Below are 55,357 nucleotides of genomic sequence, written 5' to 3' on the forward strand. Positions count from 1 at the left end.
GCTCGATCCACCGTTCAAGGCAAGCTGGGACGGCCGGCCGCGCCGGCATTTCGACGCGACGATCGTGCGCGTGACGGACGACGAGGGCCGCGAGGGCATCGGCTCCGGCGACCTGATGAAGGGGTTCGAGGGGCACGAGGACCTGTTCATCGGTCAGGACCCGCGCCATCTCGAACGGCACTATGAGGTATTGTCGCATATCAACTTCCACTACGGCCGCTGCTGGCCGCTCGATCTCGCGCTCTGGGACCTTGCCGGCAAGGTGACGGGCGAGCCGGTCTGGCGCATGCTCGGCGGCCGGGCGGATCGTGTGCGGCTCTACGCCTCCTCCGGTGTGCTGCGCGACCCCGCCGCCATGGCCGACCAGGCGGAGCGCTATATCGAAGAGGGCTTTCCGGCGATGAAGGTGCGGTTCTCGTCTTCCGTCGGCGGCCGCAATGGCTGGCGGGACGGCGTGAAGGCACTGGAGGCGATCCGTGCACGTGTCGGCGACCGGCTGGAGCTGATGGTCGACTGCAACCAGGGTTGGCGCATGCCCTGGGATACGACACTGCCCTGGACCTTCAAGGATGCACTGGTCGTGGCGCGCGAGCTGGAACGGCTCGGCATCTACTGGATGGAGGAGCCGCTGCACCGCTCCGACCACAAGGGCATGAAGGCGCTGAAGGCGGCGACGGATATCCGCATTGCCGGCGGCGAGATGACGCGGGAACTCTACGAGTTCCGCGACATCATCGAGGAGCGCGCCTTCGATATCATCCAGCCGGATGTGGCGCTGGTCGGCGGCATTACCGGTTGCCGCCGGCTCGCCTTCCAGGCGCGCGAGGCGGGCGTCACCTTCACGCCGCACTCATGGACGAACGGCATCGGCGTGCTCGCCAATGCGCATCTGACGGCGGGTGCGGGGGACGCGCCCTTCCTCGAATATCCCTATGACACGCCGGAATGGAGCGAGGCGCGCCGCGATTATCCGCTCACGACACCGCTCAGCCACGAGAACGGCTGGCTCAAGCTCGGCGAGGCCCCCGGCCTCGGCATCGTGCTCGACGAAGACCGGCTCAAGGCGACGCGGCTTCCCTGAGCCGCTTCACTTCGCCCCCTTGACATATGCCCCGTGGAGGCCGACTTCACGGGGATACGGACGCGAAGGAGACGAGCCATGAGCGAGGCAGCCCGCACGACGATCGACCAGGCGGAAGTCGACCGGTTTTCGGCGATGGCCGCGGAATGGTGGGATCCGAACGGCAAGTTCCGGCCGCTGCACAAGTTCAATCCGGTCCGCCTCACCTATATCCGCGATCTCGTCTCCGCCCAGTTCGGCCGCGACCCGAGGGCGCATCGTCTCCTCGAAGGCCTGCGCATCCTCGATATCGGCTGCGGCGGCGGCCTGCTCTCCGAGCCGATGGCGCGCATGGGGGCGGAGGTGCTGGGCGCGGATGCCTCGGAAAAGAATATCGGTATTGCCAAGGCGCATGCGGCGGGCAGCGGCGTGCCGGTCGATTACCGTGCGGTGACGGCCGAGGCGCTGGCGGAAGCCGGCGAGACCTTCGACGTGGTGCTCAACATGGAAGTGGTCGAGCACGTCTCCGACGTCGAGTTCTTCCTCACCACCTGCGCCTCGATGGTGCGCCCCGGCGGCATGATGTTCGTCGCCACGATCAACCGCACGATGAAGGCGGCGGCACTTGCGATCTTTGCCGCGGAAAACGTGCTGCGCTGGCTGCCGCGCGGCACGCACCAATATGAAAAGCTGGTGCGCCCGGAAGAGATCGAGAAGCCGCTCAATGCATCGGGGCTGACGGTGACAGATCGCACCGGCGTGTTCTTCAATCCGCTCACCAACCAGTGGAACCTGTCGAAGGACATGGACGTGAACTACATGATGGTCGCGCGCCGCGCGTCCGCCTGATCAGTTCGTTTCGTCGGGCAGGACGGGGAGGGGTGCCACTTCGACGCCTTCTTCCAGCAGATCGCGCACCTCTTCGGCGGAGGCCCGGCCGATCAGGCCGCGCTGTTCTGTCTCGCCATAGTGGATTTTCCGCGCTTCTTCGGGAAAGCGCTCGCCGACATCCTCGGAATTCGCGCGGATGGCGGTGACGATCTCGCGGAGCTTGCCCATCATCGCCTTCTGGCCGGCCTGCACGACGAGCTCCTGGCGGCGCTCCTTCTTGCGGGCGGTCGAGAGGGCGGGCGCCATCAGGCGCTTGGCGACATGGGCCGAGCCGCAGGTCGGACAGGCGACGAGCGCCATCTTCTGCTGGCGGTCGAAATCGTCCGCCGAGCCGAACCACCCTTCGAAGGTGTGCCCGTTGTCACAGGAAAGCTCGTAGCGGATCAAGCGGCAACGCCTCCCTTCGCGGGTTCGCCTGCCACTTCGAGCGTGAAGGCGCGACCGTTGCGCAGGTTGGGGATCTTCTGGTGCGCGGATTTGACGGCGGCGGGGTCGACCTCGGCGAGTACGATGGCCTCGCCCGTACCGCCGGCACTGGCGAGCACGCGGCCCCAGGGGTCGATGATCATCGAATGGCCGAAGGTCTCGCGGCCGTCTTCATGCACGCCTGCCTGGGCGGCGGCGATGATGTAGACGCCGTTCTCGATGGCGCGGGCGCGCAGCAGCGTCTCCCAATGCGCTTCGCCCGTCTGGCGGGTGAAGGCGGCGGGCACGGAGATGATTTCCGCGCCGGCCTGCGCCTGGATCTTGAAGAGTTCGGGGAAACGCACGTCGTAGCAGATGGCAAAGCCAAGCTTGGCGAAGGGCAGGTCCGCCATGCGGGCGACGGCGCCCGGCGAATAGACCGCGCTCTCGCGCCAGCTCTCGCCATTGTCGAGGTCGACGTCGAACATGTGGATCTTGTCGTAGGTGCAGACCTGCGTGCCATCCGGGCCGAAGAGGAAGCCACGGTTGGCGACCTTGCCGTCGGCAAGCGCGATGGCCGTCGAGCCGACATGCACGTGGATGCCCAGTTCCTTTGCGAGTTCCGCCGCGGCGGCGACCACGAGGTCGTCGGCCTCGGAGCGCAGGATCGCCCGGAGCCCCGCGCGATCGCGCTGGAGGGCGCCGGTCATTTCCGGGGTCTGGACATAGACGGCGCCCTTGGCGGCCGCCTCGCGCACGAGGCGCCGCATCGTCTCCACGTTGCGGACGGGGTCGGTCCCGGAGCACATCTGGAGGGCGGCGATCGTGACGGTCATGGGGTTCTCCTCAGGCCGCCAGCAGGGCGTCGAGTTCGCCGGCGCGCTCCAGCGCCTGCAGGTCATCGCAGCCGCCGACATGGCGCTCGTTGATGAATATCTGCGGGAAGGTGTTGCGGCCATTGGCGCGCTTGATCATCTCCTGGCGCACATCCGGCGCATAGGTCGCGTCATGCTCTTCGAAGCTGACGCCCTTGGTCTCGAGAAGTTTCTTGGCGGCGCTGCAATAGCCGCAGAATTGACGCGTATAAATAACGACCGAAGCCATGCTGACCTGCTCCAAGACTTGGAAATTCGTCCTTTTCATATAGGTCCGGGAAGGGCCCTTGCAAAGGTCAAAACGGTAATGTCGGTGACACCGGCGCGCTTCAGCGTGCGGGTGACGGCGGCAACGGTGGCGCCGGTCGTGTAGACATCGTCGACCAGTACGACGCGCCGGCCGAACAGCGCCTCGCGGCCGGCCTGCGTCACGGTGAAGGCGCCGCGCACGTTTTCCTCGCGCGCCCGGGGACCGAGGCCGATCTGGCGGCGGGTGCGTTTCGTGCGGCGCACGGCGTCGATCAGCACGGGTTTTTCCGAAAGCCGGCCGAGCGCGCGGGCAAGTTCCGCCGCCTGGTTGAACTTGCGCCAGATCAGGCGAAAGCGGTGCAGCGGAACGGGCAGGATGACGTCCGCCGCCTGTACCGTGCCGTCGCCGGCGCGCAGCATCCATTGCGCCATCATGGGCGCCAGATCGGTGCGGTCGCGGTATTTCAGCGAATGCACGAGCACGCGGGCGAGGTCGTCATAAAGGGCGACGGAGCGCAGCCGGTCGAAGGGCGGCGGGGTGGCGATGGCGTCGGCGCTGAGGATGCCGGGGCCGAGATCGTGGGTAAACGGCGTGCCGAGCACCTCGCAATAGGGCCGCTCGATGAAGCCGAGCTTCGACCAGCACTGCGGGCAGAGGCTGGCGCGGCTGCCGAGAAGCCTGTCGCAGCCGGGGCAGGCCGGCGGATAGACGATGTCGAGGGCGGCACGGCCGAGGCCGCGCAGCCGGCGGGCGAGGCCCTGCCGGAGCGGGATTGCCGGCAATGCCTCGGCCTCGATTTCGCCCATGCGGTTGACAATAGTCGGTCTTACCGGCCAAAGCGACATGAATTCCGAACGGGACCTTTGCCATGGAAACGCTCTTCGACCACGCCCTGATCGACACCAACCGGCTGCGCGCGCTTCGCGGCACGCCGGCGGATTTCCTGCTCGACGTGGTGGCGCGGGAGCTTGCGGAGCGCCTCAGCGTCATCGACCGCCGCTTCGAGCGGGCCGTCGAGCTGCACGGCCATACCGGCGCCACCGCGCGGGCGATCGCGGAAACGGGCAAGGTGGATACCGTCGAGCGGATCGAAAGCGATGCGCGGTTTGCGCGATCGGGCGAGACGCTGACGGTGGCGCCACTGGAAACGGTGCCGCTGGAACCGCAATCGGTGAACCTGATCGTCTCGCCGCTTTCGCTGCACCTCACCAACGACACGCCGGGCGTCTTCGTGCAGATCCGCCGGGCGCTGAAGCCGGACGGACTGTTCCTCGCGGCGATCCCGGGCAACGGCACGCTACAGGAGCTGCGCGAGGTGCTGCTGGCGGCGGAAAGCGAGATTTCGGGCGGGGCGAGCCCGCGGGTCATTCCCTTCCCGGATGTGCGGGATGTCGGTGCGCTGCTCCAGCGCGCCGGCTTCGCGCTGCCGGTGACGGACAAGGAGGCCTATACGGTCCGCTACGATTCGATCTTTCCGCTGATGCGCGATCTTCGTGCCATGGGCATGGCCAATCCGCTTGCCGGCCGCAGCCGCCGACCGTTGACGCGCGGCATGCTGCTGCGGGCGGCGGAACTCTATGCGGAACGTTTTTCCGATCCGGACGGACGCATCCGCGCGACCTTTTCCATCATCTATGTCTCGGGCTGGGCGCCGCACGAAAGCCAGCAGAAGCCGCTGAAGCCGGGGTCGGCAACGATGCGGCTTGCCGATGCGCTGAAGCAGGGCGGCGGCAGCTGATCCGGGTTATTGCTTTCCGGCGGAATCGATGCTGTTGCTGATGGTGCTAAAGGTTCCCGAGAGGCCGTTCTGGAAGCTCTCCAGGCCGAGCAGCAGGCCGATCGAGATCAGCGCCAGCAGCAGCCCGTATTCGACGGCGGTGCCGCCGTCTCGATCGGAGCAGAATGATTTCAGCAGTCTCAGCGCCATTCCCACCCCCGTGTTTGTCCGGTTCAGCAGCCGCTGCCCTGGCCATTGCCATTGACGATGCAGACGGCGCCCGGCATTTCCTGAAGCACGCTGCGGCGCACGGTATAGCGCTTGCCGCCTTCCGACGGGACCGATCCCGTCGAAATCATATCGAATTCGTCCGGCACGTTTGCCATCATGCGCTTGTCGGTCTTCGCCGACAGCACCGGGGTCAGGACCAGCGCCAGCGCTATGACGGCCGTGCCGAACAGCAGAGCAAGGTTCAACGCACCGGTCCGGGTATCTCCGGCCGGCGTGTAATCCTTCTCCTGAACGGTTTTCCAGAAGTCTTCGTCACGCATCACAGGGTCTCGTAGGCATTGCAACGTTCAAAGCTAATCTTTGAACGATGGTGCTGAACGATTGCTTAACGAGACGCGAAAAATGCAGGGTAAATTCCTGCCGACCCCCTCAAAGCCAAACTTCTCAAAGAAGGTCCATCAGGAAGGGGATGAGCGGTTCGTCGGCCGGCGGCATCGGATAATCGCGCAGCGCCTTGGGGCGCACCCACTTGATCGCCTGTCCCTCGCGGCCATGCGCCGTGCCCTCGAAGCGGCGGCAGATGTAGAGCGGCATCAGCAGGTGGAAGTCGTCATAGGTGTGGCTGGCGAAGGTCAGCGGCGCAAGGCAGGCCACCTTCGTCCGGATGCCGAGTTCCTCGTCCAGTTCGCGGATCAGCGTCTCTTCGGGCGTCTCGCCCGGCTCGACCTTGCCGCCGGGAAACTCCCAGAGGCCGGCAAGCGACTTGCCCTCCGGACGCTGTGCCAGAAGGATGCGACCATCGGCATCGACCAGCGCGCAGGCGGCGACGAGCAGGATGCGGCGGGGTTTTGCGACGGTCTCGGTCATGCCGCTTGAGGTCCCCGGTAGCTGTAGCGATAGACGTCGTGGAAGCCGGCGCGGCGGTAGAGCGCGATTGCCGCGGCATTGTCGGCCTCGACCTGCACCCAGGCGTGACGCGCGCCCTTGAGCTTCGCCCAGCGCAGGCTGGCATGCAGGATGGCGGTGCCGGTGCCCTGGCCGCGCCGTTCTTCCGCCACGCCGAGCTGGAGGATGCCGACGAGATCGTTGTCGTGCACGGCGATCGTCACGGCGGTCGGGCCGAAATCCGGTTCCTCGAAGATGAAGAGGCCGGTTTCCGGCTTGATGGCGTTGATGATCTCGGTAAGACCCGGTTTCAGCGCCGGATCGTCGCCGGCAACGCGGATGCGGGCATCGACGAAGCGGCCGACATCGTGGCTCGGCAGATGGTCGAGGCCCTCGTCGCGGATCAGCGTGGCGAGGTCGGCCATCATGACGATGGTGCGGCCGTCTTTCGCCCAGCCCGCTTCGTCCATGAAGGCGACGAGTTTCGGCGGGGTCAGCGGCGTCTGGCGCACCAGCAGCGGGCGGCCGTAGTCGGCAAAGCGTTTCGCCGCCTTCTGCAGGCGGATCTCGAGGTCGCGGGTGTCGGACGGGTCGAGCGGGTTCACCGAGTTCAGCCGGCGCGAGGGATGGCCGGCGGTCAGCCGGCAAAGCCAGCTGCCGTCATAGATCACCGAGGCCGCCGGCCAGGCGCGAAATCCGACGGCCTCGAGCCGGCGGACTTTGGGGAGATCGCTCGTCGTGTCTTGTCCGGAAAGGGTCACGCTGTGCGGGCCTTAGCTACGATAGTCGCCGTTGATCTCGACATATTCCTTGGTGAGGTCGCAGGTCCAGACCGTCGCCTTGCCGTTGCCGAGGCCGATTTCGACGCGTACCGGAATATCCTGCTTTTCCATGACGGCGGTGGTCGCCTCCTCGGAATAGGCGGGGTCGCGCTCGCCGTCGACGGCGACGCGCACGTCGCCGAACCAGATGGCGAGGCGGTCACGGTCGGCCATCTCGCCGGACTTGCCGACGGCCATGACCACGCGGCCCCAGTTGGCGTCCTCGCCGGCAACAGCGGTCTTGACCAGCGGCGAATTGGCGATCGAGAGCGCGATGCGCTTGGCAGCCGCGTCGTTTTCAGCGCCTTCGACGGTGACTTCGACCATCTTGCGGGCACCTTCGCCGTCGCGCACGACCTGGAGCGCGAGGTCCCGCAGAAGATCGTTGAGGGCGGCGCGGAAATCGTCGAGCGAAGAATCGTCCGCCGTCACCGGCGCCTGGCCTTCGGCCGCACCCGTCGCGAAAAGCATCAGCGTGTCCGACGTCGAGGTGTCGCTGTCGACGGTGACGGAATTGAAGGTCGGGCCGACGCCGGCCGAGAGCAGCGATTGCAGCACCGGGGCGGGGATATTCGCATCCGTCACGACGAAGGAGAGCATGGTCGCCATGTCGGGCGCGATCATGCCGGCGCCCTTGGCGATGCCGTTGATGCGGACGGTAATACCGCCGAGCGCGGCCGTGCGGGTCGCGACCTTCGGATAGGTATCCGTCGTCATGATCGCCTTGGCGGCTTCGAACCAGAAGTCTTCCGTGGCGGAAGTCCCGAGGCTGTCGAGCACGCCGGAGAATTTCGTGGCGTCGAGCGGTTCGCCGATCACGCCGGTCGAGGCGAGGAAAACCTCGCTTTCGCTGCAACCGATGGCCTTGGCGGCGGCTTCCGCCGTCATTCTGGTCGATTCGCGGCCCTTGCGGCCGGTAAAGGCGTTGGCATTGCCGGAATTGACGACCACCGCGCGGGCGACGCCGCCCGGCAGATTGGCGCGGCAGAAATCGACCGGCGCCGAGGGGCATTTGGAGCGGGTGAAGACGCCGGCGACCGTCGCGGGGCGATCGAAGATCATCATCAGCACGTCGGTGCGGTTCTTGTACTTGATCCCGGCGGCAGCGGTCGCCATACGCACGCCGCCGACCGGCGGCATTTCGGCATAGGTTTTCGGGGCGAGCGGGGAGATGGAACCGGACATGCTGTTTTCCTGCCTCAAGAAGAGGCCCGGCGAAAAAAGCCGGGCCATTGTCGATCTTACTGCTGGCCTTCGGTAGCCGGCGCTGCTTCGCCTTCGCCTGCTGCTTCCGGCTTGTTGACCGCGTCATAGGCGGTCTTCAGCGCCGGATCCTGGATATCGACGGGGGCTGCGACCTTCGCCTTTTCCAGAAGCTCCAGATACTTGTCGCGCATGACGAGCTGACGAACCTGGGCTTCGACCTGGTCGAGCGCCGGGGGCTGCTGCTGGCGCTTGTCCTCGATCTTGATGACGTGGAAGCCGAACTGGGTCTTTACCGGGACCTTGGAATAGGCGCCCTTTTCCAGCGCGAAGGCGGCCGTTTCGAACTCCGGAACCATGCGGCCCTTGCCGAAATAGCCGAGGTCGCCGCCTTCGGACTTGTTCGGGTCGGTCGATTTTTCCTTGGCGATTTCGACGAAATCCTTGCCGGCATCGAGCTCGGCGATCACGGCCTTGGCCTCGTCCTCGGTCTTGACGAGGATGTGGCGGGCGCGAATCTCGTCTTCCGGCTTGATGGCGGCGACTTCCTTGTCGTAACGCGCCTTCACCTCTTCCGGGGTGACGGCATCGACGACGTGCTTCTTGAAATAGGCGTTGTGCAGCTCGCGCTCGGTGAGGAAAGCGAGGCGCTGCTTGAAGTCGGCGTCGTTCTGGAGGCCTTCCTTGTCGGCATCGGCTGCCAGCAGCTTGACGTCGATGATCGAGGAGAGGGCTGCGACGCGCTTCTGCTCGTCCGGCAGGTTTGCGAGCTGCGGGTCGAGGCCGGCGATCGCGAGCTTCAGCTCCGATTCGTGGATCTCGAGCGCGCCGACCTTGGCGACGACCGGGTCGGCTGCGGCGTCCTGCGCGCGAACGCTGGTGCTTGCGGCGGCAATCGCGATAAGGGCGATTGCTGCGAGCTTGCTGTACTTGAACATATGAGACCTTTCACATCCTCGCCGGAATCGGGCCGATATCCGGTGCCAGTCGGCTCAACACCACCAGAATGTGGCAGTTGTGCAACCGTCTCGGCCGTTGACATCATTCGACCCCCCTCTTATCTGTCACGCAATCCCGCGTCCAGAACAGTTTCCGGGCGTCTCAAGGCATTGCGCGCAAATATCGTGCGACCTGTCACGCGCCGGGCGCCCATGAAGAAAGGACCATCCTGATGGTCAGCCTCGGCGGCATAGCCCGCAAGTTGTTCGGTTCCTCGAACGATCGTCGCATCCGCTCCTACAAGCCCCGCGTTGATGCGATCAATGCGCTCGAACCGGAGATGAAGGCGCTCTCCGACGAGGCGCTGCAGGCGAAAACCGCGGAATTCCGCGCGCAGCTCGCCGCGGGCAAGACGCTCGACGACATTCTGGTGCCGGCCTTTGCAGTTGCCCGCGAGGCGGCGTTGCGCGTCCTCGGGCTGCGCCCCTTCGACGTCCAGCTCGTCGGCGGCATGATCCTGCACGAAAAATCGATCGCCGAAATGAAGACCGGCGAAGGCAAGACGCTGGTGGCGACGCTGCCCGTCTACCTCAACGCGCTCGCCGGCAAGGGCGTGCATGTCGTCACCGTCAACGACTATCTCGCCACCCGCGACAGCGCGATGATGGGCAAGATCTACGGTTTCCTGGGGATGACCACCGGCGTCATCATGCATGGTCTCGACGACGACCAGCGTCGCGCCGCCTATGGCAGCGACATTACCTACGCCACCAACAACGAGCTCGGCTTCGATTATCTGCGCGACAACATGAAGTACGAGCGCAGCCAGATGGTGCAGCGCGGCCACTTCTTCGCGATCGTCGACGAAGTGGACTCTATCCTCGTCGACGAAGCGCGCACGCCGCTGATCATTTCCGGCCCGCTCGACGACCGCTCCGATCTCTACACGACGATCGACGCCTTCATCCCGATGCTGGACGCGGCGGATTACGAGATCGACGAGAAGCAGCGCTCCGCCAACTTCTCCGAGGTCGGCACGGAAAAGCTCGAAAACCTGCTGCGCCAGGCCGGGCTTCTCAAGGGCGAATCGCTCTATGACGTCGAGAACGTCGCGATCGTCCACCACATCAACAACGCGCTGAAGGCCCACAAGCTCTTCACCCGCGACAAGGATTACATCGTCCGAAACGACGAGATCGTCATCATCGACGAATTCACCGGCCGCATGATGCCGGGCCGCCGTTATTCGGAAGGCCAGCACCAGGCGCTCGAAGCCAAGGAAAAGGTGACGATCCAGCCGGAAAACCAGACGCTGGCCTCGATCACCTTCCAGAATTATTTCCGCATGTATTCCAAGCTCGGCGGCATGACGGGTACGGCGTCGACCGAAGCCGAGGAATTCGGCAACATCTACGGCCTCGACGTCGTGGAAGTGCCGACCAACCTGCCGATCAAGCGCCTCGACGAGGACGACGAGGTCTACCGGACCGTCGAGGAGAAGTACAAGGCGATCATCCAGGAGATCAAGGATGCGCGCGAGAAGGGCCAGCCGGTCCTCGTCGGCACGACCTCGATCGAGAAGTCGGAATATCTCGCCGAACGCCTCAAGATGGCCGGCTTCCAGGATTTCCAGGTGCTGAACGCCCGTTACCACGAGCAGGAAGCCTATATCGTTTCGCAGGCCGGCGTTCCCGGTGCCGTGACGATCGCCACCAACATGGCCGGCCGCGGCACCGACATCCAGCTCGGCGGCAACCTCGAAATGCGCCTGGAGCGGGATCTCGCCGAGATGGAGCCGGGTCCGGAGCGCGATGCCAAGCGCGAGGCGATCATCGCCGAGGTGAAGAAGCTGAAGGAGCAGGCGCTCGCTGGCGGTGGGCTTTACGTGCTTGCCACCGAACGCCATGAAAGCCGCCGCATCGACAACCAGCTGCGCGGCCGTTCCGGCCGTCAGGGCGACCCGGGCCGCTCGAAGTTCTTCTTGTCGCTTCAGGACGACCTGATGCGCATCTTCGGCTCCGAGCGCATGGATTCCATGCTGCAGAAGCTTGGCCTGAAGGAAGGCGAGGCGATCGTCCATCCCTGGATCAACAAGGCGCTGGAGCGGGCGCAGAAGAAGGTCGAGGCGCGCAACTTCGACATCCGCAAGAACCTGCTGAAATACGACGACGTGCTGAACGATCAGCGTAAGGTGATCTTCGAGCAGCGCATCGAGCTGATGGACAGCGACAACCTGTCGGAAATCGTCGCCGACATGCGCCATGAAGTGGTGGAAAACCTCGTCCGCCTGAACATTCCGGAAAACGCCTATGCGGAGCAGTGGAACGTCGCCGGGCTGAAGGCCGGCGTGCTCGAACAGCTCAATCTCGATCTGCCGATCGACGCCTGGGCGGCCGAGGAAGGCATCGACGAGAAGGACATTCTGGAGCGCCTGAAGACGACCGTCGACGAGGCGGCTCAGGCCCGCGCCGACCGTTTCGGCGCGGAAATCATGACCTATGTCGAGCGCTCGGTGCTGCTCCAGACGCTGGATCTCCTGTGGCGCGAGCACATCGTCAACCTCGACCACCTGCGTTCCGTCATCGGCTTCCGCGGTTATGCCCAGCGCGATCCGTTGCAGGAATACAAGGCGGAAGCCTTCGAGCTCTTCCAGGCGCTGCTGGCGAACCTGCGCCAGACGGTGACCGCGCAGCTGATGCGCGTCGAGCTGGTGCGCCAGGCCGCCGACGGGCCTGCACCGGCCCTGCCGGAAATGGAAGGCCACCACATCGACGGCACGACCGGCGAGGACGATTTCGGCGGGGGCAATGGCGGCGGCTTCGCGGCTGTGGGCGTCGCGCCGGAGAACCGCGATCCGAACGATCCGGCGACCTGGGGCCGCGTGTCGCGCAACGAGGCCTGCCCCTGCGGCTCGGGCAAGAAATACAAACATTGCCACGGCGCCTTCGAACAGGCCTGATGACCCCAGAAAATGCCGCCTCCGGGCGGCATTTTGCTGACGGGCTTCCCCCCACCCGCGACGTCATCCTCGGCCTTGAGCCGAGGATCCGCCGTATGCTCCGGGCATGGATGGTCGGGTCAGGCCGACCAAGACGGGGGAGAGGTTCGCGGCATTTTCTTTGCTCGCCGGGCGGCCCTTCATGGCCCCACCCAACCGTTTGTTAACCCTGATCTGACAAGACTGGCCTTTGTATAGTCTCGCGTAGCGTTCGGGTTCCTGTGTTGATGGCGGTCATTCAGTCGGCGGAAAAGTTGCTGCCATCCGGCCTGCGCGGCAAGGCGGAGCCGCTGGTACGCGCGCTTGCCGCCACGCTCGCCAGCGACGATCCCCGCAACCTAGCCCAGCGCATGGCGCTCATCGCCTTCGCCATCCGCGTCGTCAGCGCGGCCATCGCCTTCATCTCGCAGATCATCCTCGCCCGGGTGATGGGCGAGTTCGAATACGGCATCTTCGTCTTCGTCTGGGCGCTCGTCGTCATTTTCGGCGATCTCTCCTGCCTCGGCATCCATACGACGATCGTGCGCTTCCTGCCGGGTTATGTCGGGCGCAGCGCATATGCGGAAATTCGCGGCCTCACCTCGACCGCGCGCATCTTCGCCATGCTGACGTCGACGGGGCTGGCTGCCGCCGGTCTCCTGTGCCTTTGGCTCTTTCACGAATCCTTCGCCGGCTACTATCTCGTGCCGCTGTTCATCGGCCTGTTCTGCATGCCGATGATCGCGCTCGGCGACGTGCTCGAAAGCACGGCGCGCGCGCATAGCTGGGCGGTCGTGGCGTTGAGCCCGACCTATATCGTGCGCCCGCTGTTGATCCTCGTCTTCATGATGCTCGCCATCGCGCTGGACGCGCCGCATACGGCGCTGACGGCGATCGTCGCGGCGCTTGCCGCCACCTATCTCACCACGGTCGTGCAGTTCTTCAACATCGTGCGCCGGCTGGGGAAACGCTATGTCGCGGGGCCGCGCAAGATCGAGTTCTCGCTGTGGATCAGGGCCGCGCTGCCGATCTTCCTGATCGAAGGCTTCGGCTTCATGCTGACGAATTCCGACGTCCTCGTCGTCGGCCTGTTCCTCGATCCGGAAAGCGTCGCCATCTATTTCGCAGCCGCCAAGACGATGGCGCTGGTGCATTTCGTGTTCTTCTCGGTGAAGGCGGCCGCCGCGCCGCGTTTTTCCGCGATGTTTTCCGCCGGCGACCGCATGGCGCTCGCGCGGTTTGCCGGCGAGACCGCGCGCTGGACCTTCTGGCCTTCGCTTTTGGTGGGCGGCGGCGTGCTGCTGGTCGGGCATTTCCTGCTGTCGCTGTTCGGGCCGGCCTTCACGGCGGGTTACAGCCTGATGTTCATCCTGTTCGTCGGCATTGTCGCCAAGGCGCTCGTCGGGCCGGGCGAGGTGCTGCTCACCATGTCCGGCGAACAAAAACTTTGCGTCGCCGTCTATGCGGTGGCGCTCACCGCCAACATCGCCTTCAACGTCACGCTCATTCCGCTTTACGGCCTGACGGGTGCGGCGATCGCCACCACCAGCGCCATGATCGTCGAGGCGGTGTTGCTGCACCTCGCGGTGCGCACGAAACTTTCCATCATTCTCTTCGCCTTCGCCAATCCGGTGAAGGCGAGCCTTGTCAACGGGATGGACCACCATGACCGATAGCCACGGCTTCGACCACGCCATTGCGGCAGGACGTGCCCAGGCCGCCATCCCGCCGGCCCCGCCGCTGGCGCAGCCGCCGGCGGACAAACGCGTCGCCGTCGGCCGTCCGGGCCGCTCGCTCGCGCTTTATCCCGCGACTGCGGGGTACGAGTTGCAGCAGGAGCTCGATTTCCTGTCGAACCGCGTCATGGAGCCGAACGTCTTCTTCACCGGCCGGTTTCTGGCACCCGCCATGCCGCGCCTGGAAGACCGCACGGTGCGCCTCTCCGTCATCCGTGACGAGAGCAACGGGCGCAGCCGCATGCGCTTCCTGATGCCGTTCTCCGTCGAAAAGCCGGGTTTCTCCATCGGCTCCAGCATTCTTCGCGCCTGGTCCAACCCGTTCGGGCCGCTCGGCACGCCGCTCGTCGACGCGGAAGAGGCGGCCGAGACGCTCGACAACCTGCTGGATGCGCTCGGCAGCGCAGGCACCGGCCTGCCGCCGATCCTCGTCCTGCCGGACCTGCGCCTCGATGGCGCCTTCGCGCAGTTGATGCGCGCTGTGGCGATTGGTCGCAACCTGCCGGTCACCGTCACCGATACCTATCGCCGGCCGATGCTGGAAAGCCTGCTCGACGGCCAGACCTATTTGCAGAAGGCGATCACGCCGGAGCATTTTCGCGAGCTGCGCCGGCAATGGCGCAAGCTCGATCAGCTGGGTGCGCTCAGCTACAATGTCGCCCGCCAGCCCGCCGACATCCGGTTGCGCATGGAGGAATTCCTGCTGCTGGAGGCCGCCGGCTGGAAGGGCCGTGGGCGCACGGCGATGATCAACGACCGTTACCGCGCCGCCTTCGCCCGTGAGGCGATCAGCAACCTTGCGGAGACCGACGGCGTGCGTATCCACACGCTCGACCTCGACGGCCGCGCCATCGCCTCGATGATCGTCTTCATGACGGGCGGCGAGGCCTATACGTGGAAGACGGCCTATGACGAGGAATTTTCGAAATATTCGCCGGGCAAGCTGCTCATCGCGGAGCTTACCGAATGGCACCTCGACGACGCCAATATCGCGCGCTCGGATTCCTGCGCGGTGCCGGACCATCCGGTGATGAGCCGGTTCTGGGAAGAGCGCGAGGACATGGGCACGCTCGTCGTCGGCCTGCAACAGAACCGCGACCGCGACGTGCGGCAGGTGGCGGCCCAGCTTCACCTCTATCGCAACACGCGCAATGTCGCGCGGCTGCTGCGCGACAAGATCCGGTCGCTCGCCAGGCGTTAAGCGGCGAAGGAGGTCTCGTCTGCGGCACGCTTGCGCAGCAGGTGGCGGATGACTTTTCCCGAGGTCGTCAACGGGAGACTGTCAACGAACTCCACCTCGCGCGGATATTCGTGCATCGAGAGCCGCGATTTCACCCATTCGCGGATATCGGCGGCGAGCGCCTCCGAGGGCACCTGGCCGGGGCGCAGCACGACATAGGCCTTGACGATCTCGGTGCGCAGCGGATCCGGCTTGCCGACGGCGGCGGCGAGCTGCACGGCCGGGTGGCCGGCAAGGCAATCCTCGATTTCGCTCGGCCCGATGCGGTAGCCCGACGAGGTGATGACGTCGTCGTCGCGGCCGAAGAAGGTGACGTACCCGTCCTCGTCCATGCGGCCGAGATCGCCGGTGGTCAGCCAATCGCCGACGAATTTTTCAGCCGTTGCCCTGTCGTTCTTCCAATAGCCGAGGAACATCACGGGGTCGGGCCGCTTCACGGCAACCTGGCCCACGGTGCCGCGCGGCACTTCCCGGCCGTTGGCATCGACGATCGCGACGACATGGCCCGGCACCGGCTTGCCGATCGGCCCCGGGCGCGAGACGCCGAGCTTGCCGACCGAGCCGAGCACGATGTTGCACTCGGTCTGGCCGTAGAATTCGTTGATGGTGATGCCGAGCGTATCGCGCACCCATTCCCACGTCTCGCGGCCGAGCGATTCGCCGGCCGAGCCGATGGTGCGGAGATTCAGCCGATATTTTCCGCGCGGGTTGGCGACCGACTTCATCAATCTCAGCGCCGTCGGCGGGATGAACGCGTTGCGCACGTCCATGTCCTGCATGATGCGATAGGCCATGTCGGGATCGAATTTCTGGCCGGGCGAGGAGACGACCGGCACGCCGAGCAGCAGCGCCGGCAGGAGCACGTTGAGAAGCCCGCCCGCCCAGGCCCAGTCGGACGGCGTCCAGATGCGGTCGCCGGGCTGCGGCAGGAATTCGTGGTGCATCTGAAAGCCCGGCACATGGCCGAGCAGCACGCGGTGGCCGTGCAGCGCGCCTTTCGGCGGGCCGGTCGTGCCGGAGGTATAGATCATCATCGCCGGATCGTCCGGTCCGCTGTCGATGGCCTCGAACGGGCCGGCATGCCGGGCGACGAGGTCATGGAAGGATTTTTCCGCGGGATCGGCGACCGGGTCGGTGGTCACCACCAGTTCCAGCGTCGGAAGCTCCTCGCGGATCGGCTGCAGGCGCTCGGCGCCGAACCGGTTGGTGACGATCGCCCTGGCTTCGGCATTCTTCAGCCGGTAGAGCAGGGCGTCCGCGCCGAAGAGCAGAGCAAGCGGTAGGGCGATGGCGCCGAGCTTGTAGGTCGCGACATGGGCGATCACCGTCTCGAAGCCCTGTGGCAGAAGGATCGCGACGCGGTCCCCCTTTTTCACCCCTTCAGCGGCAAGCGCTGCCGCAAAGGCATCCGAGCGGGAAGCGAGTTCGCCATAGGTGAGCGAAAGCGATGGGGCGTCGGGCAGGAAATGCTGGAGACAGACGCGGTCCGGTTCGCGCGCCGCCCAGGCATTGGAGACCGCGGTGCCGATGTTGAACCGTTCGGGGATCTCCCAGCGGAAATCCCGGTACAGCGCATCATAGGTCGATCTCTCGGCGAGCATCCGGCGGCACTCCAGTTTGCTGCATTGCACCTAGCATTCCGGAGGGGCCACCGGCAATGGCGGCTTTTTGTAAGGCTCAGAGCCAGGAAAGGCGGTTGTCCACCTCCGTGACGTCCTTGAGCGAGGCCGCGATCGCGCTTGCCCGATCCGCCTCCTTGGGCGAGCCGACGCTGCCGGTGAGGATGATGCGCGTGCCCTTGCAGGTCACGGTGATGTCGGAGGCGTCCACGTCGCCGGCCAGCGACAGGGCGTCCGCCACCGCGGTCTCCAGCCAGGCGGGGTGGGGGCCGTCGAAATGTTCGGGCGGTTCGCCCTTGAAGGTGCCTTCCTTGAAGACCATGCCCGCACTCCTCTGTGGTGGGTTCAGTAGACAACGCTGAAAGATCGGATTTGTTCATGGCGGTTTAAGGGATGGTTAGGGGTGCTTCGATGTTGGGCAGGTCTGTGCCGAAACGGTTGTTGCCGGGCCTCGGGAGCCGCGTTAAGCATTGCCCATAGCCAGTGAGGGTATGTTTATGAGTTCCATCAATATTAGCGGTTTCACATCGAAATCCGGCGCCAATTTCAGCAAGTTCGTTTCGGAAAAATTGCATGACGTGCTCGACTACGAGAACGAAAAGGTGACGTCGAGCTTGCTGAAGTTCTCCAATGATTCGAAGAATTTCATGGCGATCGGCGGCTCGAAGCTGAAATATACCTTCGACGACAAGGAGGTTACCGGCATTACGTCGGGAACGATTACGTCTTTCAAGGCTGTGTCCGAAGGCCAGGCGCTGCTCGACATTACAAAACTGTCGCTCGCCGGCAAGAAACTCTCGGATGCGCTCGACAGCGGCAGCACGAAGACCTTCCTCGACACGCTTCTCTCCGGCAACGACGTCATCAAGGCCACCAAATATGCCGATACGTTCTGGGGCGGGGCCGGCAACGACACGCTCTATGGCTATGCCGGCAACGACCGGCTGGAAGGTGGTGCGGGCGCCGACAAGCTTTATGGTGGCGCGGGGGCGGATACGTTCGTTTTCCGCTCGGTGAAGGATTCGACCGTTGCCGCGGCCGGACGCGACACGATCGTCGATTTCAGCCAGACGGAAAAGGACAGGATCGACCTGAAAGCGATCGACGCCGATACCACGCTGGCCAAGAACCAGGCGTTCAGCTTCATCGGCAACAAGGCCTTTTCCAAGGATGCAGGTGAGCTGCGCTACGAGAAGAAGGGCGGGGATACCTTTGTCCACGGCGACGTCGATGGCGACGGCAAGGCCGATTTCTCGATCCGCATCGACGCGTCGATCGATTTCACCAAGGCTGACTTCATTCTCTGAAAAAGCCCAGGATGGTTGAGACCCAAGAGCGTGCACATCGCTCTCGGGTCCCCCTCACAACCGCATCCGGGGGTGTCTGCAGTTGCAGCCGTAAAATGCGGCTCTGCAAAATTTGTTCCCGCTAAAATGCGATTTTTCGGAGGGAGCCGATTCGGTTCGGATCGCGAGCCGACTTACAGCGTGCGCTGGATGAAATGGTGCACGTTCAACACCGTGCGCGAAGTGTAAGCGCCGTGATTTTGCGTGAAGTCCCAAGCCATGGCGCAAGCCAATGTAACGATGATGATCAGATATCTCATGGACGCCCACGCAGCTAAATGGCCTCTGGCGGCAGACGGAGCTGAAGTCGCTGATAGTCGAAGCGCAGCCTGGACTATGCGAGGCAGGGTGAACCTCGGCGTGGTCGGAGTCCATGTAATTTTATGATGCGCTAATTAAGTTATGAATGAGCCGTTAGCGCATGCGACGACATGCACCAAAAAGGCAAACGGCATGACGTCTACAGACCCCAAGAGCTGATCGCCTCGCGAGGATCGAAGCCTACGCAATGGACGTGCAGGCCGTTCGCCGGGTTCGTCTGCGCATAGCGTCTTGCGACGAGCAGGGCATATTTTCCGAAGTAGGTGCGCTGACGGTCGAGCAAACTCGGAACATCGCGCAGGACAGGCTTGCATCCTCCTGAACGATCCACGTCAGGTAGCAAGCTGCCGGGGATCCTACGGGTGAAAATGTTATTACGTTACGTTTCTGATTGACGAACGTAATAACATTACCTATGCAATCGCTGTCATTCCCGAGGACGCGATGAACAACACTTGCCTGAAATTCGGAAACCTCACGCTTGGCTACCAGGGCCGCGCGGCCGTTCATCGCCTGAACGGTGGTGTGAAACGGGATTCGCTCACCGCAGTCGTTGGCGTCAACGGGTCGGGCAAATCCACCTTGCTGAAAGGCATAGCCGGTATTTTGAAGCCGATCAGCGGAGCTTGCGTTCCAGGTTTTCGGCGCCTTGCCTATCTGGCCCAGCAATCCGAACTCGACCGGACGTTTCCGGCCGACACGATCAGGCTTTCCGTTTGCCTGGACGCGGTTGGATTAACCGGCTTCGAGACGCCTCGGTCGGTGGGTTGCTGCTCGCCTATCACGCGTCTTTGCCGTCCTGTCCTGCCATCATTCTGACGGCGGGCATCATCTACGCCGTGTCCGCCCTGGTCCGGGATGCGCGGAATGCTTCCGAGTGCCCTCATCTCCCGCCGCCACAGGCGTGATCGACCTGGCCTGCCCTGTGCCCGGCTGCCCTCTGAAAGAGACCGTGATCCTGGTGATGCAAGGCACAGAGACGGTTTTGCACCGACATCAAATCGAAACGGAGAAAATTCCATGCGTATTGCGAAAGCGCTTTTCCTCACACTCCTGCTTAGCGCATCGCTGCCGGTTACTTTTGCGCAGGCCGAAGCTCTGAAGGTGGCTGGCCCGTGGGAAATCACCGGCATCGAACCGGCCCAGACCGGCTACGTCTTCAGCCGTCTCCAGGTCGCCGAGACGCTCGTCACCACCGACAAGGAGGGTGCGCTTGTTCCGGGTCTCGCCGAAAGCTGGACGGCCTCTCAAGACGGGCTCGTCTGGACGTTCAAGTTGCGTGGCAACGCCCAATTCCATGACGGAACGCCGGTAACGGCTGAGGCCACGGTCGCCAGCCTGCAAAGGGCATTGGCAGGTGTCGGTGTCCTGTCGCAGGCGCCTATTGGCGGGATTGGCGTTGAAGGCACGGATATCCAGATACGGCTGACCAAGCCGTTCTCGGCATTACCCGCCTATCTCGTGCATTTCAGCACGATCGTCCTGGCTCCATCGTCGTTCGACGCGGTCGGCAAGGTCACGCAGATCGTTGGCACAGGCCCCTACAAGGTGAAGACCCTCACGCCGCCGGCGCTGCTCGAACTGGAGGCTTCCGGTGCGTGGTGGGGTGGCGAACCCGGTATTCCGGAGGTGAATTATCTTGCCGTGGGCCAAGGCGAGACGCGCGCCCTGATGGCCGAGAGCGGCGAGGCCGACCTCGTCTTCTCCATGCTTCCTGTCTCCGTCGACCGGCTGAAAGCCAATCCGAAGCTGGACGTGCTGATTGCCACAATCCCGCGCACCCGCCTCCTGAAGGTCAATGCCGCATCGCCCTTCTTCGATCAGGTCGAGGAGCGGCAGGCGATCAGTGCCGCCATCGACCGGGTCGGCACCACCAAGGTGATTTTGCGCAATGCCGATCTCGCCGCAACGCAGCTCTTCCCGCCGGCGATGAAAGGCTGGAACTCACCTGATGTTCAGCCACTGGAGAAAGACCTCGAAAAGGCTAAGGACCTGCTGAAGGCAGCAGGCTGGACGCCGGGGAGTGACGGTATTCTCGAGAAGGATGGAAAACGCTTCAGCGTGACGATGCTGACCTATGCAAGTTGGCCGGAGCTGCCGCCGATCGCCACCGCACTTCAGGCTCAGCTTCGACACGTCGGCATCGACGTCAAGGTTTCCGTCGGCAACAGCTCTGAAATCCCCGCGCGCCATCAGGACGGCACGCTGGAGATGGGCCTGGTATCGCGGCTCTATTCGATCGTGCCCGATCCGGTCGGCACGCTGCTCCAGGATTACGGGCCGGGCGGAAGCGACTGGGGCTCGATGGGCTGGGACAACAAGGAGATGCAGGCGATCGTCGATCAGTTGGCCGCGACAAGCGATCCCGCCGTCCGCACGCCTCTCCAGAAACGTGCCGTCGAAATCCTGCAAGAGGAACTGCCGAGCATCCCCGTGACATGGTCAGAGTTGGCCATCGTTTCCAGCAAGCGCATCGCCGGGGTCGAGGTCGATCCGCTCGAGGTGAACTACGGCCTTTCCTCCATCCGCTGGGCAGAATGATGGGCTTGGTGATGAGGAATTTTCTTCTGGCGCGCCTCCTGCAGGCCGGGATCGTTGCCATCGTTGTTGGCGCCTTATGCTTCGTGTTGATGCGCGTGCTGCCGGGCGATGCAGCCATGCGCATCGCCGCCGGCCGTTACGGACCGGACGCGCGCATTGCCGATGCGGCGGAAAAGGTACGCCTGGAGCTCGGCCTCGACCGTCCGATTGCCGCGCAGTTCATCGAATGGCTTGGCAGTCTCGCGCGCTTCGACCTCGGTCATTCGCTGGTCACAGGCCGCGCGGTGGCCCATGAACTGCAGGTCCAGCTTGGCGCTTCGGTCTGGTTGGCGGCCGCCGCGCTCATGCTGTCGCTGCTGATCGGCCCGATTGTCGGCCTCTTCGGTGGCCTGAGGCCGGGTGGAACCGTTGATCGCGTCGGTCTTATGGGCGCGGTCACCTTCCGTGCCATTCCGCCCTTCGTTCTGGGGTTGATCCTGATGTTGGTGTTTTCCCGGCAGCTCGGCTGGCTGCCGCCGGCGGGCTTTGGTTCCCCAAGGGAGATCCTGCTTCCCGCACTGACGCTGGCTCTCGGGCTTGCCGCCATGTCGAGTCGTATAACCCGAAGTGCGGTGGCAGCGGTGGCGCGCGCGCCGTACTTTGCCTTCGCCCGCTATAAGGGTCTTCCGGAGGCGGTTGTCGTGCGGCGGCACGGGCTCAGGAACGCGGCCATTCCCGTCGTCTCCTATCTCGGGCTCCAGGCCATCTACCTGATCGAAGGCGTCGTGGTGGTCGAGTCGCTGTTTGCCTATCCAGGCATTGGCCATGCGCTGGTGCATGCCATCGTCGAGCGCGACGTTCCCATGGTGCAGGGCACGGCTCTCACCATGGGGCTGATGTTCGTCGCCATCGCCGCCATCGTCGACCTTGTGACGCTTTGGCTCGATCCGCGTATGAGGAAGATCGCATGACCACGATGGACCAGACATATCAGCGGCCTGAAGGTGGCGTTGGAGCCACGCGGCTGGCCGGCGCCGGTCTGCTGATCATTCTCGGCGGTTTTGCCATTATCGGACCGGCGGTCATCCCGGTTGATCCCGCCGCCCAGGATTTTGGCGCCAGCCTTGCGCCGATCGGTGGTGACTATTTGCTGGGCGCCGACCACTACGGGCGCAGCCTGCTGGCACGGCTTGCTCATGGCGCACGCCTGTCGTTCGGAATGGCCTTTCTCACCATGCTGGCTGCTGCCGTACCAGGCGTCCTGTTCGGTCTGATCGCCGCCTGGAGAGGCGGTTGGACGGAACGTGGACTTGAATTCGTGGCGACCATCGTGTTGGCATTGCCCGGCCTCATGCTGGTCTTGCTGCTGCTCGCCTTTTCGCCGGGCAACTACGGTCCGCTCTTCCTCGGCCTGGCCCTGACGCTGTGGGTCGAGTTCTACCGGGTGACGAAGGCGGCTACCAAGACAGTCCTTGCCCAGCCCCATATCGAGGCGGCGCGCATGCTGGGCTTCGGCTCGCGCTACATCCTCGCCCATTATGTCGTGCCGGTGATCGCGCCGATGATCGCGATGCTTTCGGCCTTCGCGATGGCGACCGCCATCATCGCGGTTTCGACCCTGAGCGCGATCAGTGTCGGCCTGCAACCGCCAACGGCGGAGCTCGGCAGCATGATCGTTGAACTGTTGCCCTACTTCGCCGAGGCCCCGGTGCACGTGCTGCTTCCGGCCGCCCTGATCTTCCTGCTCGTTCTTGGCCTGCAACTTCTCGCTCAGGGAGAGCGCGCATGAATATCCAACTGATGAATGACCTTGCGGTTCACGACCTGTCGATCTGCGCGGCTGATGGACCAATCGTCTCGAACGTCTCGCTTTCACTTGGAAAGGGCCGGCCACTGACCCTGCTTGGCGAAAGCGGCTCTGGAAAGTCGCTGGTCGCCCAGGCGATCATGGGCAATCTCCCGCCGGTCCTGCGCGCTACGGGGCGCGTGATCTTCAGGGGCGTGGATCTATTCGAGGAGACGCCGGCGGAACGTCGCCTTCGCTGGGGCCGAAGCATCGGTCTCCTGCCGCAGGAGCCGTGGCTGGCGCTGGATCCGACAATGCGCGTCGGCTCGCAGGTTGGCGAGGTTCATCGCTACGTCAAGGGCAAGACGGCTATCGAGAGCGCCGCGGCCGCCAGGCAAAATCTGGCCGAGGTTTCCCTTTCTTCGGCCGAGGCTCTCTACCCGTTCCAGATCTCCGGTGGCATGAGCCAGCGGGCGGCGATCGCCATGGCCCATGCCGCCAATAGTGAGTTGTTGATCGCCGACGAGCCGACGAAAGGTCTCGACGCGGCGTTGAGGGATTCGGTGACGGCACGGCTCAAGAACGAGGTGGAGGCGGGACGATTGCTCCTGACCATCACCCATGATGTCGCGGTTGCCAGGGCGCTCGGCGGCACGATCGGGGTCATGCTGGATGGCCGGCTGGTTGAGCATGGCCCCGCCGAAGTGCTGCTCGAAGCACCGGAACATGCCTATACCAAGGCGCTTCTTGCCGCCGAGCCTTCGCAATGGGAGCGGCGAATACGGCCAGCGCCCGGCAAGACCGTCGTCACGGCCCAGGGACTGGAAAAACGATATGGCGACAGGGTGTTGTTTTCCGGCTTCGATATTGACGTGGCCGCTGGCGAGATCGTGTCCATCGTCGGTCCGAGCGGCTGCGGCAAGACGACGATCGGCAATATCCTGCTCGGCCTGACCAAGCCCGATGCAGGTTCGGTCGTCAGAGATACGGCGCTGTCGCCACTACGGTTCCAGAAACTTTACCAGGATCCGCCTGCCGCCTTCGCGCCGCTTCAGACAATACGCAAGGGCTTGAAAGATCTGGCCCATCTGCATGGCAAGGACTGGACCGAAATCGACGTGCTGTGCGGGCGCCTGCGTTTGCAGGATGCCTTGCTCGATCGCCTGCCGGGCGAGGTTTCCGGCGGTGAACTGCAACGGTTCGCGCTTCTGCGGGCGCTTCTGCTTGATCCCGCCTTTCTCTTTGCCGATGAGGCGACGTCTCGCCTCGATCCTGTCAGCCAGCAGGACGTTCTCACATTCTTGCAGGAACTCGTCGAGGAGACGGGCCTTGCGGTCCTGCTGGTTACGCACGACCGTGATCTTGCCGAAAAGATCTCGACACGATTCATCGACGTGGGCGTCGTTCATGACGAGACTGTCAATCTTGGGCCCTTTAGGGGTTCGACGTAGCACCGGAAGGCAGATGGACGGGAGCGTATCCACATGTGGTCCTGTGCGAGAACGATATTCTCGTCGGCCTCGCGCCACATCTCGACTTGGGTGCCCGTGCAGCCCTGTGGGAGCATGAGACGTGGCAAGGACGCCCCTATTCTGCGGCCAGCGCTATCGGCAGAGCCAGATGTTCGACCGTTTCTTCTTTCCCCTCTGCTCTGGCTTTGGGTGGTTTGATCCGAAACCACACGGCGTAGAGGGCCGGAAGGAAGAGCAGGATCATCACCGTGCCTGCCGCCGTTCCACCGATCAGGGTATAGGCCATCGATCCCCAGAACACCGAATGGGTCAAAGGTATGAAGGCCAGGATTGCCGCGAGAGCAGTCAGGATGACAGGCCGTGTGCGCTGCACAGTGGCTTCGATGACAGCATGGTAGTCGTCGAGCCCGGCCGCCTGGTTCTCCTTGATCTGCTCCGTGAGGATCAGCGTGTTTCGCATCAGGATGCCTGCGAGCCCTATCAATCCGAGAATAGCGTTGAAGCCGAATGGCTGATTGAACAGGAGCAGGGTCGGAACCACTCCGGCGAGACCAAGCGGTGCGGTCAGCATTACCATCGTCATTGTCGACAGACTGCGAACCTGCAGGATGATGACGATCAACATAGCTGCGATCATCAGTGGGAAGACCTGAACGAGTGCAACGTTGGCTTTGAGGGATTCCTCGATGTTGCCGCCCATCTCGATGCGGTATCCGACGGGAAGCGATGCGATCAGCGGCTGAAGAGCCTTCATCACCTGTTGTGAGACCTCCGGAGGCTGTGTCGCCTCGTTGATATCAGACCTGATGGTGATGACCGGCGTCCGATCGCGGCGCTTCAGGATGGGCTCCTCGAACCGAATCTCGGAATGCCCGATCTGGTCCAGCGGAATCTGGCGACCATTCCGGCTCATCAGCGAAAAGTCCGCAAGCCGTGATGGATCGAGGCGATTTTCGCCTGCGCTGCGTGCGACGACAGGTACGTTGCGGATGTTGTCGCGCACCTGTGTGACAGGGATGCCGCTCAAGAGCAACTGCATCTGCTGAGCGGCCTCCGAAGGTGAAAGACCAATCAGATTCAGCCTTTCCTGGTCTGGGACGAATCGCAGGACAGGGGTGCGGTTGCCCCAATCGCGGTTTGCCTGCCGGACATCGGGCACGGTTTTCATAATTGCCAGAGCCTGCTCGGAAATCCTGTAGAGTTCATCCTGATCAGGCCCCATGATCCGGAACTCAACCGGGAACGGCGTGTATGGACCGAATACGAGCTGGGTCACGCGCACGGAGGCCTCGGGAACAAGACCCTCCGATATGGCCGCACGAAGGCGGTGCTTCAATTCTTCGCGAGCATGGGCATCGGGCGTGAGAACGACGACCTTGGCGAAGGAAGGATCCGGCAATTCCGGAGCCATGGCAAAGAAAAACCGCGGTGCGCCCTGCCCGACATAGCTGGTGACGATATCTGTCTCAGGCTGGGTCTGTAGCCAGTCTTCCACTTTCTTGACCGCTGATGTCGTCGCCTCGATGCTCGTGCCTTCGGGCATGCGCACTTCGACCAGCACCTCAGGACGGTCCGATGTCGGGAAGAACTGCTGCTTCACGCCGCCCATCCCGACGACCGAGACGGCCATGGCGATGCCAACCACGGCGCATACCATGAATTTATGGCGGACGGCGAAGGTGATGACGGAGCGCAGGCGACGGTAGTTCGGCGTGTCATAGATGGCGTGATGGCCGCCCTCGACCGGCTTGATGTCCGGCAGCATTTTCACGCCGAGGTAGGGCGTGAAGGTGACAGCGACGATCCAGGATACGATGAGCGCGAAACCGACGACCCAGAAGATATTTCCGGCGTACTCTCCAGCCGTCGATTTTGCGAAACCCACGGGCATCAGTCCGATGATCGTGACCAGCGTGCCCGACAGCATGGGTGCCGCCGTGTGGCTCCAGGCATAGGCGGCCGCCTTGACGCGGTCCATGCCCTCTTCCATCTTCACCACCATCACCTCGATCGCGATGATGGCATCGTCCACAAGAAGGCCCAGTGCGAGGATCAACGCGCCGAGCGTGATGCGGTCGAAGAACCGTCCTGTTTCCAGCATGATGAGAAGACGACGGCCAGCGTCAGCGGCACTGCTAGCGCCACGACGATGCCGACGCGCCAGCCCAGAGCAACCAGGCTCACGAACAGAACGACACCAAGCGCCATTGCGAACTTGAGCATGAACTCGCCGACCGCCTCGTCAATGTTGACGGCCTGATCGCTGACTTTGGTGAGCGTCATGCCCAGCGGCAGTGTCTGCGCGATCGCAGCGGACCGAGCTTCAAGCGCCTTGCCGAGATCAAGGCCATTCCAGCCCGCCTGCATCACCGCGCCCAGCATGATTGTCGGCTCGCCCTCATGGCGGATGATGTAGGTTGCCGGATCCTGATAACCGCGCCGCACATCCGCCAGATCCGAAAGCTTCAGCGTCCGGCCGGCTGCAACGATCGGCGTGTCGGCAATCGCCTGCACGCTGTTGTACGCCCCGTCGAACCGGATGAAGACCTGTGGGCCACGGGTGTCGATCGAGCCGGCGGGCGTGACTGTGTTCTGTCGCTGCAAGGCTGCGGCGATGTCCAGTGCCGATATGCCGAGTGTTGCGAGTTTTGCATAGGAAAACTCGACGAAGATCTGTTCGGGTCGTTCCCCGACGATGTTGATTTTCTTGATGCCAGGAACATGCAGCAGGTCCTGCCGGATGACCTCCGCCTGCCGGACGAGATCACGCATAGGCATCCCCTTTGCCTTCAGCGCATAAAGTCCGAAGCTCACATCGGAATATTCGTCGTTGACGAACGGTCCCATAACGCCCGGGGGCAAATTTCGGGCCTCGTCGCCAAGCTTCTTGCGCGCCTGATAGAACTCCTCTTCGACAGCAGACGCCGGCGTATTGTCCTTGAGCGTGACTGTGAGGAATGCGTAGCCTGGCCGCGTCGTCGTCTCGACACGGTCGTACCACGTGAGTTCCTGGAGACGCTTCTCAAGAGGCTCGGCCACAAGGTCCTGCATTTCGCGCGCTGTGGCACCCGGCCAAACTGATGTGACCGTCAGTGTCTTGATGGTGAAGGAAGGATCCTCGGCACGTCCCAGCTTGACGAAGGCGTAGGCGCCCGCAGCTGCCAGCAGAACGATAAAAAACAGGGTAACGGCGCGTTCGCGAACGGCGATGGCGGAAAGGTTGAAGCTCATTACTTTGTCGCCTCTTGCTGCGAGGCAATCCTGACTGTCGCGCCATCTTCAAGCAGATGTGCGCCGAGCGCGACAACCTGCTGGCCAACCCCCACCCCGGTAACGAACGCCGTCTCTTCGCCGATCTGCTTCACTTCGATCGGCGTGAACGTCACGGATGAAGATGTGCTATCGACCACCCACACACCTGTCCGGCTGCCGTCATCCAGGATGGCGCCGACCGGTACGGCGACCTCAGACTGGCGGTCCGTATCCATAATTCTGATTGTCACAGTGGAGCCGAGCGGGGCGGAAGCCGCATCGCCTTCGAGAACATAACGCGCCTCGTAGGTACGGGTTTGCGGATCGGCGGAATCCGAGATCTGTCGCAGTCTGGCTTTCCCGCTGAGCCCATTACCACCATAGACGCTGGCCTGCGCCTCGGAGCCGATCTGCGGCCGCAAGGTCTCCGGAAGCCAGACAACGGCTTCACGCGGCCCGGCCTGCGCCAGTTGAACGACCGTCTGGCCCGCTGCCACGACTTGGCCAGGGTCCCCAAGCGTCTGGACGACGGTTCCATCCGCGTCTGCGAGCAACACCGTGTATGCTGCTTCGTTTTCCGCAACCTCGGCATCTGCTTCAGCCGCGGCAAGCTGTGCCGTTGCCGTATCGAGAGCCGCCTTCGCCTGTTCATAACGCTGTGGAGTGGCGGCCAAACCATTTTTCACCAGCGCCGCATAGCGCTTTTCGTCTGCTTGCACCTGGGACAGAATGGCGCGCGCTGCGGTGACGGTATTGCGCTTCGCTGTCAGCGCAAGCTGGAGATCAGTCTCGTCAATGCGCATCAGGGCCTGGCCTTGCCTGACCTGCTGTCCCACGTCCACCATCCGCTCGACGATCTTGCCCGGAACGCGAAATCCGAGATTGCTCTGTACCCGGGAAGCGACCGCGCCGGTAAACGAGCGTTCCGCTGTTCCAGTCCTCGCTGCCTCAGCCACACTGACCAGGGGTGAAACCGTCCTCGGGTCAGCAGCCTCGGCCGCCAGCTTGTCGGGTTCGGAAAACAGGAAAAAGGCGGCGGCTCCCCCGGCCGCTGCCACGAGACCGACGAAAGTCAGGACATGTTTGGGTTTCATTTCGAGTTTCTCTTCTTGACCGGCGACATGGATAATTTAGATTGCGATCTAACTCTATTTAGCTTATAGATGTCAAATGAAATCTATTCGGAGGTCGATATGAGAGTGAGCCGGGCAAAGGCCGAGGAGAACCGCGAAACGGTGATCAACGTCGCAAGCCGTCTGTTTCGTGAACATGGCTTCGATGGGATCGGGCTCAAGGATCTGATGAAGGGTGCTGGCCTTACCCAAGGTGGTTTCTACAAGCAGTTCACTTCGAAGGACGACCTTGCTGCGCTGGCGTCGAGGCGCGCAATGGAAAGTGCCACCCGAAGATGGTCAGCGGCAGCGGCGAACAGTCCGGATCCGCTTGAAGCCGTCACGGAGTTCTATCTCTCCTCGGACCACAAAGGCGAAAAAGCGGAGGGTTGCCCTCTGGTGGCGTTGGGATCGGATGCGGCTCGCCAAAGCCAAGAGGTAAGGCGCCCCTTTGAAGACGGGATCCGGGCTCACTTCGAGGTGCTGGATGAACTGATCGGCGACGGAAAGGGCTCTAGTCCCAGCAGCAAGGCGATGGCCATACTGTCACTCATGGTGGGGGCCGTTACGCTGTCACGGATCATGGAAGACGAGAATTTGTCGCAAGGGATCCTCGACGCGGCGGCCGGCGAAGTCAGACGCATTGCGCGCGTGTCGCCTGAAGGCTGAGTTGGTTCGATGATCCGGGGCGATTCTTCACCGCGGAAGGCCGTGGCGAGAGCCAAGCTCGCTCGCCCTGGCCGTCGCGTTCCATCAGGTAAAGAAGGTGGTGCGGGTGGCCGGGGTCGAACCGGCACTCCTTTCGGAACTGGATTTTGAGTCCAGCGCGTCTACCAATTTCACCACACCCGCACTTTACCGCCGATTCTGGCCCAGGCTCTCAGCAATGCTGCACCCAGCGCCATTTTTGGCGATCTTGTCACTCTACACCCCACCCCGCTAACCCTTTGAAAAAACGTCGTTTCAACCCGTCGTATTTTTCTGTGGATTGGTAGGCACACCACGTTTTGAGGCGAGCGCGTCTACCAGTTCCGCCAGTGGGGCGCGGCACTTGTGAGCCATCGCCGTTTACACGAAGCTTTCGCGGGCGGCAACGGCAAATCCGTGAGCGTGTGCGATCACTTATCCGTGCGGGTGATTTACAACGGCGCGCCGCCTGATAGAACTCGGCGCCGTTCCGCCGGCACCCCGCCGGCCTGATTGGACGATCCTGATGACGGCATTCCTCGATCTTTCCCGCAAGGCATCCGCCGGCCTCCTGACGCTCGGCATGGCGGCGACCGTCGGCGGTGCGCTCGCCTTCGAGCATATCGGCGGCTACATCCCCTGCGCGCTCTGCCTGTTGCAGCGCGATCCGTACTATTACGGCATTCCGGTCGCGGTGGCGGGGCTGCTTTCGGCCCTGTTCGGCGGTCCGGCCTGGCTGACGCGGCTGCTGCTGGCGATTGCCGGCATCATGATGCTCGTCGGTGCGGGCATGGGCGTCTACCACGCGGGTGTCGAATGGGGCTTCTGGGAAGGGCCTGCGACCTGCGCGACCACGGCGCAGGGTGTCACGCAGAATGCCGGCGACCTGCTTTCCGATCTCAACACCAAACACGGCCCCTCCTGCACGGAGGCGTCGTTCCGCCTGCTCGGCCTGTCCTTTGCCGGCTGGAACGTGATCGCGAGCCTCATCCTCGCCGCGATCGCCTTTTCTGGCGCGCGGTCCGCGAAAGCCTGAGATGCCGCAACCCTGCCGTAAAAAACGGCGTCAGGGCTGCAGTTCGACGTCCCAGTAGAGATAGTCCATCCAGCTTTCATGCAGATAGTTGGGTGGAAACAGTCGCCCGTTGTTGTGCAGATCCTGAACCGTCGGCTGGTAGGGCTTCTGATGCGGGAGCATGCCCGCCTGCTTCGGCAGCTTGCTGCCTTTTCTCAAATTGCATGGGGAGCAGGCGGCGACCACGTTGCACCAGGTCGTCTCGCCGCCATGGGCGCGCGGGATGACATGGTCAAAGGTCAGGTCGTCCGGCGACCCGCAGTACTGGCATTCGAACCTGTCGCGCAGGAACACGTTGAACCGGGTGAAGGCCGGGTGGCGTGAGGGCTGCACGTATGTCTTCAGGCACACGACGCTCGGCAGGCGCATCGTGAAGCTCGGGGAGGAAACCGAATGGTCGTATTCGGCGATGATGTTTACGCGGTCGAGAAACACAGCCTTGATCGCGTCCTGCCACGACCAGAGCGACAAGGGATAATAACTCAGTGGCCTGTAGTCAGCATTCAATACAAGGGCTGGCAGGGCCTGTGGTGAAACAGAAATCGTCAAGGGCTTCTCCTGATCGATTCGGCATCTGCCCTTCTATATTAGGCCCGTTGTTACAGCATTGTGAAGCCGGAAAGGAAAAGCGAAAACAACGTATTTCGCAAAGGTCAGCCTTCGAGCACCGGGACGGCCTCTCGGCGCATCTCGCGCGAATAATAAGCCCAGAAAAGCCGGGCCGAAACGCCGCGCCAGGGCGACCAGCTTTCGGCGATCCGGTCGAGTTCCTGCGGGCCCGGACGCACGGCAAGGCCCAGCGCATGCGCCACCGCATTTTGCAGCGCGATGTCGCCGGAGGGGAAGATATCCGGATGGCCGCCGCAGAAGAGCAGGTAGACATCCGCCGTCCAGCGGCCGATGCCCTTGATCGCGGTCAGCTTGCGGGTCGCGGCCGTCGCCTCCATGTGGCAGATCGCGTCGAGATCGAGTTCGCCGCGGTCGACGGCATCCGCCGCACGGCGCAACGTCTCGGCCTTGGCGCGCGACAGGCCGATGGTGCGGCAATCCTCGTCGGAAAGAGCGAGGATGTGATGGGGCGTGATGTCGCTCGCCGCCGCCTCCAGCCGGCGCCAGATCGCGTCAGCGCTCGCGCGCGACACCATCTGCGCCACGATGATGCCGGCAAGGCCGCGGTAGCCGGGCGCCAGGCGCCGCAGCGGCACCGGGCCGGCCTTGTCGATGACGGTGAAAAGACGTGCGTCGAGCAGCGCGAGGTCGACGAGACCCGCCGCGACATCCGCTTCCGTCCTGATCATGTGCAACTGCATTTTTTCAAGCGGCCCTGATGCCGTAGTGACGCAACACGCCTCTTCGTGCCAGAAGACCTCATGCCAAGCGCTTTGTCAAAAAATCGTGTCTTTCGTTTTGCGCCGAGCCCGAACGGTCTCCTGCATCTCGGCCATGCGCTATCAGCGATCCTCAACTACGAGCTTGCGGCCGCCTGCGGCGGGCGTTTCCTGCTGCGCATGGAAGACATCGATCCGGCCCGCTCGCGACCCGAATTCGAGGCGGCGATCTACCGCGATCTCGCCTGGCTGGGCCTCGACTGGGAAAAACCGGTGCGCCGCCAGTCGGAGCATGTCGCCTTCTATGGCGGGGCGCTGGAGCGGCTCAACGCGATGGGCGTGCTCTATCCGGGTTTCTTGAGCCGTGGCGAGGTGAAGGCGCGGGTTTTGGCACACGAGGCAGCGGGCGGCGCCTGGCCGCGTGACCCGGACGGCGCCGCGCTCTACCCGACCGAGGAACGTACGCTCGACCGGGATAAGGCTCTCGCCTGGATTGCGGCGGGGCGGCAACATGCCTGGCGGCTCGACATGGACAAGGCCCGGGCGCTGGCGCCTGCCGTGCTCGACTGGTCGGAGGCGGGGGAGGGGCCGGAAGGGGAGACCGGCATCGTGACCGCAAAGCCCGAGCGCTGGGGCGACGTCATCCTGTCGCGGCCCGATGCGCCGGCGAGCTATCACCTCGCCGTGGTGCTCGATGACGCGGCGCAGGGCATTACCGACGTGGTGCGCGGGCAGGATCTGTTTCACGCAACGGCCGTGCACCGCCTGCTGCAAAGCCTGCTCGACCTGCCGGCGCCCACCTATCGCCATCATGGGCTGGTGCCGGGGCCGGATGGGCGAAAATTGTCCAAGAGCAACCAGGATACGGGCATTGCGGCCTATCGCGAAAAGGGTATGTCACCGGCCGGCATTCGCGCCCTGCTCGCGGGCTATGGCTTCGTCTTCCATTGACGTTTCGTCTTCGGCCTGCGGTTTCTTCACGCCGCGCACCTTGTCGAGGATCAGGTGTTTCACCCGGTATTTCATCAGGGCCGCGTTGATCTCCGCGCCGAGGATGAAGATCACGCCGATGATGTAGAGGAAGACCAGCGCGATCATGATCGAGGCGAGGCCGGCATAGGTCGAGACGTAATTGGAGAAGGCTGCGATATAGGAGGCGAAGGTATAGGCGCCGACGCTCCAGGCGATCAGTGTGAGCAGGATGCCGGGCAGCACGTCGGCGATCTTGCGCCGGCCGGCCGGCAGCCAGAGATGGGCGATCAGCAGGCCGATGAGCAGCACCATCACAGTGCCGAAGAGGCCCCAGCTATCCACCCAGGAATAGAGGTAGGTCAGCCAGGGCAGCCAGTCGCCCGTGGCGCGCACCGCAAGGGGGGCGGCAACGAGCACGATGCTGATGACGGCAAGCGCCAGGACGCCGGCGATGACGAAGCCGAGGCTGGCGAGGCGCGTGACGTACCAGTAGCGCGTCTCGGCGACCCGATAGGCGCGGTTGAGCGAGACGCGCAGCGCCTCCACGCCGTTCGAGGCGAAATAGGCGGCGGCGAGCACCGAGACCGTCAGGAGCCCGCCGCGCGGGATGGTGAGCACGGCGATGACCTCGCGGGAAATGGGGGCGGCGATCGATTCGGGCCAGGTGTCGAAGATCAGGTGCACGGCGGTTTCGGCGAACTGGTCGGCGCCGAGGAAGGAGCCGAGCGCCGTGCCGAAGATCAGGAAGGGGAAGATCGCGAGCAGCGTCGACAGCGCGACATGGCTCGCCATCGCCCAGCCGTCGTCCTCGGAAAAATGCCAGATCGCGTCGAAGACGACCTTGTAGGCAAGGCGGATGACGGTTGGCATAAGCAATGTCCAGTCCCTTTGCGACCGTCGCCGGTCTCTCATTGTCTGCGCGGGCATGGCCCGTAAATCAGAATCGATTTAAGGGCTTATGCCCGGTTCAACGTTCTACGGCGACCTTTGTGCCTCCCGCATGACAGACAGAGGTTGCTGGAATGGTGAATATGGGAAACCCGGGCAGATTTGTACAGGAAACCGCCATGTCTTCTCCAACAGCGATCCAACTGCCGAGCATCATCGTCACCGGCTGCTCCTCCGGCATCGGCGCCCATTGCGCCCGCGCGCTGAAGGCGGAGGGCTGGCGCGTCTTCGCGACGGTGCGGCGCGAGGAGGATCTCGCGAGCCTCGAAGCCGACGGCATCGAGGCGCTGCTGATGGACTATACGAAGCCGGAGACGATCGCATCCCTCGTCGAGACGGTGCTGGCGCGCACCGGCGGGCGGCTCGATGCGCTGTTCAACAATGGTGCCTACGGGCAGGCCGGTGCGGTGGAGGACCTGCCGGTCGAGGCGTTGCGCCTGCAATTCGAGACGAACGTCTTTGGCTGGCACGACCTGACGCGGCGGGTGATCCCCACCATGCGCAAACAGGGGTTCGGGCGCATCGTGCAGTGCTCGTCGATCCTCGGCATCGTGCCCTATCGCTGGCGCGGCGCCTACAATGCCTCGAAATTCGCGCTCGAAGCCCTGTCGTTGACGCTGCGCATGGAGCTTGCCGGCTCCGGCGTGCATGTCAGTCTCATCGAGCCGGGGCCGATCGCCTCGCGCTTCACCGCCAATGCGCTGACCCATATCGAGCGCAACATCGATCTGGAAAACTCGGTGCATGCGGAGGAATACCGACGGCAGCTCCAGCGGCTGCGCGGCGAGGCCAAGCCCGCGCGCGGAAAACTCGGGCCGGAGGCTGTGCATGCCGTGCTGCGCCACGCGCTGACGGCCAAGGCGCCGCGGCCGCACTATATCGTGACCACGCCGGCCAGGCAGGGAGCACTTCTGAAGAAGCTGCTGCCGGCGGCGCTTTTCTACCGCATCATCGGCAAACTCGGCTGACGCGGCGCGGCGTCGCAGGCATTCGTCGTCAAATCGCGTGCTATTTCGCCCAAATGCCCTATTTGAATAGGGCTGACAGAAATCAAATCGGATCGTTGGCATGTCTTCCTTTCTCACCTTCATGACCCTGCTCGTCATGGGCCTCGTGGTCATCGTGCTCGTGCGCGGTCTTGCCAACATGGCCAAGGGCGGCAACGGCAATACCTCGAACAAGCTGATGCAGGCGCGCGTGCTCTTGCAGGCGATCGCCATCGTCCTCATCATGTTGACGCTCTGGATCACGGGCGGCGGGCGCGGATGATGGTGAAGCTCAACAAGATTTACACACGCACCGGCGACGATGGCACGACCGGTCTCGTGGCCGGCCCGCGCCGCAAGAAACACGACCTGCGCGTCGAATCCTATGGCGAGGTCGACGAGGCGAATTCCTGCATCGGCCTCGTTCGCCAGCACCTTGCGGATCATCCCCAGTTGGATGCGATGCTGATGCGCATCCAGAACGATCTTTTCGATCTCGGCGCCGACCTCGCCACGCCCGATACCGGCAAGACGCTCGAATATGAGCCGCTGCGCATCGTGCAGGCGCAGGTCGACCGGCTGGAGAGCGAAATCGACACGCTCAATGCCGATCTCCAGCCGCTGCGCTCCTTCGTGCTGCCGGGCGGAACGGCGGCGGCGGCCGCACTCCATGTGGCGCGCACCGTCGCGCGCCGGGCGGAGCGGCGGGTCGTGGCGCTTCAGGATAGCGGGGAAACCGTCTCGGCCGCAGCCGTCGCCTATATCAACCGGCTGTCCGATTTCCTCTTCGTCGCCGCCCGCTGGGTCAACGACAAGGGCAACACGGACATATTGTGGGTTCCGGGGCAGAACAGATAAGCTTGTTTGCAGCTATTCCTTTGGGGGAAGGGGATCCATGTTCATACCGCTGCACGACGCCAACGCCCTGAAATACATCAAGGTGCAATATGTCACGATCAGCCTGATCGTGATCAATGTCGTCGTCTGGCTGGTGACGGGCCTCGCCTCGACGCAGGAATTCAACGACGCGGCGGTGGTCGGGCTCGGTTACATTCCCGCGGTCGTCTTCGATTTCGCTGACCTGGAGCCGAGCCTCGTGCTGGTGCCGGAGGATGCGACCTACATCACCTACGCCTTCCTGCACGGCGATTTCATGCATCTCGCCTCGAACATGATTTTCCTCTGGGTGTTCGGCGACAATGTCGAGGATGCGCTCGGCCACATCCGCTTCCTCATCTTCTACCTGCTGTGCGCGGCGGCCGGCGCGCTGGTGCACGGCCTCGTGCAGATGAATTCGGAGGCGCCGCTGATCGGCGCCTCGGGCGCGATTTCCGGCGTGGTGGCGGCCTATTTCCTGCTGCATCCGAAGGTGCGCGTCTGGGTCCTGGTGTTCTTCCGTATTCCCCTGCCGCTGCCGGCGGTCATTCCGCTCGCCTTCTGGATCGCCCAGCAATTCTACATGCTGGTGGTCGATGGCGACAGCGGCGTCTCCTGGGGCGCCCATGTCGGCGGCATTCTTGCAGGCGCGATCCTCGTCCTCATCATGCGCCGGCGCGGGGTGCCGCTGTTCGACCGCACGATCGTCACGCCGAAGGCCGTCAAGCATGTCGAGGCGACGCCGGTTGCGACCGAGGAGACCGCGTCCCGCCCCTCCGTGCCGCCGACTCATTGGGGGCGGTGATGGTCTTTCGCAGGGAAAATTGACGTGAACGTAAGGGTAATTTATAACGCTTGCGTTTTCGCGCGAGGAGGGTCCGTGGCGCATTGTATTTGGGGAAAAAACGCGTATCGATGTCGCCAACCGACAATCAGGGCGCCTTTGAAAGGCGCATTTTCCCTCGCGGGCATATGAAGGAAGGAAGCCATGAAGATCTTGGTCCCTGTAAAGCGGGTCGTTGATTACAACGTCAAAATTCGCGTGAAGGCGGATGGCTCGGGTGTCGAGCTTGCCAACGTAAAAATGTCGATGAACCCGTTCGACGAGATTTCCGTCGAGGAGGCGCTCAGGCTGAAGGAAGCCGGCAAGGCGTCGGAAGTGGTCGTCGTGTCGATCGGTCCGGCGAAGGCCGAAGAGACGTTGCGCACCGCGCTCGCCATGGGCGCCGACCGCGCCGTGCTGGTCGAGACGGAGGATGCCGTCGAGCCGCTCGCCGTGGCGAAGATCCTCAAGGGTGTCGCAGAAGCCGAACAGCCAGGCCTGATCATCGTCGGCAAGCAGGCGATCGACGACGACAGCAACCAGACCGGCCAGATGCTGTCGGCCCTGCTCGGCTGGGCCCAGGCGACGTTTGCCTCGAAGGTCGAGATCGGTGACGGTTCCGCCCAGGTCACCCGCGAAGTCGACGGCGGTCTCCAGACCATCGACGTCAAGCTTCCGGCCGTGGTCACGACGGACCTGCGCCTCAACGAGCCGCGTTATGCCTCGCTGCCCAACATCATGAAGGCGAAGAAGAAGCCGCTTGACAAGAAGACGCCGTCCGACTTCGGCGTCGACACGAGCCCGCGGCTGAAGGTGCTGAAGACCGAAGAACCGTCCGGCCGCAAGGCAGGCGTCAAGGTCAAGAGCGTCGCCGAACTCGTCGACAAGCTGAAAAACGAAGCCGGCGTGCTGTAAGGGAGAACACAGATATGGCCATTCTTCTTCTGGCAGATCACGACAATGCCCACCTTTCCGACCAGACGGCGAAGGCGCTGACGGCGGCATCGAAAATCGGTTCCGACGTGCATGTGCTCGTCGCCGGTGCCGGTACCAAGGCAGCAGCCGAACAGGCTGCAAAGCTTTCCGGCGTGACGAAGGTCCTCGTCGCCGAGGATGCGACCCTTGCCAACAACCTGGCGGAACCGCTGGCAGCGCTCATCGTCTCGCTGGCCGGCAGCTATGAGGCGATCGTCTCCGCCGCGACCTCCGTCGGCAAGAACGTTCTGCCGCGCGTGGCAGCGCTGCTCGATGTCGCCCAGGTCTCGGAGATCATCGAGGTCGTCTCCGCCGACACGTTCAAGCGGCCGATCTATGCGGGCAATGCCATCCAGACGGTACAGTCCTCCGATGCCAAGAAAGTGATCACGGTGCGCACGGCGTCCTTTGCCGCAGCAGCCGAAGGCGGCAGCGCTGCCATCGAGAGCGTCTCGGCGGCTGCGAATCCCGGCCTGTCGACCCACGTCAAGGACGCGCTGTCCTCATCGGATCGTCCGGAGCTGACCTCGGCCAAGATCATCATCTCGGGCGGGCGTGCGCTTGGTTCGTCGGAAAAGTTCCAGGAGGTCATTCTCCCGGTTGCGGACAAGCTCGGTGCGGCGGTTGGCGCATCGCGTGCGGCCGTCGATGCGGGCTATGCGCCGAACGACTGGCAGGTGGGGCAGACGGGCAAGGTTGTTGCGCCGCAGCTCTACATCGCCTGCGGCATATCGGGTGCGATCCAGCACCTCGCCGGCATGAAGGATTCGAAGGTGATCGTGGCGATCAACAAGGACGAAGAAGCGCCGATCTTCCAGGTTGCCGACTATGGCCTCGTCGCCGATCTCTTCGAGGCGTTGCCGGAACTTCAGAAGGCGCTCTGAGCCGGCAAGGGCCCGGCTTTGCGACGATGATTTCACTGGAAAAATACGTCGCGTCCCTTTATCACTTCACCGGGCCGGTTCGACCGGCCCGGTGTTTTTTTGCCTGCGCATAGAGGCGCAGACCGAGTGACGAGGCGATTGGCGCTATGATCAAGAACGTGGGTATTGTCGGTGCGGGCCAGATGGGGTGCGGTATCGCGCATGTCTCGGCCATGGCCGGATACAAGGTCCATATCTACGACCTGTCGCCCGAGCGCATCGAGGCCGGGCTCGCCACGATCAACGGCAACCTCGCCCGCCAGGTTTCTTCCGGCAAGATGGCCGACGAGGAGCGCAAGAAGGCGCTCGCGCTGATCAAGGGTTCCTCCGACATCAACGATCTCTCCGATGCCGACCTCGTCATCGAGGCGGCGACCGAGGACGAGACCGTCAAGCGCAAGATCTACGGCCTGGTCTGTTCCGTGCTCAAGCCGGAAGCCATGCTCGCGACCAACACGTCCTCGCTGTCGATCACCCGCCTTGCGTCCGCCACCGACCGGCCGGAGCGTTTCATGGGCATCCACTTCATGAACCCGGTTCCGGTCATGAAGCTCGTGGAGCTCGTGCGCGGCATCGCAACCGGGGAAGAGACCTTTTCGGCCGCCAAGGAATTCGTCACGAAGCTCGACAAGACGATCACCGTCGCCGAGGATTTCCCGGCCTTCATCGTCAACCGCATCCTGCTGCCGATGATCAACGAGGCGATCTACACGCTCTATGAAGGCGTCGGCTCGGTCGAGGCCATCGACACGGCGATGCGGCTCGGCGCCAACCATCCGATGGGGCCGCTCCAGCTTGCCGATTTCATCGGCCTCGACACCTGCCTTTCCATCATGCAGGTGCTGCATGACGGGCTCGCCGACTCGAAATATCGCCCGTGCCCGCTGCTCGTGAAATATGTCGAGGCCGGCTGGCTCGGCCGCAAGTCCGGCCGCGGTTTCTACGACTACCGCGGCGAAGTCCCGATCCCGACGCGCTGAGCGGCGGAGATTCCGCCAAGCCTGCCTTTCAGGGAAAAATGTTTCGCCAGCCGCCCCCGCGGCGACAGGCCCATGTCTCGGATCGCCATCGGCGGGTCGCTATTGTCTGCCCGAATTCAATTTCACATTCGGGGTTTTCCAGATGAAACGTTTGCTCCTTCTCGGCGTGGCTCTCCTCGGCCTCGCCGCGCCTTTCTCCGCGCAGGCGGCCGACAAGCTGCTCAACGCCTCCTATGACGTGGCACGCGAGCTTTTCGAGGCCGAGAATGCGGCCTTCATCAAGGAGCATCCGGGCGTCACCATCGACCAGTCGCATGGCGGCACCTCCAAGCAGGCGCGCGCCATCGTCGAAGGCCTCGAGGCCGACGTGGTGACCTTCAACCAGGTGACGGACATCGACTTCCTCGTGAAGAACGGTTTCGTCGCGGAAGGCTGGCAGGCAAAATTCCCGAACAATGCCTCGCCCTTCTACTCCTTCCCGTCCTTCCTGGTTCGCGCCGGCAACCCGAAGAACATCAAGGACTGGTCTGACCTCGCCCGTGACGACGTGAAGGTCATCTTCCCGAACCCGAAGACCTCGGGCAACGCGCGCTATACCTATCTCGCCGCGACCGCCTATGCCAAGGAAGCCTTCAACAACGATCCGGCCAAGGTCGAGGAATTCATCACCAAGATCTTCGACAACGTTCCGGTCTTCGACACGGGCGGCCGTGCGGCGACGACGACCTTCGTCGAGCGCGAGATCGGCGACGTGATCGTGACCTTCGAGGCCGAGACCAAGGGTATTGCCAAGCAGTATGGCGAGGACAAGTTCCAGAGCGTCGTGCCGTCCGTGTCTCTGCTGTCCGAATTCCCGGTCGCCATCGTCGACAAGGTGGCGGATGCCAAGGGCAGCCGTGATCTCGCAAAGAGCTATCTCGACTTCCTCTATTCGCCGGAAGGCCAGAAGATCGCCGCCGAATTCGGCCACCGCGTGCATGACGAAAAGGTCGCCGCCGAATTCAAGGACCAGTTCCCGGAAATCCGCCTCGTGAATGTCGACGACGTTTTCGGCGGCTGGAAGAAGATTTCCGAAGAGCATTTCGCCGAAGGCGGCACGCTGGACAAGATCTACGGCAGCCGCTGATCGTCCAAAGCCATTGTTTTTCCGGCAACCGGCGGGCATAGAGCCCGCCGGTTGTTGTTATGAGAAAGGACGCGCGTTTTGAGACGGCGTGTACTGCCCGGATTGCCGCTCGCGCTCGGCATCACCCTCGTCTATGTCGGCATCATCGTCGTGCTGCCGCTGGCCGCGCTCGTCTTCAAGGCGGCGAGCCTCGGGCCGGAGGATTATTGGCGCATCATCTCTTCTGATCGTGCCTTCGCCAGCTACCGGGTGACCGTGCTCTGCGCGCTGGCCGCGACGGCGTTCAACCTGTTCTTCGGCCTGTCGCTCGCCTGGGTGCTGGTGCGCTACCGCTTCCCCGGCCGCCGCCTCGTTGATGCGCTGGTCGACCTGCCCTTCGCACTGCCGACGGCGGTTGCCGGCATTGCGCTCACCACGCTGTTTGCCACGAACGGCTGGTTCGGCGGGCCGCTGTCGCTGCTCGGCATCAAGGTCGCCTATACGCCGCTCGGCATCATCGTCGCGATGAGTTTTACCAGCATCCCCTTCATCGTGCGCACGGTGCAGCCGGTGCTGGAGGAACTGGACCCGGCGCTGGAAGAAGCGGGGCAGACGCTGGGTGCCGGCGATCTCTCGATCTTCGTCAGCGTCATCCTGCCGCTCTTGACGCCGGCATTGCTGGCCGGCGTGTCGCTCTCCTTCGCCCGCAGCCTCGGCGAGTTCGGCGCCATCATCTTCATCGCCGGCAACCAGCCGTTTTCGACGGAGATCACCGCATTGCTCGCCTTCATCCGGCTGGAGGAATATGACTATCCGGCCTCGGCCGCGATCGCTTCCGTCATGCTGCTGACGGCCTTCGTCATGCTGGCGATCACCAACATGATGCAGGCCCGCGCCCTGCGCTACACGGCGAGGGGTTGACGATGGCGCATCACGGAAAGGGCAAGCCGCCCCGCGTCGGCGACAACAAGGTCTTCCGCCGTTCGCTGCTCGGCATCGTGCTCGTACTCGTCGCGCTGATGATCGTCGCACCGCTCGTCGTCATCGCCGTCGAGGCCTTTTCCAAGGGCGCCGTTTATTTTGCCCAGTCGATTGCCGCTCCGGATACGCGCCACGCCATCCTGCTGACGGTCATCACGGCGCTCATCGCCGTGCCGATCAACACGGCCTTTGGCGTGGCGGCCGCCTGGGCGATCACCAAACACGATTTCCGCGGCAAGCGGCTGCTCACCGTCATCATCGAGCTGCCCTTCTCGGTCTCGCCCATCGTCGCAGGCGTCTCCTATCTCTTCGTCTATGGCTTGCAGGGTCTGTTCGGTCCGACGCTGCAATCGATGGAGGTAAAGATCCTGTTCGCGCTGCCGGGCATCGTGCTTGCCAGTATGTTCGTGACGGCGCCCTTCGTGGCGCGCGAACTGATCCCGCTGATGCAGGCGCAGGGCCGTGATCTCGAAGAGGCGGCGACGTCGCTGGGCGCCAGCGGCTGGCGCACCTTCGTTTCCGTGACGCTGCCCAATATCAAATGGGCGCTGCTCTACGGCGTCGTGCTGTGCAATTCGCGCGTCATGGGCGAGTTCGGTGCGGTCTCCGTCGTCTCGGGCAATATCCGCGGCCAGACCAACACGCTGCCGCTGCATATCGAGCTGCTCTATCACGATTACAACGCGGCCGGCTCCTTTGCCGCCGCATCCATTCTCGCCTGCCTCGCCATCGTAACGCTCGTCGTCAAGGTGGCGCTCGAGCGGCAGGGCGCGGGCCGCGTGCAGCGCCCGGCGACGCTTGCCGGCGCCGACAGCATCATTCCGGAGGTCAAGCCATGAAGATCCGCCTCGACAATGTGGTCAAGACGTTCGAGACCTTTCGGGCCGTGCACGGCGTTTCGCTCGATATCGAGAGCGGCGAGCTGGTCGCGCTGCTCGGCCCTTCCGGCTCGGGCAAGACGACGATCCTGCGCATGGTCGCGGGCCTCGAATATGCCGATGGCGGCGCGATCTATTTCGGCGATGAGAACGCCACCGACATTCCCGTGCGCGAGCGCGGCGTCGGCTTCGTCTTCCAGCACTATGCGCTGTTCCCGCACATGACGGTCGGCGAAAACATCGCCTTCGGCATGAAGGTCTCCAAGGTGAAGCGCTCGCCGCAGGCCATTGTCGAACGCGTGCAGGAACTGCTCGACCTCGTGCAGCTAGGCGGCCTGAAGGATCGCTTCCCCGGGCAGATTTCCGGCGGCCAGCGCCAGCGCGTGGCGCTTGCCCGCGCTCTTGCCGTCGATCCGCGCGTCCTGCTGCTCGACGAGCCTTTTGGCGCGCTCGATGCCAATGTGCGGCGGGATCTGCGCCGCTGGCTGCGCAAGATTCACGACGAGCTTGGCATCACGACGATCTTCGTTACCCACGACCAGGAGGAGGCGCTCGACCTTGCCGATCGCGTCGTCATCCTCAACAAGGGGAAGATCGTGCAGGAGGGCACGCCGGAGGCCGTCTGCCGCAGCCCGGCCAATGCCTTCGTGATGAATTTTCTGGGCGATGCCAACCGGCTCGACGCGGAAATCCGCGGCGGCAAGGCCTATGTCGCGGACGTGGCCTTCGAGGCGGGCGACATCGCTGACGGCAGCGGCGAGATCCTGTTCCGTCCGGCGGACGTCACCTGGCGGGAGGACGGGCACGGCATTGCCGCCAAGATCCTGCGCGTCATCGACCGTCCGGATTCCCGCCGCGTGCTGGCGATGACGGTCAACGGCCAGCCGGTCGAGTTCGACACGGCGCCGGAATTCGCGCACCGCAAGGGCGAACAGGGTTTCATCGATATCCGCCGGCCGCGCGTCTACGCGGCGGCGTGAGTCTTAGCTCTTCGGCGTTGCGAGCGCGGCGTTGATCAGGGCCTTGGCGTCCTCGCTGTCCCAGGCGGCGGGGCCGTTCATGGCGGAGATCAGGCAGCCCTTCTCGTCCATCAGGAGCGTCACGGGCAGGCCGAAGGCGAGGCCTTCCTTCTTCAGCGTGTTGAACACGCCCATCGAGGCATCGCGGTAATAGTCGAGGTCGTTGACGCCCGTTTCGGTGAGGAAGGCCTTCGGTTTCTCGTCGTCGCCGGTGTCGATGTTGATCGCCACGACCTCGAACTTGTCGCTGCCGAGTTCCTTTTCGAGCGCGTTCAGCGCCGGCATCTCTTCCCGGCAGGGCACACACCAGGTCGCCCAGAGATTGACGAGCAGGGTCTTGCCGGCGAAATCGGCGATGGTCTTCTTCTTGCCGTCCGGACCGTCGAAGATCAGGTCGGGCAACGGGCGGTGTTCGTCGACCGTGCGCATGGCGGCGACCTGGCCCTTGGAGAAGGGTGTCAGGGCTTCGGCCTTGGCGCCGGCAGCGGCGCAGGCGGCGGGATCGGCGGAGGCGAGGGCGCCCGCGCCATTGCCAGACAGGCTTTCCTTCACGTATATCGCTGCACCACCGGCGAGAAGTCCGGCCAGTCCCGCGATGGCGATCAGCTTCGTGGCGGGCAGGCCGAATGTCTTCTTCAATGTCATTTCATTCTCCAGGACAGGCACCCATGGCTGACGGCACTTCCGAGACGAAATCCTCGAACCAGATGTGGGGCGGCCGCTTCGCCTCCGGGCCGGATGCGATCATGGAGGAGATAAATGCCTCCATCGGCTTCGACAAGAAGCTTTACGCCCAGGACATCCGCGGCTCAAAGGCGCATGCCGACATGCTTGCCCATCAGGGCATTATTTCGGCGGACGATAAGGAAAAGATCGTTCACGGTCTCGACACGATCCTGTCAGAGATCGAAAGCGGCCAGTTCGAGTTCTCCCGCCGGCTGGAAGACATCCATATGAATGTCGAGGCGCGCCTCGCAACCCTCATCGGCCCCGCCGCCGGCCGCCTGCACACGGCTCGCTCGCGCAACGACCAGGTGGCGCTCGATTTCCGCCTCTGGGTGAAGGAAGAGCTGCAGAAGACCGAAAAGGCGCTGAGCGGCCTGATCGCCGCCTTCCTCGACCGCGCGGAAGAACATGCCGAGACCGTCATGCCCGGCTTCACCCATCTCCAGACGGCCCAGCCGGTGACCTTCGGCCACCATTGCATGGCCTATGTCGAAATGTTCGGCCGCGACCGCCAGCGCGTGCGTCATGCCATCGAGCATCTCGACGAAAGCCCGATCGGCGCCGCTGCGCTCGCCGGCACCGGTTACGCCATCGACCGCCACATGACGGCGAAGGCGCTCGGCTTCCGCGAACCGACGCGCAATTCGATCGACACCGTGTCGGACCGCGATTTCGCGCTGGAATTCCTGTCGATCGCCGCGATCGCCGCGGTGCATCTGTCGCGCCTCGCCGAAGAGATCGTCATCTGGTCGACGCCGCAGTTCGGTTTCATCCGCCTGTCGGATGCGTTTTCGACCGGTTCCTCGATCATGCCGCAGAAGAAGAACCCGGACGCCGCCGAGCTGGTGCGCGCCAAGACCGGCCGCATCAACGGCTCGCTGATCGCGCTTCTGACCGTCATGAAGGGCCTGCCGCTCGCCTATTCCAAGGATATGCAGGAAGACAAGGAACAGGTCTTCGACGCTGCCGAAAGCATCGAGCTCGCCATTGCCGCGATGACCGGCATGGTGCGCGACATGACCATCCGCACCGACAAGATGAAGGCGGCGGCCGGCTCCGGCTATTCCACCGCGACAGACCTTGCCGACTGGCTGGTGCGTGAGGCGGGGCTGCCCTTCCGCGATGCCCACCATGTGACGGGCCGCGCCGTGGCGCTCGCCGAGAGCAAGGGCTGCGACCTCGCCGAACTGTCGCTGGAAGATTTGCAGGCGATCCATGCCTCGATCACTGCCGATATTTTCAACGTGCTGACGGTCGAAGCCTCGGTCGCCAGCCGCAAGAGCTATGGCGGCACGGCGCCCTCCGAAGTCAGGAAGCAGATCGCCTGGTGGCGGCAGCGGAACTGATCAGGTTGCTTGCAGGACTCATCAGCAGAATCAGGGTGCACAAGAGTTAGTGAATTCGCTAAGGATGGTGCCCACCCGATCACCGGCAATTCCAGGGAACGCCTCATGACACGCATCGATATCGGCAGGCTGACGCTCGTGCTCTGCCTTTCCGCAGCGGTTCTCACCGCCTGCGGCCGCAAGGGCGATCTCGACCTGCCGGGCGGCGCAAAACCGGTCGTGAAGACCATCGACGGCAAGAAGGTCGAGCAGGTCGAAGACAAGCCCTTCATCCTCGATCCCCTTCTCTAGTTGTTTTAAACGGACCAGACCCGTGAACCATTTCGAGCATCGCGACGGCGTCCTCCATGCGGAGGACGTGCCCGTTCCGGCCATCGCCAAGGCGGTCGGCACACCCTTCTACGTCTATTCGACGGCCACGCTGGAGCGCCACTACAGGGTCTTCTCCAAGGCCTTCGAGGGCGTCGACGCCATGGTGTGCTACGCCATGAAGGCGAATTCGAACCAGGCGGTGCTGAAGACGCTCGCTAAGCTCGGTGCCGGCATCGACGTGGTCTCCGAAGGCGAACTGCGCCGGGCGCTTGCCGCCGGTGTTCCGGCATCCCGCATCATGTTCTCCGGCGTCGGCAAGACGCCGCGCGAGATGGATCTGGCACTTGAGGCCGGCATCTACTGCTTCAACGTCGAATCCGAGCCGGAGCTCGAAATCCTGAATGCCCGCGCCGTGAAGGCGGGCAAGGTCGCGCACGTCTCCTTCCGCATCAATCCGGATGTCGACGCGCGCACCCATGCCAAGATCTCGACGGGCAAGAAGGAAAACAAGTTCGGCATTTCCTGGGAGCGCGCGCGCGCCGTCTACGCCCGCGCGGCTGGCCTGCCCGGCATCCAGGTGACCGGCATCGACATGCATATCGGCAGCCAGATCACCGAGCTGCAACCCTTCGAAGACGCCTTCAAGCTGCTGCGCGAACTGGTCGACACGCTGCGCGCCGATGGCCACAGCATCGATCACGTCGACGTCGGCGGCGGTCTCGGCATTCCCTACAAGACGGACAACGCGCCACCGCCGCTGCCGGATGCCTATGCTGAGATCGTCAAGAACCAGCTCAAGGGGCTGAACTGCAAGATCGTCACGGAACCCGGTCGCCTGATCGTCGGCAATGCCGGCATTCTGGTCACCGAGGTCATCTATGTGAAGGATGGCGGCGAGAAGACCTTTGTCATCGTCGATGCGGCGATGAACGATCTGATCCGCCCGACGCTTTACGAGGCCTGGCACGAGGTCCAGCCGGTCGTTCTTTCCGCCGCGAGCGCCCCGCGCATCCGGGCGGACGTGGTCGGCCCGGTCTGCGAGACCGGCGATTATCTGGCGCAGGACCGCGAAATGGTGCAGCCGAAGCCGGGCGATCTGATTGCCGTCGGCTCGGCCGGGGCCTATGGCGCGGTGCAGGCCGGCACCTACAACAGCCGCCTGCTGGTGCCCGAAGTGCTGGTCAACGGGACCGAGTTCCACGTCGTCCGGCCGCGGCAATCCTATGACGACCTGATCGGCCTCGACTCGCTGCCGGACTGGCTTGCCTGAGGAAATCCCGCACGGGAACGTGATCACGTTTTTGCGCATGCCCTCGTCTTCGCCACAAAGCATGTTATCTTTTAACGGTGACAACCTGCGACGGAGAGCGGCGACCGATGGCGATTGACACGGAACGGCAGCGCGAGAAGGCGGCGAGCGGCAACCCGCTGGCGCGCCGGCTTGCGGCCAAACGCCTTGCCGCCCGGACCATCCTCTACCTGGAAGCACTTGCGCCGCGCGTGCTGCCGATCCTGCTGCTCGTTGCCGGCTTTCTGGCGCTGACCTGGTTCGGCTATTTCCGCCATGTGCCGGCCTCGCTGCATATCGCGACGCTCGCCGTTTTCGCGCTCGGGCTTGTCGGGTTGCTTGTCCGCCTGCGCGGCATCGTCTGGCCATCCGTCGACAATGCCGACCGCATGCTGGAGACGCGCAATGCGCTCGCCCACCAGGCGATCCGCGTGCAGGACGACAGGCCGGCCGGCGGCGATGCCTTTGCGCAGGCGCTGTGGCGTGAGCATCAGGCGCGCATGGCACGCCTGATCGGCACGTTGCGCACCGGCGCGCCGGAGCCGGATATCGCCCGCCACGACCGTCATGCGCTGCGTGCCGTGCCGGTGCTTCTTCTCGCTATCGCCTTTGCCTTCTCCTATTCCAACCGCGGCGGCCTGCTCGCGGACGTCGTTTCGCTGCGCACGCCGACCGAAACGGCGCCGGATGTGCGCATCGATGCCTGGGTCACGCCGCCGGCGCATACGTCGCGCGCGCCCGTCTTCCTCACCGGCAATACCGGCAATGCTCAGGCGCAGCCGAGCGAGGTCGCGAAGGGCGAGATCCGCATTCCGCAATTCAGCGAACTGACCGTGCGCGTCACGGGCGGTAGCGGCGACGAGCAGGTGAGCTATCAGGTAGCCGGCGAGACCGCGGCCACCGCCATCGAAGAGGAAAAGCCGAGGGACGAAAAGGCCGAGGGCGCGAAGACCGAGGCGAAGGTGCCGGTCGCGGTGGTCAACGGCGCCAAGACCCTGCATTACAGGATCCTGAAGGACGGCACGCTTTCGGTCGATGGCCGGACCTGGGCCTTCTCGGTCATTCCGGACCGCGTGCCGGAAATCGCCTTCGACGGCATTCCGAAGCAGACCGTGGCGTCGGCGCTGGAGATCAGCTTCATCGCCAAGGACGATTACGGCCTTCAGGAAGCCCATGCGGAGATCGTGCCGGTCGAGGTGCAGAAGGATGCCCGGCCGCTCTATCCGCTGCCGGAATATCGGCTGGACCTGCCGCGCCGCAGCGCGCGCGACGCCAAGGGCACGACGAGCCGCAACCTCTCCGAACATCCGCTTTCCGGCAAGCGCGTGAAGATCACGCTCGTCGCCAAGGATGCGGCGGGGCAGGAGGGACGCAGCCAGCCGGTCGAAATGGTGCTGCCGGCGAAGAACTTCTTCGAGCCGCTCGCCGCCGCCGTCGCCGAACAGCGGCAGGTTTTTGCGCTCGATGCCAACCAGCTGCCTTATGCGATCGCGCTCAACGAGGCGCTGACCATGCGGCCGGAAGAGACGATCCCGAACCTCACGCATTACCTGCTGCTGCAATCGGCGGCCGCGCGCATGAAACTTTCGCGCACGGACGACCAGATGCGCGAGACGGCGGATTATCTCTGGGAGATCGCGCTCGGCATCGAGGACGGCAACCTTTCGCTCGCCGACCGGCGGCTGCGCGAGGCGCAGAAGGCCTTGTCCGAGGCGCTGGAGCGCAATGCTCCCGACGAGGAGATCGCCGCGCTGATGAAGGAGCTGCGCGAGGCGATGGAAGCCTATATGCAGGAGCTCGCCCGCCAGGCCGCCAAGAACGGCCAGATGCAGCAGAATGCCCAGCAGCAGGGCCAGGTCCTGCGTCAGCAGGATTTGCAGCGAATGATGGACCAGATCGAGAATCTGGCCCGTTCCGGCGCGCGTGACCAGGCGCAGCAGATGCTGTCCGAGCTCCAGCGCATGATGAACAACCTGCAGGCCGGTCGCCCTCAGCAAGGACAGCAGGGCCAGCAGAACGACGCCATGCGCCAGCAGATGGATAAGCTCGGCGAGCTGATGCAGAAGCAGCAGCAGTTGATGGAGCAGACCTTCCAGCTCGACCAGGCCCTGCGGGACCGCCAGCAGCGCGGCGACCCGATGCCGGGCGAGGAAGGCGAGCAGCAACAGCAGCAGCAGGGCGACAACGGCGCCGGCCAGCAGCCCACCGACCAGATGACGGCCGAACAGCTGCGCGAGGCGCTGAAGAAGCTTCAGGAGCAGCAGGATGCGCTGGGCAAACAGCTCGGCGAGGTGCAGGAAGCACTGAAGGGCATGGGCATGGAGCCCGGCGAGGGCTTTGGCCAGGCCGGGCGCGAGATGAAGGGTGCGTCGGAGGCGCTCGGTGAAGGCCAGGGCGAATCGGCCGTCGGCAGTCAGGGCCGCGCGCTGGAGGCGCTGCGCCAGGGCGCGCAGAACATGATGAGCCAGATGCAGGCTATGGGGCAGGGCCAGGGTCAAGGGCAGGGCGAAGGCATGCCGCAGGCCGGCCGCAACGGGCGCGATCCTCTGGGCCGCGAGCGGCCCGTCAACGGGCAGGGTCCCGATTTCGGCGGTCCGACGAAGATCCCGGAAGAAATCGACATCCAGCGCGCGCGAGAAATCCTCGACGAGATCCGCCGCCGGCTCGGTACGGGTGCGGCGCCCGGCTTCGAGCGGGATTATCTGGAGCGGTTGCTCGGGATTCGGTGAATCAGGCGGCTAGCGCTTGTGCTACAGCGCGGCGGATGTCGGGCAGGCTGAAGGGCTTGCTCACCACGTCGACGATCTTCGAGGCAAGGTCGTCGGCGCGTTCGCGCTGCTCGGCATAACCGGTCATCAGCAGGATTTTCAGCGCCGGGTGGGCGGCGGCGGCCTTGTGGGCGAGCTCGATGCCGTCCATCACGGGCATGCGGATGTCGGAGAGCAGCAGGTCGAAGCCGCCGGCCGTCAGCGCGTCGAGCCCGGCGGCGCCATCCGGCGCCTCGACGGTCTCATGGCCGTCCAGCCGCAAGGCGCGCGCGACGAAGACGCGCAGCGAATCCTCGTCTTCGGTGATCAGAATCTTCGCCATCGGTTCCCCTGTTCGGTCCGTTCGGCAATGAAAAGACCAGACTTTCCTTGTCGATCGGTAAACGGCGGCTGGCGGAATTTGCAGTCAGGCGTCCGCGTCGCCCGTCACGATGCCGACGAAGGGCAGTTCGCGGAAGGCGTAAGCCACGTCCATGCCGTAGCCGACGACGAAATAATCCGGGCAGTCGAAGCCGACATAGTCGGCCTCCAGGTCGGTCTTGCGCTTCTCGCGCTTGTCGAGCAGCACGGCGATGGTGACGTTGCGCGCGCCGCGTTCGTACATCAGTTCCTTGGCGAAGGTCAGCGTGCGGCCGGATTCGAGAATGTCGTCGATCAGCAGGATATCGCGGCCGGTGACGTCCGAATCGATGTCCTTCACCACCTTCACGCCCTGCGACACGGTGCCGGTGCCATAGCTCGACAGCGTGATGAACTCGACTTCCGGCGCAAGGCCTGCCGCATGCAGCGCGCGGGTCAGGTCGGCGGCGAAGATGAACGAGCCCTTGAGAACGGCGATGACGAGAAGGTCCTTCGTCGGGCCGCCTGCGATCTGGACCGCAAGCTCTTCGTTGCGCTTGGCGATCTGCCCGGCGTCATAGAGCGTTTCGATCTTCTTTCCGCGGACAATATGCATCGCGAGGGGGCTCCCTGGGTGGCGTCAAAGGAGCCGATTAGCACAGTCAGTTGGCCGGTGCACCCTCGGGCACCAGGGAAACCGTGACTTTCGGCACTTTTCCGCCACCGTGCGGGATGCGCAGCGCGAAGTTTTCGCTGCCGCCGGCCGCGATCGTCTTGCCGTCGAGGGCGACGCGGCGCGGCGTTTCACCCGCACCACCGACGAGGATGTCCACCGGCGGAGCGGCCTCCACGCCGTTGCCGACATTCTCGACGCGGCCATAGACGGACAGCACCTTCATGCCGTTCCGATCGTCGACCGTCGCCGTGACATCGGCCACGCGCAGGGCCGCGCCGGGCTCGGTCGTCGGAAGGGCCGCCTTCAGCGCCGAAAGGCCGCCGGCATAGGCGAAGACGAAGATGAAGCTCGCGGTGACGAGGCCGGCGAAGGCGCGGCCGGAGAGAAGCTGCAAGCCGGCCTCGCAAAGCCGCGCGCCTGCCGCGCCGGCGCGCACCAGCAGTTGGCGTGGGGCCGGGCTCAGCGGCACGGGGCGAATCGGGCGGTGGTTGTCGTTGGAGGTGCGTGTCGGGCCGGTGCGGATGACGACGAAGTCGACATCGACCACTTCGCAGCGCGCCTGGGATCGCGGCTTTTTGGCAGGCGTCTTGGGTTCGGGCGGCAGGAGATCGATCCGGCCTTTTTCCTGTCGTCTCGCTCTGAAGGCGTTCATCGCGACCTCCCGCTTGGCCGGCTTTCCGCGCAAAGTCAGGGGCGAAAAGTCGGCATTGAATGAAATCCTTACGAAACGTAAACCATACTGGTTAATGCTTCGGAAACCCGACCGTGAAAGAGCCGCTTTCCTGTGCGACCTGCGCTACGGTAGCGAATCGCGACCGAGCGTGAATACTTCTAGAACCGGATTGGCCATTGATTCATTTCGAGAATGTCGGACTGCGCTACGGGATGGGGCCGGAGATTCTCCGCGACCTGACCTTCGATATTCCGCGCCGGTCCTTCCAGTTCCTGACGGGGCCGTCCGGCGCCGGCAAGACGACGCTTTTGCGCCTGCTGTTCCTGTCGCTCCAGCCGACGCGCGGCATCATCCGCACCTTCGACCGCGAGATTTCGACGATACCGCGCGATGAACTGCCGATGCTGCGCCGGCGCATCGGCATCGTCTTCCAGGATTTTCGCCTGCTCGATCACCTGACGACCTATGAGAATGTCGCGCTGCCGCTGCGCGTGCGCGGCAAGGAGGAATCGAGCTATCGCGCCGATGTGCTGGAGCTCCTGAAATGGGTGGGGCTCGGCGAGAGAATCAATGTGCTGCCCGCGGTCCTGTCCGGCGGGGAAAAGCAACGCGCGGCCATTGCGCGCGCGCTCATCGACCGGCCGGAACTGCTGCTCGCCGACGAGCCGACCGGCAATGTCGATCCGCCGATGGCGCGACGACTGCTCAGCCTCTTCCTTGAATTGAACCGGCTCGGCACCGCCGTGGTGATCGCCACGCATGATCTGTCGCTGATGGACCAGGTGGACGAGGCCCGGCGCATGATCCTCTCGCAGGGACGGCTAGACATCTATGACTGACGCCCCCCAGGAGACCGCCCAGGACGCCCAGCCCGCCCGCCGCCTGGAAATGCGCGTGCGCCCGACCGCACCCATCGTGCCGCCGTCGAACGTCTCCGGCAATGCGCTGATGCTGGTCATCGCCATCATGGCCTTCCTCGCCTGCCTCACCTTCGGCGCGGTGAATATGGTGCGCGCCACGGCCGCGAGCTGGCAGAGCCAGATTTCCCGCGAGGTCACCATCCAGATCAAGCCGGACGACGCGCTCGATATGGAACAGGCGCTGAAGGACGTGCGCGACCTCGCGCTCACCTTCTCCGGCACCCGTGACGGCACCATCGTCGACAAGGCGGCGACGGCGCGCCTGCTCGAACCCTGGCTCGGCGAGGGGCTGAATATCGACGAGCTGCCGGTTCCCCGCCTCGTTATCGTCACCATCGACGAGCAGAGCCCGCCGGATTTCGCGGCGATGCGGACCGCCCTTGCGCAAAAGGTCCCGACGGCCTTCCTCGACGACCACCGCACCTGGGTGGACCGCCTCGTCGCCATGGCGCGCACCACCGCCTTCATCGGCACGGGCGTGCTGGTGCTGGTCTTCTCCGCCATGGTACTGACCGTCGTCTTCGCGACGCGCGGCGCGCTTTCCGGCAACCGGCATATCGTCGAGGTGCTGCATTTCGTCGGGGCGGAGGCGGGCTTCGTCGCCTCCGAATTCCAGAAACATTTTTTGAAGATCAGCCTCAAGGGCTCGGTTGCCGGCGGCTTTCTCGCGGCGCTGTTCTTCGCGGTCGCCAGCTTCTGGCAGGGCCGCTCGATCGCCACGCCCCAGAGCGACCAGGCCACCGCGCTGTTCGGCACCTTTTCCATGGGGCTCACCGGCTATCTCGGCATTGCCGCGACCATCGTCGTCATCGCGGTGCTGACGACGCTGACGGCCCGCTTCACGGTGATGCGCACGATCCACGAAATCGACCTCATCCGCTCCGACCCGTCGCGAACCGACCAACTGCCCGACCCATGACCGAAATGAGACGAACCATCGCCGCGAAGCGGACTATCGCTTGCCGCAATCCGGGTCTATGGACGGAATCATGAATGCGCTGGAACGGGCAAAACCGGAATTGCCAGAGGGCGTCCGGCCTGATGGGGAGGGGCGGCGGGCACGCATGCGCCCAGCCCGGCGCGTCGTGCGCGTCGTTCTGGCGCTCATCCTGATCGCCGCCATTGCCGGCATCGGCGGCTTCCTTTATTTCGCCGAGACGGTCGCGGCACTCGAGACGCCGCGCGACCCGAAGGCCGACGCCATCGTGGTCCTGACGGGCGGCTACCAGCGCATCGACCGGGCGATCGGCCTGCTCAAACAGGGCGCCGGCCAGCGGCTGCTGATTTCCGGCGCCAATCCCACGACGAGCGGCAACCAGATCCGCAAGCTCACGCAAAGTTCGTCCGCGCTGTTCGAATGCTGCGTCGACATGGGTTATGAGGCGGTGGACACGATCGGCAATGCCAACGAGACGGCGCGCTGGATCAGCGACCACCGGTTCCGCCGGGTGCTTGTCGTTACCAACAACTACCACATGCCGCGCAGCCTGCTGGAACTGAGGGTCGCCGATCCGCAGACGGAGTTCATCGCCTATCCGGTGGTCAATTCCGACCTCAAGAACGGCAACTGGCTGCGCGAGCCCGGCGTCGTGAAGGCCATGCTGTCGGAATATCTGAAATACAGTGCCGCGCAGATCCGGGCCTTGGCGGGCGCGCGCAGCTGGTCCGGCCTTCGCGGCGACGTGGCGGGCCTTTCGGCACACTGAGATCGCGGCGACGGGAGTTCCCCCGCCCGGCAATATCGTGTAGGGCGAAAGGACGCGTCCCCCTCACAGGCTGCCCGATGATCGTCCTTCGTTCCGTGCTTTTCAACACCGCCTTCTACATCAACCTCATCGTGCAGATGATCGTCATGACGCCGGCCTATTTCCTGCTGCCGCGCAAAAAGGCCTATGGCATCGCCAAGAACTGGGCGCGGAGCAACCACTGGCTCTTCGACAAGATCGTCGGCACGACCTTCGAGATCGAGGGCCTGGAGAACATTCCCACGGGCGGCGGCTATATCTTCGCGCCGAAACACCAGTCGTTCTGGGATGCCTATGCGCTGCTGCCCTGGCTCGACGATCCCTTCTATATCCTCAAGCGCGAATTGACCTGGATCCCGCTGTTCGGCTGGTATCTGAAGAAGCAGCGCATGGTGCCGGTCGACCGCAACGCGCGCGGCAAGGTCATGGCCGCCGTGATGGAGCGCACCAAGGCGGAGATGAATTCCGGTCGCCAGCTCATCATCTATCCGGAAGGCACGCGCCGTCCGCCGGGCGCGCCGCCCGAATACAAATACGGCATCGCCCGGCTCTATCGGGATCTCCAGGTGCCGATCGTGCCGGTCGTCATGCATCCGGGCCTGTTCTGGCCGCGGCGCAAGGCCATGCGCTATCCCGGCCACTTCAAGGTGCGCATCCTGCCGCCGATCGCGCCCGGCATGGATCCCGATGCCTTCCTCGCCCATCTCATCGACGTCATGGAAACGGCAAGCGACCGCCTGCTGATCGAGACAGCCGCGGCAAACCCAAATCTCCCCCTGCCGCCGACCGCCGAGCAGCGGCTGGCGGAACTGAAGGCGCACGCGGCGGCCTGATCAGGCCGGCAGGCGGGCGTGAAGATTTTCCGCCGTGCGGCCGACATCCTCCAGCCAATGGTCGCGGATGCCCATTTCGCGCAGATGCACCAGCGTGTTGCGCACGTAATCGATGTTGCGGCCGGATTTTCCGACCGCCGCGCTCACGGTCGATGCCGCCTCGTCGACGGAAAGGGAGCCGGCATATTGCTGGTGGGCGCGGTCGATGATGTAGGCGAGCGTCGTGACGCGGCGGCCGCCGCCGAGCATCGCTGCGAGTGTGCGCTCCTTGTAGACATGGGTCACCAGTTCGCGCTCGCGCAGGTAATCGACGACGGCGTCGCGGTTTTCGGGCGCGATGCGGAAGGCGACGCCGCGGCAGGAGCCGCCGTAGTCGAGGCCGAGCACCAGACCGGGCTTCTCTTCCGTGCCGCGGTGCACCCAGGAGCGCACGCAGAGCGACCGGCGGAAGCCGAAGAGATGGGCCGGCTGCCGCTCCTCGAATTCGAAGCCCGGGTTCCACATCAGCGATCCATAG

The 55,357-nt window shown here is 64.0% G+C and carries 54 protein-coding genes, 1 tRNA gene and 3 pseudogenes (2 of these 58 running past the window's edge); 35 read left to right on the forward strand and 23 right to left on the reverse strand.

What is annotated here, in order from left to right; all coding sequences use genetic code 11:
• Together VGN93_RS14950 and ubiG are read left to right on the forward strand one after the other, a co-directional pair.
• Positions 1–1,081: the 3' portion of a mandelate racemase/muconate lactonizing enzyme family protein gene (locus VGN93_RS14950; protein WP_327508071.1), read on the forward strand. Its footprint begins 44 nt before the window's first position; only the last 1,081 of its 1,125 coding nucleotides appear in the window; its start codon lies beyond the left edge, outside the window; it ends in the stop codon at positions 1,079–1,081.
• 78 nt (positions 1,082–1,159) lie between these two features.
• A complete protein-coding gene (gene ubiG / locus VGN93_RS14955) occupies positions 1,160–1,909 on the forward strand; it encodes a bifunctional 2-polyprenyl-6-hydroxyphenol methylase/3-demethylubiquinol 3-O-methyltransferase UbiG (RefSeq protein WP_327508072.1) in 750 nt (249 codons plus the stop codon).
• On the opposite strand, the gene VGN93_RS14960 is transcribed toward ubiG, so the two are convergent.
• From VGN93_RS14960 to VGN93_RS14975, 4 genes are read right to left on the reverse strand one after another with little or no spacing between them, the layout of a single operon-like run.
• Positions 1,910–2,338, reverse strand: a complete 429-nt coding sequence (locus VGN93_RS14960; RefSeq protein WP_327508073.1) for a DUF1178 family protein — start codon at positions 2,336–2,338, stop codon at positions 1,910–1,912.
• Positions 2,335–3,192: a carbon-nitrogen hydrolase family protein gene (locus tag VGN93_RS14965; RefSeq protein WP_327508074.1), complete on the reverse strand. Its 858-nt coding sequence runs from the start codon at positions 3,190–3,192 to the stop codon at positions 2,335–2,337. The genes VGN93_RS14960 and VGN93_RS14965 overlap by 4 nt, the downstream gene beginning before the upstream one ends.
• A gap of 10 nt (positions 3,193–3,202) precedes the next feature.
• The gene (gene grxC, locus VGN93_RS14970; RefSeq protein ID WP_319315843.1) at positions 3,203–3,460 is read right to left on the reverse strand and encodes a glutaredoxin 3; all 258 of its coding nucleotides are present in this window, start codon (positions 3,458–3,460) and stop codon (positions 3,203–3,205) included.
• 35 nt (positions 3,461–3,495) lie between these two features.
• The gene (locus tag VGN93_RS14975) at positions 3,496–4,287 is read right to left on the reverse strand and encodes a ComF family protein (protein ID WP_327508075.1); all 792 of its coding nucleotides are present in this window, start codon (positions 4,285–4,287) and stop codon (positions 3,496–3,498) included.
• A gap of 62 nt (positions 4,288–4,349) precedes the next feature.
• On the opposite strand from VGN93_RS14975, the gene VGN93_RS14980 reads away from it, so the two are divergent.
• Complete coding sequence (locus tag VGN93_RS14980; RefSeq protein WP_327508076.1) at positions 4,350–5,219, forward strand: methyltransferase domain-containing protein; 870 nt, start codon at positions 4,350–4,352, stop codon at positions 5,217–5,219.
• 6 nt (positions 5,220–5,225) lie between these two features.
• On the opposite strand, the gene VGN93_RS14985 is transcribed toward VGN93_RS14980, so the two are convergent.
• The 6 genes from VGN93_RS14985 to VGN93_RS15010 all read right to left on the reverse strand — a co-directional run bounded on the left by VGN93_RS14985 (position 5,226) and on the right by VGN93_RS15010 (position 9,276).
• Entirely contained in the window at positions 5,226–5,408 is a 183-nt protein-coding gene (locus VGN93_RS14985; protein WP_319315852.1) for a Flp family type IVb pilin, read from the reverse strand.
• Positions 5,409–5,431: 23 nt separating this feature from the next.
• Positions 5,432–5,749, reverse strand: a complete 318-nt coding sequence (locus VGN93_RS14990; RefSeq protein ID WP_319315855.1) for a hypothetical protein — start codon at positions 5,747–5,749, stop codon at positions 5,432–5,434.
• Positions 5,750–5,873: 124 nt separating this feature from the next.
• Positions 5,874–6,296 carry an 8-oxo-dGTP diphosphatase MutT gene (mutT, locus tag VGN93_RS14995; RefSeq protein ID WP_327508077.1) on the reverse strand — a complete coding sequence of 141 codons (423 nt, stop codon included), beginning with the start codon at positions 6,294–6,296 and terminating at the stop codon, positions 5,874–5,876.
• Positions 6,293–7,075 carry a GNAT family N-acetyltransferase gene (locus tag VGN93_RS15000; protein ID WP_327508078.1) on the reverse strand — a complete coding sequence of 261 codons (783 nt, stop codon included), beginning with the start codon at positions 7,073–7,075 and terminating at the stop codon, positions 6,293–6,295. Before VGN93_RS15000 ends, mutT begins: the two co-directional genes overlap by 4 nt.
• 12 nt (positions 7,076–7,087) lie before the next feature.
• Positions 7,088–8,320, reverse strand: coding sequence for a bifunctional glutamate N-acetyltransferase/amino-acid acetyltransferase ArgJ (gene argJ / locus VGN93_RS15005; protein ID WP_327508079.1), 1,233 nt, complete (start codon positions 8,318–8,320; stop codon positions 7,088–7,090).
• A gap of 56 nt (positions 8,321–8,376) precedes the next feature.
• A complete protein-coding gene (locus VGN93_RS15010) occupies positions 8,377–9,276 on the reverse strand; it encodes a peptidylprolyl isomerase (RefSeq protein ID WP_327508080.1) in 900 nt (299 codons plus the stop codon).
• A gap of 233 nt (positions 9,277–9,509) precedes the next feature.
• Between VGN93_RS15010 and secA the strand changes: the two genes are divergently transcribed.
• From secA to VGN93_RS15025, 3 genes are all read left to right on the forward strand, one after another.
• Positions 9,510–12,236: a preprotein translocase subunit SecA gene (secA, locus tag VGN93_RS15015; RefSeq protein ID WP_327508081.1), complete on the forward strand. Its 2,727-nt coding sequence runs from the start codon at positions 9,510–9,512 to the stop codon at positions 12,234–12,236.
• A gap of 266 nt (positions 12,237–12,502) precedes the next feature.
• Positions 12,503–13,930: a lipopolysaccharide biosynthesis protein gene (locus VGN93_RS15020; protein WP_327508082.1), complete on the forward strand. Its 1,428-nt coding sequence runs from the start codon at positions 12,503–12,505 to the stop codon at positions 13,928–13,930.
• Positions 13,920–15,191, forward strand: a complete 1,272-nt coding sequence (locus tag VGN93_RS15025) for a GNAT family N-acetyltransferase (RefSeq protein ID WP_327508083.1) — start codon at positions 13,920–13,922, stop codon at positions 15,189–15,191. The genes VGN93_RS15020 and VGN93_RS15025 overlap by 11 nt, the downstream gene beginning before the upstream one ends.
• Here the strand turns inward: VGN93_RS15025 and VGN93_RS15030 are convergent.
• Positions 15,188–16,831 carry an AMP-binding protein gene (locus VGN93_RS15030; RefSeq protein WP_327508084.1) on the reverse strand — a complete coding sequence of 548 codons (1,644 nt, stop codon included), beginning with the start codon at positions 16,829–16,831 and terminating at the stop codon, positions 15,188–15,190. The two genes, VGN93_RS15025 and VGN93_RS15030, sit on opposite strands and share 4 nt — an antisense overlap.
• A gap of 76 nt (positions 16,832–16,907) precedes the next feature.
• On the reverse strand, positions 16,908–17,171 hold the full coding sequence (locus VGN93_RS15035; RefSeq protein WP_327508085.1) for a BON domain-containing protein: 264 nt from the start codon (positions 17,169–17,171) through the stop codon (positions 16,908–16,910).
• A gap of 175 nt (positions 17,172–17,346) precedes the next feature.
• On the opposite strand from VGN93_RS15035, the gene VGN93_RS15040 reads away from it, so the two are divergent.
• From VGN93_RS15040 to VGN93_RS15070, 7 genes and pseudogenes are all read left to right on the forward strand, one after another.
• Complete coding sequence (locus VGN93_RS15040) at positions 17,347–18,156, forward strand: M10 family metallopeptidase C-terminal domain-containing protein (RefSeq protein WP_327508086.1); 810 nt, start codon at positions 17,347–17,349, stop codon at positions 18,154–18,156.
• Between the two features lie 804 nt (positions 18,157–18,960).
• Positions 18,961–19,209: pseudogene (locus VGN93_RS15045) on the forward strand (ATP-binding cassette domain-containing protein); the annotation flags it as partial.
• Positions 19,210–19,280: 71 nt separating this feature from the next.
• Positions 19,281–19,419: pseudogene (locus VGN93_RS15050) on the forward strand (metal ABC transporter permease); the annotation flags it as partial.
• A 117-nt stretch (positions 19,420–19,536) separates the two neighbouring features.
• Positions 19,537–21,057, forward strand: coding sequence for an ABC transporter substrate-binding protein (locus tag VGN93_RS15055; protein ID WP_327508137.1), 1,521 nt, complete (start codon positions 19,537–19,539; stop codon positions 21,055–21,057).
• Positions 21,058–21,068: 11 nt separating this feature from the next.
• Positions 21,069–22,007 (forward strand): ABC transporter permease, encoded by a 939-nt coding sequence (locus VGN93_RS15060; protein ID WP_327508087.1) that lies wholly within the window; start codon positions 21,069–21,071, stop codon positions 22,005–22,007.
• The gene (locus VGN93_RS15065; RefSeq protein WP_327508088.1) at positions 22,004–22,825 is read left to right on the forward strand and encodes an ABC transporter permease; all 822 of its coding nucleotides are present in this window, start codon (positions 22,004–22,006) and stop codon (positions 22,823–22,825) included. The genes VGN93_RS15060 and VGN93_RS15065 overlap by 4 nt, the downstream gene beginning before the upstream one ends.
• Positions 22,822–24,273: an ABC transporter ATP-binding protein gene (locus tag VGN93_RS15070; RefSeq protein ID WP_327508089.1), complete on the forward strand. Its 1,452-nt coding sequence runs from the start codon at positions 22,822–22,824 to the stop codon at positions 24,271–24,273. The genes VGN93_RS15065 and VGN93_RS15070 overlap by 4 nt, the downstream gene beginning before the upstream one ends.
• Positions 24,274–24,409: 136 nt before the next feature.
• Here the strand turns inward: VGN93_RS15070 and VGN93_RS15075 are convergent.
• Positions 24,410–27,525 (reverse strand): annotated as a pseudogene (locus VGN93_RS15075) (efflux RND transporter permease subunit).
• Positions 27,525–28,640, reverse strand: coding sequence for an efflux RND transporter periplasmic adaptor subunit (locus VGN93_RS15080; RefSeq protein ID WP_327508090.1), 1,116 nt, complete (start codon positions 28,638–28,640; stop codon positions 27,525–27,527). The pseudogene VGN93_RS15075 and the gene VGN93_RS15080 overlap by 1 nt, the downstream one beginning before the upstream one ends.
• A gap of 99 nt (positions 28,641–28,739) precedes the next feature.
• Between VGN93_RS15080 and VGN93_RS15085 the strand changes: the two genes are divergently transcribed.
• Positions 28,740–29,327 carry a TetR/AcrR family transcriptional regulator gene (locus VGN93_RS15085; protein ID WP_327508091.1) on the forward strand — a complete coding sequence of 196 codons (588 nt, stop codon included), beginning with the start codon at positions 28,740–28,742 and terminating at the stop codon, positions 29,325–29,327.
• 98 nt (positions 29,328–29,425) lie between these two features.
• Here the strand turns inward: VGN93_RS15085 and VGN93_RS15090 are convergent.
• Positions 29,426–29,510, reverse strand: a tRNA-Leu gene (locus VGN93_RS15090).
• A 361-nt stretch (positions 29,511–29,871) separates the two neighbouring features.
• Between VGN93_RS15090 and VGN93_RS15095 the strand changes: the two genes are divergently transcribed.
• A complete protein-coding gene (locus VGN93_RS15095; RefSeq protein ID WP_327508092.1) occupies positions 29,872–30,381 on the forward strand; it encodes a disulfide bond formation protein B in 510 nt (169 codons plus the stop codon).
• Between the two features lie 30 nt (positions 30,382–30,411).
• Here VGN93_RS15095 and VGN93_RS15100 read toward each other — a convergent pair whose 3' ends face one another.
• Together VGN93_RS15100 and VGN93_RS15105 are read right to left on the reverse strand one after the other, a co-directional pair.
• Entirely contained in the window at positions 30,412–30,969 is a 558-nt protein-coding gene (locus VGN93_RS15100; protein WP_256119377.1) for an HNH endonuclease, read from the reverse strand.
• Positions 30,970–31,073: 104 nt separating this feature from the next.
• Complete coding sequence (locus VGN93_RS15105) at positions 31,074–31,724, reverse strand: DNA-3-methyladenine glycosylase (RefSeq protein WP_327508093.1); 651 nt, start codon at positions 31,722–31,724, stop codon at positions 31,074–31,076.
• Positions 31,725–31,790: 66 nt separating this feature from the next.
• Between VGN93_RS15105 and gluQRS the strand changes: the two genes are divergently transcribed.
• Positions 31,791–32,699, forward strand: coding sequence for a tRNA glutamyl-Q(34) synthetase GluQRS (gene gluQRS, locus VGN93_RS15110; RefSeq protein ID WP_327508094.1), 909 nt, complete (start codon positions 31,791–31,793; stop codon positions 32,697–32,699).
• Here the strand turns inward: gluQRS and VGN93_RS15115 are convergent.
• Positions 32,646–33,590, reverse strand: a complete 945-nt coding sequence (locus tag VGN93_RS15115) for a YihY/virulence factor BrkB family protein (RefSeq protein WP_319315917.1) — start codon at positions 33,588–33,590, stop codon at positions 32,646–32,648. The two genes, gluQRS and VGN93_RS15115, sit on opposite strands and share 54 nt — an antisense overlap.
• A gap of 197 nt (positions 33,591–33,787) precedes the next feature.
• On the opposite strand from VGN93_RS15115, the gene VGN93_RS15120 reads away from it, so the two are divergent.
• The 11 genes from VGN93_RS15120 (at position 33,788) to VGN93_RS15170 (ending at position 43,175) form a co-directional block, all read left to right on the forward strand.
• Complete coding sequence (locus VGN93_RS15120; RefSeq protein ID WP_327508095.1) at positions 33,788–34,636, forward strand: SDR family oxidoreductase; 849 nt, start codon at positions 33,788–33,790, stop codon at positions 34,634–34,636.
• A gap of 100 nt (positions 34,637–34,736) precedes the next feature.
• Positions 34,737–34,937 carry a twin transmembrane helix small protein gene (locus VGN93_RS15125; protein ID WP_256119372.1) on the forward strand — a complete coding sequence of 67 codons (201 nt, stop codon included), beginning with the start codon at positions 34,737–34,739 and terminating at the stop codon, positions 34,935–34,937.
• Positions 34,937–35,512: a cob(I)yrinic acid a,c-diamide adenosyltransferase gene (locus tag VGN93_RS15130; protein WP_327508138.1), complete on the forward strand. Its 576-nt coding sequence runs from the start codon at positions 34,937–34,939 to the stop codon at positions 35,510–35,512. The genes VGN93_RS15125 and VGN93_RS15130 overlap by 1 nt, the downstream gene beginning before the upstream one ends.
• A gap of 37 nt (positions 35,513–35,549) precedes the next feature.
• Entirely contained in the window at positions 35,550–36,335 is a 786-nt protein-coding gene (locus VGN93_RS15135; RefSeq protein ID WP_327508096.1) for a rhomboid family intramembrane serine protease, read from the forward strand.
• Positions 36,336–36,518: 183 nt separating this feature from the next.
• A complete protein-coding gene (locus tag VGN93_RS15140) occupies positions 36,519–37,268 on the forward strand; it encodes an electron transfer flavoprotein subunit beta/FixA family protein (RefSeq protein WP_327508097.1) in 750 nt (249 codons plus the stop codon).
• 14 nt (positions 37,269–37,282) lie between these two features.
• Positions 37,283–38,212: an electron transfer flavoprotein subunit alpha/FixB family protein gene (locus VGN93_RS15145; protein ID WP_327508098.1), complete on the forward strand. Its 930-nt coding sequence runs from the start codon at positions 37,283–37,285 to the stop codon at positions 38,210–38,212.
• 146 nt (positions 38,213–38,358) lie between these two features.
• Positions 38,359–39,231, forward strand: coding sequence for a 3-hydroxybutyryl-CoA dehydrogenase (locus tag VGN93_RS15150; protein ID WP_327508099.1), 873 nt, complete (start codon positions 38,359–38,361; stop codon positions 39,229–39,231).
• A 142-nt stretch (positions 39,232–39,373) separates the two neighbouring features.
• Complete coding sequence (locus VGN93_RS15155) at positions 39,374–40,357, forward strand: sulfate ABC transporter substrate-binding protein (RefSeq protein ID WP_327508100.1); 984 nt, start codon at positions 39,374–39,376, stop codon at positions 40,355–40,357.
• 78 nt (positions 40,358–40,435) lie between these two features.
• A complete protein-coding gene (gene cysT / locus VGN93_RS15160) occupies positions 40,436–41,257 on the forward strand; it encodes a sulfate ABC transporter permease subunit CysT (protein WP_327508101.1) in 822 nt (273 codons plus the stop codon).
• Positions 41,258–41,259: 2 nt separating this feature from the next.
• Positions 41,260–42,156, forward strand: a complete 897-nt coding sequence (gene cysW / locus VGN93_RS15165; protein WP_327508102.1) for a sulfate ABC transporter permease subunit CysW — start codon at positions 41,260–41,262, stop codon at positions 42,154–42,156.
• Positions 42,153–43,175, forward strand: coding sequence for a sulfate/molybdate ABC transporter ATP-binding protein (locus VGN93_RS15170; protein ID WP_327508103.1), 1,023 nt, complete (start codon positions 42,153–42,155; stop codon positions 43,173–43,175). The genes cysW and VGN93_RS15170 overlap by 4 nt, the downstream gene beginning before the upstream one ends.
• Positions 43,176–43,178: 3 nt before the next feature.
• Here VGN93_RS15170 and tlpA read toward each other — a convergent pair whose 3' ends face one another.
• A complete protein-coding gene (gene tlpA, locus VGN93_RS15175; protein WP_327508104.1) occupies positions 43,179–43,859 on the reverse strand; it encodes a thiol:disulfide interchange protein TlpA in 681 nt (226 codons plus the stop codon).
• A gap of 23 nt (positions 43,860–43,882) precedes the next feature.
• On the opposite strand from tlpA, the gene argH reads away from it, so the two are divergent.
• The 4 genes from argH to VGN93_RS15195 all read left to right on the forward strand — a co-directional run bounded on the left by argH (position 43,883) and on the right by VGN93_RS15195 (position 49,615).
• Complete coding sequence (gene argH / locus VGN93_RS15180; protein ID WP_319324197.1) at positions 43,883–45,286, forward strand: argininosuccinate lyase; 1,404 nt, start codon at positions 43,883–43,885, stop codon at positions 45,284–45,286.
• Between the two features lie 105 nt (positions 45,287–45,391).
• Positions 45,392–45,577, forward strand: a complete 186-nt coding sequence (lptM, locus tag VGN93_RS15185) for an LPS translocon maturation chaperone LptM (RefSeq protein WP_319324196.1) — start codon at positions 45,392–45,394, stop codon at positions 45,575–45,577.
• A 22-nt stretch (positions 45,578–45,599) separates the two neighbouring features.
• A complete protein-coding gene (gene lysA, locus VGN93_RS15190; protein WP_327508105.1) occupies positions 45,600–46,868 on the forward strand; it encodes a diaminopimelate decarboxylase in 1,269 nt (422 codons plus the stop codon).
• Between the two features lie 107 nt (positions 46,869–46,975).
• Positions 46,976–49,615 (forward strand): TIGR02302 family protein, encoded by a 2,640-nt coding sequence (locus tag VGN93_RS15195; protein WP_327508106.1) that lies wholly within the window; start codon positions 46,976–46,978, stop codon positions 49,613–49,615.
• Position 49,616: 1 nt separating this feature from the next.
• Here the strand turns inward: VGN93_RS15195 and VGN93_RS15200 are convergent, their stop codons facing one another.
• The 3 genes from VGN93_RS15200 to VGN93_RS15210 form a co-directional block, all read right to left on the reverse strand.
• Positions 49,617–49,976 (reverse strand): response regulator, encoded by a 360-nt coding sequence (locus tag VGN93_RS15200; RefSeq protein WP_319324192.1) that lies wholly within the window; start codon positions 49,974–49,976, stop codon positions 49,617–49,619.
• 84 nt (positions 49,977–50,060) lie between these two features.
• On the reverse strand, positions 50,061–50,609 hold the full coding sequence (gene hpt / locus VGN93_RS15205; RefSeq protein WP_327508107.1) for a hypoxanthine phosphoribosyltransferase: 549 nt from the start codon (positions 50,607–50,609) through the stop codon (positions 50,061–50,063).
• Between the two features lie 46 nt (positions 50,610–50,655).
• Entirely contained in the window at positions 50,656–51,321 is a 666-nt protein-coding gene (locus tag VGN93_RS15210; protein ID WP_327508108.1) for a hypothetical protein, read from the reverse strand.
• Between the two features lie 197 nt (positions 51,322–51,518).
• Between VGN93_RS15210 and ftsE the strand changes: the two genes are divergently transcribed.
• The 4 genes from ftsE (at position 51,519) to VGN93_RS15230 (ending at position 54,840) form a co-directional block, all read left to right on the forward strand.
• A complete protein-coding gene (gene ftsE, locus VGN93_RS15215) occupies positions 51,519–52,181 on the forward strand; it encodes a cell division ATP-binding protein FtsE (protein WP_256121406.1) in 663 nt (220 codons plus the stop codon).
• Positions 52,174–53,181, forward strand: coding sequence for an ABC transporter permease (locus VGN93_RS15220; RefSeq protein ID WP_319324189.1), 1,008 nt, complete (start codon positions 52,174–52,176; stop codon positions 53,179–53,181). The genes ftsE and VGN93_RS15220 overlap by 8 nt, the downstream gene beginning before the upstream one ends.
• Before the next feature lie 145 nt (positions 53,182–53,326).
• Positions 53,327–53,968 (forward strand): YdcF family protein, encoded by a 642-nt coding sequence (locus VGN93_RS15225; protein WP_319324188.1) that lies wholly within the window; start codon positions 53,327–53,329, stop codon positions 53,966–53,968.
• A gap of 77 nt (positions 53,969–54,045) precedes the next feature.
• Positions 54,046–54,840, forward strand: coding sequence for a 1-acyl-sn-glycerol-3-phosphate acyltransferase (locus VGN93_RS15230; RefSeq protein ID WP_319324187.1), 795 nt, complete (start codon positions 54,046–54,048; stop codon positions 54,838–54,840).
• Here VGN93_RS15230 and VGN93_RS15235 read toward each other — a convergent pair whose 3' ends face one another.
• A protein-coding gene (locus VGN93_RS15235) for a gamma-glutamylcyclotransferase (protein ID WP_319324185.1) crosses the window boundary here: on the reverse strand, positions 54,841–55,357 show its 3' portion. Its footprint extends 35 nt past the window's final position; the window shows 517 of its 552 coding nt (coding positions 36–552); its start codon lies off the right edge, out of view; it ends in the stop codon at positions 54,841–54,843.

Source organism: Shinella sp. (assembly GCF_035998705.1).
In the GTDB taxonomy this organism is placed as follows: Bacteria; Pseudomonadota; Alphaproteobacteria; order Rhizobiales; family Rhizobiaceae; genus Shinella.

Excerpts from the sequence above, each read along its gene's own strand:
- ubiG (WP_327508072.1), top strand. The coding sequence starts at position 1,160 with ATGAGCGAGGCAGCCCGCACGACGATCGACCAGGCGGAAGTCGACCGG.
- VGN93_RS14965 (WP_327508074.1), bottom strand. The coding sequence starts at position 3,192 with ATGACCGTCACGATCGCCGCCCTCCAGATGTGCTCCGGGACCGACCCC.
- grxC (WP_319315843.1), bottom strand. The coding sequence starts at position 3,460 with ATGGCTTCGGTCGTTATTTATACGCGTCAATTCTGCGGCTATTGCAGC.
- VGN93_RS14975 (WP_327508075.1), bottom strand. The coding sequence starts at position 4,287 with ATGGGCGAAATCGAGGCCGAGGCATTGCCGGCAATCCCGCTCCGGCAG.
- VGN93_RS14980 (WP_327508076.1), top strand. The coding sequence starts at position 4,350 with ATGGAAACGCTCTTCGACCACGCCCTGATCGACACCAACCGGCTGCGC.
- VGN93_RS14985 (WP_319315852.1), bottom strand. The coding sequence starts at position 5,408 with ATGGCGCTGAGACTGCTGAAATCATTCTGCTCCGATCGAGACGGCGGC.
- VGN93_RS14990 (WP_319315855.1), bottom strand. The coding sequence starts at position 5,749 with ATGCGTGACGAAGACTTCTGGAAAACCGTTCAGGAGAAGGATTACACG.
- mutT (WP_327508077.1), bottom strand. The coding sequence starts at position 6,296 with ATGACCGAGACCGTCGCAAAACCCCGCCGCATCCTGCTCGTCGCCGCC.
- argJ (WP_327508079.1), bottom strand. The coding sequence starts at position 8,320 with ATGTCCGGTTCCATCTCCCCGCTCGCCCCGAAAACCTATGCCGAAATG.
- VGN93_RS15010 (WP_327508080.1), bottom strand. The coding sequence starts at position 9,276 with ATGTTCAAGTACAGCAAGCTCGCAGCAATCGCCCTTATCGCGATTGCC.
- secA (WP_327508081.1), top strand. The coding sequence starts at position 9,510 with ATGGTCAGCCTCGGCGGCATAGCCCGCAAGTTGTTCGGTTCCTCGAAC.
- VGN93_RS15020 (WP_327508082.1), top strand. The coding sequence starts at position 12,503 with ATGGCGGTCATTCAGTCGGCGGAAAAGTTGCTGCCATCCGGCCTGCGC.
- VGN93_RS15025 (WP_327508083.1), top strand. The coding sequence starts at position 13,920 with ATGACCGATAGCCACGGCTTCGACCACGCCATTGCGGCAGGACGTGCC.
- VGN93_RS15030 (WP_327508084.1), bottom strand. The coding sequence starts at position 16,831 with ATGCTCGCCGAGAGATCGACCTATGATGCGCTGTACCGGGATTTCCGC.
- VGN93_RS15035 (WP_327508085.1), bottom strand. The coding sequence starts at position 17,171 with ATGGTCTTCAAGGAAGGCACCTTCAAGGGCGAACCGCCCGAACATTTC.
- VGN93_RS15040 (WP_327508086.1), top strand. The coding sequence starts at position 17,347 with ATGAGTTCCATCAATATTAGCGGTTTCACATCGAAATCCGGCGCCAAT.
- VGN93_RS15055 (WP_327508137.1), top strand. The coding sequence starts at position 19,537 with ATGCGTATTGCGAAAGCGCTTTTCCTCACACTCCTGCTTAGCGCATCG.
- VGN93_RS15060 (WP_327508087.1), top strand. The coding sequence starts at position 21,069 with ATGAGGAATTTTCTTCTGGCGCGCCTCCTGCAGGCCGGGATCGTTGCC.
- VGN93_RS15065 (WP_327508088.1), top strand. The coding sequence starts at position 22,004 with ATGACCACGATGGACCAGACATATCAGCGGCCTGAAGGTGGCGTTGGA.
- VGN93_RS15070 (WP_327508089.1), top strand. The coding sequence starts at position 22,822 with ATGAATATCCAACTGATGAATGACCTTGCGGTTCACGACCTGTCGATC.
- VGN93_RS15080 (WP_327508090.1), bottom strand. The coding sequence starts at position 28,640 with ATGAAACCCAAACATGTCCTGACTTTCGTCGGTCTCGTGGCAGCGGCC.
- VGN93_RS15085 (WP_327508091.1), top strand. The coding sequence starts at position 28,740 with ATGAGAGTGAGCCGGGCAAAGGCCGAGGAGAACCGCGAAACGGTGATC.
- VGN93_RS15095 (WP_327508092.1), top strand. The coding sequence starts at position 29,872 with ATGACGGCATTCCTCGATCTTTCCCGCAAGGCATCCGCCGGCCTCCTG.
- gluQRS (WP_327508094.1), top strand. The coding sequence starts at position 31,791 with ATGCCAAGCGCTTTGTCAAAAAATCGTGTCTTTCGTTTTGCGCCGAGC.
- VGN93_RS15115 (WP_319315917.1), bottom strand. The coding sequence starts at position 33,590 with ATGCCAACCGTCATCCGCCTTGCCTACAAGGTCGTCTTCGACGCGATC.
- VGN93_RS15120 (WP_327508095.1), top strand. The coding sequence starts at position 33,788 with ATGTCTTCTCCAACAGCGATCCAACTGCCGAGCATCATCGTCACCGGC.
- VGN93_RS15125 (WP_256119372.1), top strand. The coding sequence starts at position 34,737 with ATGTCTTCCTTTCTCACCTTCATGACCCTGCTCGTCATGGGCCTCGTG.
- VGN93_RS15130 (WP_327508138.1), top strand. The coding sequence starts at position 34,937 with ATGGTGAAGCTCAACAAGATTTACACACGCACCGGCGACGATGGCACG.
- VGN93_RS15135 (WP_327508096.1), top strand. The coding sequence starts at position 35,550 with ATGTTCATACCGCTGCACGACGCCAACGCCCTGAAATACATCAAGGTG.
- VGN93_RS15140 (WP_327508097.1), top strand. The coding sequence starts at position 36,519 with ATGAAGATCTTGGTCCCTGTAAAGCGGGTCGTTGATTACAACGTCAAA.
- VGN93_RS15145 (WP_327508098.1), top strand. The coding sequence starts at position 37,283 with ATGGCCATTCTTCTTCTGGCAGATCACGACAATGCCCACCTTTCCGAC.
- VGN93_RS15150 (WP_327508099.1), top strand. The coding sequence starts at position 38,359 with ATGATCAAGAACGTGGGTATTGTCGGTGCGGGCCAGATGGGGTGCGGT.
- VGN93_RS15155 (WP_327508100.1), top strand. The coding sequence starts at position 39,374 with ATGAAACGTTTGCTCCTTCTCGGCGTGGCTCTCCTCGGCCTCGCCGCG.
- cysW (WP_327508102.1), top strand. The coding sequence starts at position 41,260 with ATGGCGCATCACGGAAAGGGCAAGCCGCCCCGCGTCGGCGACAACAAG.
- VGN93_RS15170 (WP_327508103.1), top strand. The coding sequence starts at position 42,153 with ATGAAGATCCGCCTCGACAATGTGGTCAAGACGTTCGAGACCTTTCGG.
- tlpA (WP_327508104.1), bottom strand. The coding sequence starts at position 43,859 with ATGACATTGAAGAAGACATTCGGCCTGCCCGCCACGAAGCTGATCGCC.
- argH (WP_319324197.1), top strand. The coding sequence starts at position 43,883 with ATGGCTGACGGCACTTCCGAGACGAAATCCTCGAACCAGATGTGGGGC.
- lptM (WP_319324196.1), top strand. The coding sequence starts at position 45,392 with ATGACACGCATCGATATCGGCAGGCTGACGCTCGTGCTCTGCCTTTCC.
- VGN93_RS15195 (WP_327508106.1), top strand. The coding sequence starts at position 46,976 with ATGGCGATTGACACGGAACGGCAGCGCGAGAAGGCGGCGAGCGGCAAC.
- VGN93_RS15200 (WP_319324192.1), bottom strand. The coding sequence starts at position 49,976 with ATGGCGAAGATTCTGATCACCGAAGACGAGGATTCGCTGCGCGTCTTC.
- hpt (WP_327508107.1), bottom strand. The coding sequence starts at position 50,609 with ATGCATATTGTCCGCGGAAAGAAGATCGAAACGCTCTATGACGCCGGG.
- VGN93_RS15210 (WP_327508108.1), bottom strand. The coding sequence starts at position 51,321 with ATGAACGCCTTCAGAGCGAGACGACAGGAAAAAGGCCGGATCGATCTC.
- VGN93_RS15220 (WP_319324189.1), top strand. The coding sequence starts at position 52,174 with ATGACTGACGCCCCCCAGGAGACCGCCCAGGACGCCCAGCCCGCCCGC.
- VGN93_RS15225 (WP_319324188.1), top strand. The coding sequence starts at position 53,327 with ATGCGCCCAGCCCGGCGCGTCGTGCGCGTCGTTCTGGCGCTCATCCTG.
- VGN93_RS15230 (WP_319324187.1), top strand. The coding sequence starts at position 54,046 with ATGATCGTCCTTCGTTCCGTGCTTTTCAACACCGCCTTCTACATCAAC.